62 protein-coding genes (1 of these 62 running past the window's edge) are annotated in these 55,914 nt (G+C 72.7%); 47 read left to right on the top strand and 15 right to left on the bottom strand.

Going from position 1 to position 55,914, the window contains the following annotated elements:
- Positions 1–17 precede the first annotated feature (17 nt).
- The 6 genes from TOK_RS31005 to TOK_RS31030 all read left to right on the top strand — a co-directional run bounded on the left by TOK_RS31005 (position 18) and on the right by TOK_RS31030 (position 6,138).
- Positions 18–950 carry an ABC transporter permease gene (locus TOK_RS31005; RefSeq protein ID WP_098961524.1) on the top strand — a complete coding sequence of 311 codons (933 nt, stop codon included), beginning with the start codon at positions 18–20 and terminating at the stop codon, positions 948–950.
- A gap of 44 nt (positions 951–994) precedes the next feature.
- Positions 995–1,966 carry an ABC transporter permease gene (locus TOK_RS31010; RefSeq protein WP_098961525.1) on the top strand — a complete coding sequence of 324 codons (972 nt, stop codon included), beginning with the start codon at positions 995–997 and terminating at the stop codon, positions 1,964–1,966.
- The gene (locus tag TOK_RS31015) at positions 1,966–4,065 is read left to right on the top strand and encodes an ABC transporter ATP-binding protein (RefSeq protein ID WP_098961526.1); all 2,100 of its coding nucleotides are present in this window, start codon (positions 1,966–1,968) and stop codon (positions 4,063–4,065) included. Before TOK_RS31010 ends, TOK_RS31015 begins: the two co-directional genes overlap by 1 nt.
- Positions 4,066–4,142: 77 nt before the next feature.
- A complete protein-coding gene (mshB, locus tag TOK_RS31020) occupies positions 4,143–5,021 on the top strand; it encodes an N-acetyl-1-D-myo-inositol-2-amino-2-deoxy-alpha-D-glucopyranoside deacetylase (RefSeq protein ID WP_098961527.1) in 879 nt (292 codons plus the stop codon).
- Positions 5,018–5,371, top strand: a complete 354-nt coding sequence (locus tag TOK_RS31025; RefSeq protein ID WP_098961528.1) for a hypothetical protein — start codon at positions 5,018–5,020, stop codon at positions 5,369–5,371. The genes mshB and TOK_RS31025 overlap by 4 nt, the downstream gene beginning before the upstream one ends.
- Positions 5,371–6,138, top strand: a complete 768-nt coding sequence (locus TOK_RS31030; RefSeq protein WP_098961529.1) for a hypothetical protein — start codon at positions 5,371–5,373, stop codon at positions 6,136–6,138. Before TOK_RS31025 ends, TOK_RS31030 begins: the two co-directional genes overlap by 1 nt.
- On the opposite strand, the gene TOK_RS31035 is transcribed toward TOK_RS31030, so the two are convergent.
- Positions 6,120–7,127 carry an N-acetyltransferase gene (locus tag TOK_RS31035; RefSeq protein ID WP_098961530.1) on the bottom strand — a complete coding sequence of 336 codons (1,008 nt, stop codon included), beginning with the start codon at positions 7,125–7,127 and terminating at the stop codon, positions 6,120–6,122. The genes TOK_RS31030 and TOK_RS31035 overlap by 19 nt on opposite strands.
- A gap of 136 nt (positions 7,128–7,263) precedes the next feature.
- Here TOK_RS31035 and fdxA point away from each other — a divergent pair, with 136 nt between their 5' ends.
- From fdxA to TOK_RS31050, 3 genes are read left to right on the top strand one after another with little or no spacing between them, the layout of a single operon-like run.
- Positions 7,264–7,590: a ferredoxin gene (fdxA, locus tag TOK_RS31040; protein WP_098961531.1), complete on the top strand. Its 327-nt coding sequence runs from the start codon at positions 7,264–7,266 to the stop codon at positions 7,588–7,590.
- On the top strand, positions 7,587–8,705 hold the full coding sequence (gene dapC / locus TOK_RS31045; RefSeq protein ID WP_098961532.1) for a succinyldiaminopimelate transaminase: 1,119 nt from the start codon (positions 7,587–7,589) through the stop codon (positions 8,703–8,705). The genes fdxA and dapC overlap by 4 nt, the downstream gene beginning before the upstream one ends.
- Before the next feature lie 10 nt (positions 8,706–8,715).
- A complete protein-coding gene (locus TOK_RS31050) occupies positions 8,716–9,945 on the top strand; it encodes an MFS transporter (protein ID WP_098961533.1) in 1,230 nt (409 codons plus the stop codon).
- Here the strand turns inward: TOK_RS31050 and TOK_RS31055 are convergent.
- Both TOK_RS31055 and dapD read right to left on the bottom strand, forming a co-directional pair.
- Positions 9,905–10,870: a CHAD domain-containing protein gene (locus tag TOK_RS31055; RefSeq protein ID WP_253258775.1), complete on the bottom strand. Its 966-nt coding sequence runs from the start codon at positions 10,868–10,870 to the stop codon at positions 9,905–9,907. The two genes, TOK_RS31050 and TOK_RS31055, sit on opposite strands and share 41 nt — an antisense overlap.
- A 105-nt stretch (positions 10,871–10,975) precedes the next feature.
- Positions 10,976–11,911, bottom strand: a complete 936-nt coding sequence (gene dapD, locus TOK_RS31060) for a 2,3,4,5-tetrahydropyridine-2,6-dicarboxylate N-succinyltransferase (protein ID WP_098961535.1) — start codon at positions 11,909–11,911, stop codon at positions 10,976–10,978.
- Between the two features lie 134 nt (positions 11,912–12,045).
- Between dapD and dapE the strand changes: the two genes are divergently transcribed.
- From dapE to TOK_RS31115, 10 genes are all read left to right on the top strand, one after another.
- The gene (dapE, locus tag TOK_RS31065) at positions 12,046–13,122 is read left to right on the top strand and encodes a succinyl-diaminopimelate desuccinylase (protein WP_253258776.1); all 1,077 of its coding nucleotides are present in this window, start codon (positions 12,046–12,048) and stop codon (positions 13,120–13,122) included.
- Positions 13,123–13,188: 66 nt separating this feature from the next.
- Complete coding sequence (locus TOK_RS31070; protein ID WP_098961536.1) at positions 13,189–13,953, top strand: TIGR00730 family Rossman fold protein; 765 nt, start codon at positions 13,189–13,191, stop codon at positions 13,951–13,953.
- Entirely contained in the window at positions 13,953–14,537 is a 585-nt protein-coding gene (locus TOK_RS31075; RefSeq protein ID WP_098961537.1) for a TIGR00730 family Rossman fold protein, read from the top strand. Before TOK_RS31070 ends, TOK_RS31075 begins: the two co-directional genes overlap by 1 nt.
- A gap of 74 nt (positions 14,538–14,611) precedes the next feature.
- A complete protein-coding gene (gene folP, locus TOK_RS31080) occupies positions 14,612–15,427 on the top strand; it encodes a dihydropteroate synthase (protein ID WP_098961614.1) in 816 nt (271 codons plus the stop codon).
- Complete coding sequence (locus tag TOK_RS31085; RefSeq protein WP_098961538.1) at positions 15,424–16,371, top strand: glucosyl-3-phosphoglycerate synthase; 948 nt, start codon at positions 15,424–15,426, stop codon at positions 16,369–16,371. Before folP ends, TOK_RS31085 begins: the two co-directional genes overlap by 4 nt.
- Positions 16,372–16,381: 10 nt before the next feature.
- A complete protein-coding gene (locus tag TOK_RS35185; RefSeq protein ID WP_098961539.1) occupies positions 16,382–17,008 on the top strand; it encodes a DivIVA domain-containing protein in 627 nt (208 codons plus the stop codon).
- Entirely contained in the window at positions 17,005–17,487 is a 483-nt protein-coding gene (locus TOK_RS31095) for an SRPBCC family protein (protein ID WP_098961540.1), read from the top strand. Before TOK_RS35185 ends, TOK_RS31095 begins: the two co-directional genes overlap by 4 nt.
- A complete protein-coding gene (locus TOK_RS31100) occupies positions 17,484–18,053 on the top strand; it encodes a DNA-3-methyladenine glycosylase I (RefSeq protein ID WP_098961541.1) in 570 nt (189 codons plus the stop codon). The genes TOK_RS31095 and TOK_RS31100 overlap by 4 nt, the downstream gene beginning before the upstream one ends.
- 235 nt (positions 18,054–18,288) lie before the next feature.
- The gene (locus TOK_RS31105) at positions 18,289–18,456 is read left to right on the top strand and encodes a DUF3117 domain-containing protein (RefSeq protein ID WP_098961542.1); all 168 of its coding nucleotides are present in this window, start codon (positions 18,289–18,291) and stop codon (positions 18,454–18,456) included.
- Positions 18,457–18,857: 401 nt separating this feature from the next.
- Positions 18,858–19,460: a CGNR zinc finger domain-containing protein gene (locus tag TOK_RS31115; RefSeq protein WP_098961544.1), complete on the top strand. Its 603-nt coding sequence runs from the start codon at positions 18,858–18,860 to the stop codon at positions 19,458–19,460.
- A gap of 12 nt (positions 19,461–19,472) precedes the next feature.
- Here the strand turns inward: TOK_RS31115 and glgA are convergent, their stop codons facing one another.
- Positions 19,473–20,636, bottom strand: a complete 1,164-nt coding sequence (gene glgA / locus TOK_RS31120; RefSeq protein ID WP_098961545.1) for a glycogen synthase — start codon at positions 20,634–20,636, stop codon at positions 19,473–19,475.
- 204 nt (positions 20,637–20,840) lie between these two features.
- On the opposite strand from glgA, the gene glgC reads away from it, so the two are divergent.
- Positions 20,841–22,091 carry a glucose-1-phosphate adenylyltransferase gene (gene glgC / locus TOK_RS31125; RefSeq protein ID WP_216362167.1) on the top strand — a complete coding sequence of 417 codons (1,251 nt, stop codon included), beginning with the start codon at positions 20,841–20,843 and terminating at the stop codon, positions 22,089–22,091.
- A gap of 15 nt (positions 22,092–22,106) precedes the next feature.
- Here glgC and TOK_RS31130 read toward each other — a convergent pair whose 3' ends face one another.
- Positions 22,107–22,664 (bottom strand): O-methyltransferase, encoded by a 558-nt coding sequence (locus TOK_RS31130; protein ID WP_098961546.1) that lies wholly within the window; start codon positions 22,662–22,664, stop codon positions 22,107–22,109.
- Positions 22,665–22,906: 242 nt separating this feature from the next.
- Between TOK_RS31130 and sigE the strand changes: the two genes are divergently transcribed.
- The 4 genes from sigE to tatB all read left to right on the top strand — a co-directional run bounded on the left by sigE (position 22,907) and on the right by tatB (position 26,437).
- The gene (gene sigE, locus TOK_RS31135) at positions 22,907–23,569 is read left to right on the top strand and encodes an RNA polymerase sigma factor SigE (RefSeq protein ID WP_098961547.1); all 663 of its coding nucleotides are present in this window, start codon (positions 22,907–22,909) and stop codon (positions 23,567–23,569) included.
- Positions 23,566–24,246 (top strand): zf-HC2 domain-containing protein, encoded by a 681-nt coding sequence (locus TOK_RS31140; RefSeq protein WP_098961548.1) that lies wholly within the window; start codon positions 23,566–23,568, stop codon positions 24,244–24,246. The genes sigE and TOK_RS31140 overlap by 4 nt, the downstream gene beginning before the upstream one ends.
- A 79-nt stretch (positions 24,247–24,325) precedes the next feature.
- A complete protein-coding gene (locus TOK_RS31145; RefSeq protein WP_141566641.1) occupies positions 24,326–25,963 on the top strand; it encodes a S1C family serine protease in 1,638 nt (545 codons plus the stop codon).
- Between the two features lie 30 nt (positions 25,964–25,993).
- Positions 25,994–26,437 carry a Sec-independent protein translocase protein TatB gene (gene tatB, locus TOK_RS31150; RefSeq protein WP_098961549.1) on the top strand — a complete coding sequence of 148 codons (444 nt, stop codon included), beginning with the start codon at positions 25,994–25,996 and terminating at the stop codon, positions 26,435–26,437.
- 274 nt (positions 26,438–26,711) lie between these two features.
- On the opposite strand, the gene TOK_RS31155 is transcribed toward tatB, so the two are convergent.
- Positions 26,712–28,118 (bottom strand): amidase, encoded by a 1,407-nt coding sequence (locus tag TOK_RS31155; protein ID WP_253258777.1) that lies wholly within the window; start codon positions 28,116–28,118, stop codon positions 26,712–26,714.
- Between the two features lie 128 nt (positions 28,119–28,246).
- Here TOK_RS31155 and TOK_RS31160 point away from each other — a divergent pair, with 128 nt between their 5' ends.
- The 5 genes from TOK_RS31160 (at position 28,247) to TOK_RS31185 (ending at position 32,494) form a co-directional block, all read left to right on the top strand.
- The gene (locus TOK_RS31160; RefSeq protein ID WP_172457895.1) at positions 28,247–28,762 is read left to right on the top strand and encodes a DUF3830 family protein; all 516 of its coding nucleotides are present in this window, start codon (positions 28,247–28,249) and stop codon (positions 28,760–28,762) included.
- A gap of 26 nt (positions 28,763–28,788) precedes the next feature.
- A complete protein-coding gene (locus TOK_RS31165; protein ID WP_098961551.1) occupies positions 28,789–29,556 on the top strand; it encodes an Asp/Glu racemase in 768 nt (255 codons plus the stop codon).
- A gap of 34 nt (positions 29,557–29,590) precedes the next feature.
- Positions 29,591–30,316 (top strand): maleate cis-trans isomerase, encoded by a 726-nt coding sequence (locus TOK_RS31170; protein ID WP_098961552.1) that lies wholly within the window; start codon positions 29,591–29,593, stop codon positions 30,314–30,316.
- 19 nt (positions 30,317–30,335) lie between these two features.
- Entirely contained in the window at positions 30,336–31,061 is a 726-nt protein-coding gene (locus TOK_RS31175; RefSeq protein WP_216362174.1) for a GntR family transcriptional regulator, read from the top strand.
- 506 nt (positions 31,062–31,567) lie between these two features.
- Positions 31,568–32,494 carry an AEC family transporter gene (locus tag TOK_RS31185; RefSeq protein WP_098961554.1) on the top strand — a complete coding sequence of 309 codons (927 nt, stop codon included), beginning with the start codon at positions 31,568–31,570 and terminating at the stop codon, positions 32,492–32,494.
- 78 nt (positions 32,495–32,572) lie between these two features.
- Here TOK_RS31185 and TOK_RS31190 read toward each other — a convergent pair whose 3' ends face one another.
- Positions 32,573–33,727 carry an Mrp/NBP35 family ATP-binding protein gene (locus TOK_RS31190; protein ID WP_172457887.1) on the bottom strand — a complete coding sequence of 385 codons (1,155 nt, stop codon included), beginning with the start codon at positions 33,725–33,727 and terminating at the stop codon, positions 32,573–32,575.
- A 128-nt stretch (positions 33,728–33,855) separates the two neighbouring features.
- Here TOK_RS31190 and TOK_RS31195 point away from each other — a divergent pair, with 128 nt between their 5' ends.
- On the top strand, positions 33,856–34,350 hold the full coding sequence (locus TOK_RS31195) for a MarR family winged helix-turn-helix transcriptional regulator (protein ID WP_098961555.1): 495 nt from the start codon (positions 33,856–33,858) through the stop codon (positions 34,348–34,350).
- Between the two features lie 13 nt (positions 34,351–34,363).
- Here the strand turns inward: TOK_RS31195 and TOK_RS31200 are convergent, their stop codons facing one another.
- Positions 34,364–34,870 carry a DUF1003 domain-containing protein gene (locus TOK_RS31200; protein WP_098961556.1) on the bottom strand — a complete coding sequence of 169 codons (507 nt, stop codon included), beginning with the start codon at positions 34,868–34,870 and terminating at the stop codon, positions 34,364–34,366.
- Positions 34,863–36,173, bottom strand: a complete 1,311-nt coding sequence (locus TOK_RS31205) for a magnesium transporter MgtE N-terminal domain-containing protein (protein ID WP_098961557.1) — start codon at positions 36,171–36,173, stop codon at positions 34,863–34,865. The genes TOK_RS31200 and TOK_RS31205 overlap by 8 nt, the downstream gene beginning before the upstream one ends.
- Positions 36,174–36,221: 48 nt before the next feature.
- On the opposite strand from TOK_RS31205, the gene TOK_RS31210 reads away from it, so the two are divergent.
- The 10 genes from TOK_RS31210 to TOK_RS31255 all read left to right on the top strand — a co-directional run bounded on the left by TOK_RS31210 (position 36,222) and on the right by TOK_RS31255 (position 46,873).
- Entirely contained in the window at positions 36,222–37,100 is an 879-nt protein-coding gene (locus tag TOK_RS31210) for a PhzF family phenazine biosynthesis protein (protein ID WP_098961558.1), read from the top strand.
- 106 nt (positions 37,101–37,206) lie between these two features.
- On the top strand, positions 37,207–38,181 hold the full coding sequence (locus TOK_RS31215; RefSeq protein ID WP_098961559.1) for a CoA ester lyase: 975 nt from the start codon (positions 37,207–37,209) through the stop codon (positions 38,179–38,181).
- A 43-nt stretch (positions 38,182–38,224) separates the two neighbouring features.
- Positions 38,225–39,418 (top strand): acyl-CoA dehydrogenase family protein, encoded by a 1,194-nt coding sequence (locus tag TOK_RS31220; RefSeq protein ID WP_098961560.1) that lies wholly within the window; start codon positions 38,225–38,227, stop codon positions 39,416–39,418.
- 386 nt (positions 39,419–39,804) lie between these two features.
- Positions 39,805–40,344 (top strand): general stress protein, encoded by a 540-nt coding sequence (locus TOK_RS31225; protein ID WP_098961561.1) that lies wholly within the window; start codon positions 39,805–39,807, stop codon positions 40,342–40,344.
- 215 nt (positions 40,345–40,559) lie between these two features.
- Positions 40,560–41,921 (top strand): ABC transporter substrate-binding protein, encoded by a 1,362-nt coding sequence (locus tag TOK_RS31230; RefSeq protein ID WP_098961562.1) that lies wholly within the window; start codon positions 40,560–40,562, stop codon positions 41,919–41,921.
- Positions 41,918–42,877, top strand: coding sequence for a carbohydrate ABC transporter permease (locus tag TOK_RS31235; RefSeq protein ID WP_374754955.1), 960 nt, complete (start codon positions 41,918–41,920; stop codon positions 42,875–42,877). The genes TOK_RS31230 and TOK_RS31235 overlap by 4 nt, the downstream gene beginning before the upstream one ends.
- Positions 42,878–42,891: 14 nt before the next feature.
- A complete protein-coding gene (locus TOK_RS31240) occupies positions 42,892–43,728 on the top strand; it encodes a carbohydrate ABC transporter permease (protein ID WP_098961621.1) in 837 nt (278 codons plus the stop codon).
- A 7-nt stretch (positions 43,729–43,735) separates the two neighbouring features.
- Positions 43,736–44,935 (top strand): ABC transporter ATP-binding protein, encoded by a 1,200-nt coding sequence (locus tag TOK_RS31245; RefSeq protein WP_098961563.1) that lies wholly within the window; start codon positions 43,736–43,738, stop codon positions 44,933–44,935.
- Between the two features lie 265 nt (positions 44,936–45,200).
- Positions 45,201–45,863: a GntR family transcriptional regulator gene (locus TOK_RS31250; RefSeq protein WP_098961564.1), complete on the top strand. Its 663-nt coding sequence runs from the start codon at positions 45,201–45,203 to the stop codon at positions 45,861–45,863.
- Positions 45,863–46,873, top strand: coding sequence for a 1-aminocyclopropane-1-carboxylate deaminase (locus TOK_RS31255; protein ID WP_098961565.1), 1,011 nt, complete (start codon positions 45,863–45,865; stop codon positions 46,871–46,873). Before TOK_RS31250 ends, TOK_RS31255 begins: the two co-directional genes overlap by 1 nt.
- 124 nt (positions 46,874–46,997) lie before the next feature.
- Here TOK_RS31255 and TOK_RS31260 read toward each other — a convergent pair whose 3' ends face one another.
- Both TOK_RS31260 and TOK_RS31265 read right to left on the bottom strand, forming a co-directional pair.
- Positions 46,998–47,837, bottom strand: a complete 840-nt coding sequence (locus TOK_RS31260; RefSeq protein WP_098961566.1) for a ParB N-terminal domain-containing protein — start codon at positions 47,835–47,837, stop codon at positions 46,998–47,000.
- Between the two features lie 4 nt (positions 47,838–47,841).
- A complete protein-coding gene (locus tag TOK_RS31265; RefSeq protein WP_098961567.1) occupies positions 47,842–48,489 on the bottom strand; it encodes a metallophosphoesterase in 648 nt (215 codons plus the stop codon).
- A gap of 66 nt (positions 48,490–48,555) precedes the next feature.
- Here TOK_RS31265 and TOK_RS31270 point away from each other — a divergent pair, with 66 nt between their 5' ends.
- On the top strand, positions 48,556–49,371 hold the full coding sequence (locus TOK_RS31270; RefSeq protein ID WP_253258779.1) for a class I SAM-dependent methyltransferase: 816 nt from the start codon (positions 48,556–48,558) through the stop codon (positions 49,369–49,371).
- Here TOK_RS31270 and TOK_RS31275 read toward each other — a convergent pair.
- Both TOK_RS31275 and corA read right to left on the bottom strand, forming a co-directional pair.
- Entirely contained in the window at positions 49,350–50,324 is a 975-nt protein-coding gene (locus TOK_RS31275; protein ID WP_098961569.1) for a DUF5914 domain-containing protein, read from the bottom strand. The two genes, TOK_RS31270 and TOK_RS31275, sit on opposite strands and share 22 nt — an antisense overlap.
- Positions 50,325–50,369: 45 nt before the next feature.
- On the bottom strand, positions 50,370–51,473 hold the full coding sequence (gene corA, locus TOK_RS31280; protein WP_098961570.1) for a magnesium/cobalt transporter CorA: 1,104 nt from the start codon (positions 51,471–51,473) through the stop codon (positions 50,370–50,372).
- Between the two features lie 308 nt (positions 51,474–51,781).
- Between corA and TOK_RS31285 the strand changes: the two genes are divergently transcribed.
- Positions 51,782–52,285 (top strand): MaoC family dehydratase, encoded by a 504-nt coding sequence (locus TOK_RS31285; protein WP_098961622.1) that lies wholly within the window; start codon positions 51,782–51,784, stop codon positions 52,283–52,285.
- A 13-nt stretch (positions 52,286–52,298) separates the two neighbouring features.
- On the opposite strand, the gene TOK_RS31290 is transcribed toward TOK_RS31285, so the two are convergent.
- Positions 52,299–52,694 (bottom strand): NUDIX hydrolase, encoded by a 396-nt coding sequence (locus TOK_RS31290; RefSeq protein WP_098961571.1) that lies wholly within the window; start codon positions 52,692–52,694, stop codon positions 52,299–52,301.
- Between the two features lie 107 nt (positions 52,695–52,801).
- Between TOK_RS31290 and TOK_RS33145 the strand changes: the two genes are divergently transcribed.
- From TOK_RS33145 to TOK_RS31315, 5 genes are read left to right on the top strand one after another with little or no spacing between them, the layout of a single operon-like run.
- Positions 52,802–52,957, top strand: coding sequence for a hypothetical protein (locus tag TOK_RS33145; RefSeq protein ID WP_216362175.1), 156 nt, complete (start codon positions 52,802–52,804; stop codon positions 52,955–52,957).
- Positions 52,958–52,961: 4 nt separating this feature from the next.
- Positions 52,962–53,498, top strand: a complete 537-nt coding sequence (locus TOK_RS31300; protein WP_098961573.1) for a PH domain-containing protein — start codon at positions 52,962–52,964, stop codon at positions 53,496–53,498.
- Positions 53,499–53,554: 56 nt separating this feature from the next.
- Positions 53,555–54,418 (top strand): PHP domain-containing protein, encoded by an 864-nt coding sequence (locus tag TOK_RS31305; protein WP_098961574.1) that lies wholly within the window; start codon positions 53,555–53,557, stop codon positions 54,416–54,418.
- Between the two features lie 33 nt (positions 54,419–54,451).
- Positions 54,452–55,345, top strand: a complete 894-nt coding sequence (locus TOK_RS31310) for a PD-(D/E)XK nuclease family protein (protein ID WP_098961575.1) — start codon at positions 54,452–54,454, stop codon at positions 55,343–55,345.
- Complete coding sequence (locus TOK_RS31315) at positions 55,342–55,629, top strand: hypothetical protein (RefSeq protein ID WP_098961576.1); 288 nt, start codon at positions 55,342–55,344, stop codon at positions 55,627–55,629. Before TOK_RS31310 ends, TOK_RS31315 begins: the two co-directional genes overlap by 4 nt.
- 165 nt (positions 55,630–55,794) lie before the next feature.
- Here TOK_RS31315 and TOK_RS31320 read toward each other — a convergent pair whose 3' ends face one another.
- Positions 55,795–55,914: the 3' end of a hypothetical protein gene (locus TOK_RS31320; protein ID WP_141566642.1), read on the bottom strand. The gene runs 1,131 nt beyond the window's last position; the window shows 120 of its 1,251 coding nt (coding positions 1,132–1,251); its start codon lies off the right edge, out of view — the gene reads right to left on this strand; the stop codon is at positions 55,795–55,797.

Raw genomic sequence — 55,914 nt, forward strand, 5'->3', positions numbered from 1 at the left:
CGTCGAAAGCCGGTCACATGGCTCGATTCATCGCGCGGCGTCTGGTCCAGGCCGTCCTGGTCATCCTCGCCGCGACCTTCCTGATCTTCCTGGCCACCTTCGCGCTCGGCGACCCGTTCGCGTCGTCGGGGGAGAAGGCGGTCCCCCCGGACATCGCCGAGGCCAACCGGGAGAAGTTCGGCCTCGACAAGCCTTTGCCCGTGCAGTACCTGCTCTACGTCGGCAACATGCTGCGTGGCGACTTCGGGATCGACTTCGACCAGCACCGGCCGGTGTCGCAGCTGCTCGAGGCGGCTGTGCCCAACACCGTGCGGCTGGCCATCGTCGCGATCATCATCGACGTGCTGATCGGCGTCATCGCGGGCGTCATCGCCGCGGTGAAGCGCTACTCGTTCTGGGACGTCCTGGTCACCGTCATCGCGACGCTCGCGATCGGCATCCCCGTGTTCGTGATCGGCGTCGTGCTCGTCGCCAACGTCTCAGGCTGGGGTCCCTTCCCCTCGGTCCCACGAAGTTTCACGGTGCAGGTGCCCTGGTACCAGGAGGTGCTGCTGCCCGCGTTCACGCTGGCGATCATCGACGCCGCCTTCATCGCCAGGCTCATGCGCGGGTCGATGCTCGAGGTGCTGCGGGCGGACTACATCCGCACGGCGCGGGCCAAGGGCCTGTCGGAGCGGCGCGTCATCGGCAAGCACGCCATGCGCAACTCGATGATCCCGGTCGTCACCTATGTCGGCGTCTCGCTCGGCGTGCTGTTCGGCGGCGCGATCATCACCGAGACGATCTTCCAGTACAACGGCGTCGGCTATCTGCTCTCGAGGGCGATCGTGAACAGCAACGCGCCGATCATCATCGCGGTGGTCGTGTTCAGCGTCGTCGCCTACGTGCTGATCAGCATGATCGTCGACATCCTCTACGCGTTCCTGGACCCGCGGATCCGGCTCGGCTGAGCCGGCCACGGTCCCGAACAGACTCCTGAGGGCGGTCCCACCACATGACCACTCCGACCTCCGCCGGCCCCCCGGCCGACGCCGATGCCACGGGCAGTGCACTGCTGCTGCCCGGGCCGGACGCGGCGGCGAGCGGCACCACCGTGCCCCTCGGCGCCCGCGGATCGGGCCAGTTCGCCGACATCCGGCGACGGTTCGTCCGCAACCGGCTCGCGATGGTCGGGCTCGCGATCGTGACCGTGCTGATCGTGCTCGCGATCATCGGCCCGTACGTGACGCCCTACAACGCGTTCGAGCAGAACCTCGCCAACACGCTGCAGCCGCCGAGCGCCGACCACTGGTTCGGCACCGACGTGCTGGGCCGCGACCTGTTCTCCGGGATCATCTACGGCTGCCGGCTCGCGATCCTCGTCGGACTGCTGACCGTCGCGTTCTCGCTGCTCATCGGCCTGTCCCTCGGCGCGGTCGCCGGTTTCAAGGGCGGTGCGTGGGACGCGGTCATCGCGCGCTTCATCGACATCTTCCTGGCGTTCCCGCCGCTGGTCGGTGCGATCGTCATCGTCCGGGCCGTCGGCGGGGGGGTCACCCCGGTGATCGTCGCGCTCGTCGCGCTCGGCTGGATGACGACGGCGCGCCTCACCCGCGGTCAGGTCCTCGCGCTGCGCGAGGCCGAGTACGTCGAGGCCGCCCGCTCGATCGGCGCGGACAACCGGCGCATCGTGATGCGTCACGTCCTGCCCAACGCCATCGCGCCCGTCCTCGTGTACGCGTTCACCAACATCGGCGTGGTGATCGTCGCGATGGCCTCGCTGTCCTACCTGGGCATCGGCGTGCCGCCGGACGTCCCCGAGTGGGGCAGGCTGATCTCGCAGGCCACCCCGTTCCTGCGGGTCGAGGGCAAGTCGCACCTGTGGCTCGCCCCCGCGCTGGCGATCGCGATCACGACGCTCGGTTTCGCCTTCGTCGCCGACGGCATGCGCGACTCGCTCGATCCGAAGCTGCGGGGAGGCAACTGATGGCCCGCACGTCCCGACACGCGGCGGCCGCGCCGGGAGAGTCCCGGCACCTGCTCGAGGTCCGCGACCTCAAGGTCCACTTCCAGACCGGCGGCGGCGTCGTCAAGGCCGTCGACGGGGTCAGCTGGCACGTCGACGCGGGGGAGACGCTCGCGATCGTCGGCGAGTCCGGGTCGGGCAAGTCCGTGTCCGCGATGACCCTGCTCGGCCTGGTCCCCAGCCCGCCCGCGACGTTCCCCAGCGGCCGGGTGCTGCTGGAGGGCCGCTCGCTGCTCGACATGCCCGAGCAGCAGCAGCGCCGCCTGCGCGGCAAGGACATCGCGATGATCTTCCAGGACCCGCTCACCGCGCTGAACCCGGTGTTCCGCGTCGGCGAGCAGATCGCCGAGATGGTCCGCACCCACCAGGACATCGGGAAGATGGCGGCGAAGACGCGGGCCGTCGAGCTGCTGGCCGAGGTCGGCATCCCCGACCCGCGGCTGCGGGCGACGCAGTACCCGCACGAGTTCTCCGGCGGCATGCGCCAGCGCGCCATGATCGCGATGGCACTGGCCAACGACCCCAAGGTCCTCATCGCCGACGAGCCCACCACCGCGCTCGACGTCACGGTGCAGGCGCAGATCATGGCACTGCTGGAGAAGCTGCAGGCCGAGCGCGACACCGCGATCGTGCTCATCACCCACGACCTCGGCCTCGTCGCCGCGCACGCCGACCGGATCATGGTCATGTACGCGGGCCGCGTCGTCGAGGAGGGCACGAACGACGAGATCTTCGCCGCGCCGCGCCACGCCTACACCCACGGCCTGCTGTCGAGCCTGACCCGCATGGACCACGTCCGGCCGGAGAAGCTCGAACCCATCCCGGGCCAGCCGCCCAACCTCGCCCGCGTCCCGCAGGGCTGCGCCTTCCACCCGCGGTGCCGCTTCGCCTCGGACGCCTGTCGCGGTGAGGTGCCGCTGCTGGTCCCCGCCGCGCCCGGCTCCGCGCACCGGCACGCCTGCCTGCACAGCGACGAGGTCGCGATCGCCCACGAGCGGCCGCGCGAACCGGCCCCGGTGGTCGCCGCGGCGACGCCCGTCGAGGAGCGGGCGCCGATGCTGGAGGTGCGCGAGCTCGTCAAGCACTTCCCGATCAAGGTCGGCACGTTCGTCAAGCGGACCGTCGGGGAGGTGCGCGCCGTCGACGGGGTGTCGCTGTCGATCCCCGAGGGCTCGACGCTGTCGCTGGTCGGGGAGTCCGGCTGCGGCAAGTCGACCGTGGCGCGGGCGATCCTGCGGCTGCACGAACCCACCAGCGGCTCGGTGGAGCTCGCGGGCCGCGACATCACCGGCATGTCGCAGCCGGTGCTGCGCAAGGCCCGCAGCGACATGCAGATCGTCTTCCAGGACCCCTACGCGTCGCTCAACCCGCGCATGACGGTCCGCCAGATCCTCACCGAGAAGTACGAGCTGCTCGGCGGGCAGGTCACCGACTCGACGATCCCGGACCTGCTGGAGACCGTCGGCCTCGCCGCCGACTACGCCGACCGCTACCCGCACGAGTTCTCCGGCGGGCAGCGCCAACGCGTCGGCATCGCCCGGGCGATCGCGCTCAACCCCCGGTTCGTGGTGCTCGACGAGCCCGTCTCCGCGCTCGACGTCTCCATCCAGGCCCAGGTGCTGAACCTGCTGGAGGAGCTGCAGCAGGAGTTCGGGCTGACGTACCTGTTCATCGCCCACGACCTGTCGGTGGTCCGCCACATCTCCGACCGGGTCGCGGTGATGTACCTGGGCGGGATCGTCGAGATCGCCGACCGCGACGCACTGTTCGAGCGTCCGCACCACCCGTACACGCAGGCACTCATCTCGGCCGTGCCGATCCCCGACCCGGCCGTCGAGCGGGTCCGGGAGCGGATCGTGCTCACCGGCGACGTGCCCAACCCGGCCAACCCGCCGTCGGGCTGCCGGTTCCGCACCCGGTGCTGGAAACACCTCGAGCTGTCCGACGACGACAAGCGGCGCTGCATCGAGGAACCGCCGCCGCTGCTGTCGGCGTCCGGCTCCGGCCGTCACCACGTGGCGTGCCACTTCGCGGGCGAGCGCGAGGTCCTGCGCGGCTGAGGGACAGTGCCGTTCCTGCACACCGGGCGCCCGTCCCCGGGGCGGCGGGGCGCGGCGCGGGCTGCGATATTGGCGCCGTGACCGCTTCCCGCCGGCTCGTCCTCGTGCACGCCCACCCCGACGACGAGACCCTCGCGACGGGCGGGGTCGTCGCCCGCTACACCGCCGATCCGGACACCGACGTCACCGTCGTGACCTGCACGCTCGGTGAGGAGGGCGAGGTCATTCCCGCGGAGCTGGCCGAGCTCGCCCCCGGCCGTGCCGACCAGCTCGGCGGCTACCGCATCGGCGAGCTCGCCCGGGCTCTCGCCGCTCTCGGTGGGCCCCGGCACGTCTACCTCGGCGGCGTCGGCCGCTTCCGTGACTCCGGGATGGCCCTCGCAGGCGACGGAGGGGTCCGCGCGACCACCCGCGCCGACCTGCATCCTCGCGCGTTCGCCGACCCCGGCAGGCTCGCCGAGGAGACGGACCTGCTGGTGGAGCTGCTCACCGAGCTGCAGCCGCAGGTCCTGGTCACCTACGCCGACGACGGCGGCTACGGCCACCCCGACCACGTCCGCGCCCACGAGATCACCGTCGCCGCGGCGTCCCGGGTGCCGTCGGTGGAGAAGGTGTACTTCGCCGTCGAGGGGCGGTCCGCGCTGGACGCCGGGCTCGCGGAGCTGGCCGCGGAGGCGGGGCTGCCGTACCGGCTGCCCGACCCGGGGGAGCTGCCGTCGGTACCCGACGAGACCGTCACGACGCGGATCGACTGCACCGCCCACCGCGCCGCCCGCGTCGCCGCGATCCGGGCACACGTCACGCAGGCGTACCTGTGGGAGAAGGACGGCGGGCTGGTGGCCTACGCGATGAGCAACGACGTCGCGCAGCCGCTGCTCGACGTCGAGGAGTACATCCTGTCCGGCGCGCCCGAGGGTCTGGCGGAGACGGACCTGTTCGAGGGGATCGGCTCGTGAAGGCTCTGACGCTCGTCGTGATCGTCGTCTGCTCAGTGCTGCTGGCCGCGTTCGAGCTGGCCCTGCAGCCCCTCTATGTCGGCTCCGTGCCCGCGCCGGTGGGGGCGATCGTCGCGATCGTGACGATGCCGTGGCTGGTCCGGGGTGCGGGCGCGGAGTTCGGGTCGGCGGCCGCGGCGGGCCTGCCGATCGTGGCCTTCGTCCTCACCCTCGGCGTGCTGGGCACCGTCGCCCCTGGTGGCGACGTCATGCTCCCCGCGACGTGGCAGTCCGGCCTGCTGGCGGTCGCGGGCATCGGCGCGGGGCTGGTCGCCCTGCGCGGTGTGGCGATGCGCCCGGGCGTCGGCTGATGGCCGAGTCCATCCCCGACTCCGCGGTCGTCGCGGTGCTGCGGCCGTTCGTGCGGGCGTCGCGACCGGTGCTGCGCGGGCTGCGTGAGGCCGACCCGTTCGGCCTGCGCGCCCGGCCCGCCCCGGAGGCCGCCGCCGACCGCGACCTGCACGACAAGCTGCTCGACGCGCTCGCGAAGGTGAAGGTGCCGGGCACGTCGCGGTGGGCGGCGATGGGCGTCGAGGACCGCTGCCGGTGGTGGGTCTACCGCGTCGGGCGGGTGACGACGATCGCCGCCGCCGTCCCGGGGCTGGGCGGTGCGCTGGCCCGGAGCCTGCCGGTGTCGTCGACGGTCGGGGCGGCGGGGCAGGGGCTGCTGCTCGTCGCGATCGCCGGGGAGCACGGCGTGGAGGACGAGGACGAGGTCGTCGCGCTGCTGGGCCGGATCCTGTTCGGCCGTGACCTCGCGCCGCGCACGCTCGACGCGGCGGCGGACGTGGCGGCGGACGCCCGCGCCGACGAGCTGACCGGCGACCTCCACGTCGACGACGGCCGCTCCACCGCCCGCAGGGTCGCGACGGCGGTGTGGCGGATGGGCCGTGCCCTGTACGCGGTGGAGGACGAGCTGGACAAGCGTCCCCACGGCCGCTTCTACCACGAGGCGATCGGTCTGCTGCCCGTCGTCGGAGCCGTCGGCAAGTACTTCGGCGAGTGGTCGGGGCTCAAGCGGGCGTCGAAGAAGGCGCACAGGTGGTTGCGCGCGGCCGGTCAGCCCGGGACGAGGTAGTGGTATCGATGGTGCTCGGTCGTCCCCAGCGACGCCCAGAACGCCAGGCCGCCCGGGTTGGCGGTGGACACCTGCAGGACCAGCCAGCGGGCGCCGTGCTCCAGCCCCCAGCGGGCCGCCCCGGCGACGAGCGTGGTCCCGGTTCCCCGGCGCCGCCCGGACGGCGTGACGGCGAGCCGGGCGACGTGCAGGTGGTCGTCGACGACCGCGAGCCGTACGACGCCGGCCGGGTCGGCGGGATCGCCTGCGACGCCGAACCCGACGTCCGCGATCCGGCCCCCGGCGGCGGGGGCGAGGACGTGGCGCTGCGCCTCGGTGGGCGGCCCGCCGAGCGCGACCGACCACCAGGCGGCGTCGGGCCGGGAGGAGACGATGACCGTGCCGGCGTCGTCGGCCACCGCCTCGCATGCCGTGACCTGCGTCGACACCTCGGGGCCCGGCTCGTGGGCCGCGTCGGGCACCCAGCCCTCGGCGCGGACCGCACGCGACCACGGTGACCCGAGAGGCGCCAGCACCCGGGGCGCGAGGCCGTGCTCGTCGGCGAACCCACGCACGAGCGCCAACGCCGCGCCGGTGCCCACACCCGGGTCGCCGACCGCGAGGGCGGCGTTGGCCCGGCCGCTGAACCCGTCGGCGGCCCGGAGCCGCCAGCCGCCGAGAGGCCGGTCGACGAGCGCGGGCCAGGCGTCGGCACACAGGTGCTGCAGCCGCGTGACGTCGGTCCACGGGGCCCGGCGCGGCGTTGCGGGCGGCACCTCGCGGGCGGCGACGACCTTGTCGCGCGCCACGACCACGTCGCCGCGGCGGGTGGCGACGACCACCGTCGCGACCCCGTCGCGCTCCCCGCCGTCGGACAGCGTGCCGACGGCGTCGGTGAACAGCGGGCGGCCGTCACGCTCACCGATCAGGTGACGCAGGGCGACCCGGGACCCGACGAGCGCGTCGAGCGCGACGCGGCCGGGGCCGGGTGGCGGGGACGCAGCGGTCATGGTGAGGCAATCCTCTCCCGACGGGCGACGGGGTCGCCGGGTTAATCTGGCAGCCGGATCGTCGCCCACCCAGGGACGGTCAATGCGGCAGGGGATACTGGCAGCAGTCTTGCTGTCCCGAGTGGAGGACTTCGAAGTGACCTACGTCATCGCCGAGCCATGCGTCGACCTGCTCGACAAGGCGTGCATCGAAGAGTGTCCCGTGGACTGCATCTACGAGGGCGGACGGATGATGTACATCCACCCCGACGAGTGTGTGGACTGCGGCGCCTGCGAGCCGGTCTGCCCGGTCGAGGCCATCTACTACGAGGACGACGTGCCCGAGCAGTGGGGCGCCTACCAGAAGGCCAACGCCGAGTTCTTCGACGAGCTCGGCTCGCCGGGTGGCGCGTCGAAGGTCGGCAAGGTGCAGCGGGACGCCGGCCCGGCCACCACGCTGGCGCCCCAGACCCACGACGAGTGAGCTCCGCGGGGACGGTCGACCGGACCGGCCTGCCCGACTTCCCGTGGGACTCCCTCGCCGGTGACCAGGAGCTGGCGCGGGCGCATCCCGACGGGATCGTGGACCTGTCGATCGGTACGCCGGTCGACCCGGTCCCGGCCGTCGTGCGGGTTGCACTGACCGGTCCGGCCGCCGACATCCCGGGCTACCCGACGACGTACGGGCCGGCCTCGCTGCGGGAGGCCATCGCGGCGTCCCTGAGCAGGCGGTTCGGCATCGCCGGGGCCGACCCGGCCGCCGTGCTGCCCACGATCGGCTCGAAGGAGCTGATCGCGTGGTTGCCGACGCTGCTGGGCCTGGGCGCGGGCGACCTCGTCGTCATCCCGGAGCTGGCTTACCCGACCTACGAGGTGGGTGCCCGGCTGGCGGGTGCCGATTTCGTCCGTTCCGACGGGTTGCTGGGCATCGGACCGCGTCGCACGGGCCTGGTGTGGCTGAACTCACCGTCGAACCCGACGGGGCGCGTGCTGCCCGTCGACCATCTCCGCAAGGTGGTCGCGTGGGCCCGGGAGCGGGGCGCGGTCGTCGCGTCCGACGAGTGCTACCTGGGCCTGCCCGGTGTGGCCGACCCGGCGCCGATCTCGGTGCTGCACCCCGACGTGTGCGACGGCGACCACACCGGCCTGCTGGCGGTGCACTCGCTGTCGAAGACGTCGAACCTCGCCGGGTACCGGGCGGCGTTCGTGGCGGGCGACCCGGCTCTGGTGTCGCGGCTGCTGGAGATCCGCAAGCACGCAGGCCTGATCGTCCCGCATCCCGTGCAGGCCGCGATGGCCGCGGCGGTGTCCGACGACGCGCACGTCGAGACGCAGCGTGCGATCTACGACGCGCGGCGCACCCGGCTGCGGGCGGCGCTCGAGTCGCGGGGCATGCGCGTCGAGCACTCCGAGGCCGGGCTGTACCTGTGGGCGACCGAGGGCCGCCCCGGCCGCGCCACCGTCCACGACCTGGCCGAACAGGGTGTCCTGGTGGCCCCCGGCGAGTTCTACGGGCCCGCCGGGAACGACTTCGTGCGGGTCGCGCTGAGCGCGAGCGACGAGCGGATCGACGCCGCGGTGGAGCGCCTGACCCGGTGAGGCGGATGCGGTGAAGGGCGCCGGACCCGCAACGACGCGGGTGGGTGCGGGAGTCGTCCTGCTGGGGGTCCTGGCGGTCGCGGCCAACCTGCGCGCGTCCCTCGCCGGGTACCCGCCGCTGATCGAGAGCGTCCGCGACGACCTGGGTGTCGGCGCGTCCGCGGCAGGGCTCGTGCAGTCCGGCGCCATCCTGATGATGGCCGTCGGCTCCTTCGCCGGGCCGGCCGTGAGTGCCCGCACCGGCCGGGAACGTGGACTGGGATGGTCGGTCGCGCTGATCGCGGCGGGCAGCCTGCTGCGTGCGCTGCCCACGTTGGCGACGCTGATCGTCGCGAGCCTGCTCGTCGGGCTGGGCATCGGGCTCGCCGGGGTGCAGCTCACCGGGGTGGTGAAGCACCACCTGGCCGCGCGGGCCGGGGCGGTGACCGGCGGCTACGTCGTGTCGATGATGGTGGGCGCGACGGTCGCGTCGGCCATCGCGGTGCCGCTTGCGGTGGGCCTCGGTGGCTGGTCGTGGTCGATGGCGGTGTGGACGGTCCCGGCGGTCCTCGCCTTCGTCGTGTGGATGCCGATCGCCCGGCGCATCTCCGAACCCGCGGAGCCCGCGGCGACGCTCGCGCTGCCGTGGCGCGATGCGTTCGCCCGTCGCTGCGCCTGCTACCAGGCCGGCACGTCGACGATGTTCTACGGCTGGATCACCTGGCTCGCGCCGTACTACGAGAGCCAGGGCTGGAGTGCGCAGCGGGCCGGGGTGCTGCTGGCGGCGTGGAGCATCACCCAGATCCCCGCCGCGCTCCTGGTCCCCGCGCTGGCCGAGCGGCACCGCCGGTGGCGGTTCTGGGCGACGACGACGGTCACGTGTGGCATCGCGGGCACGGTCGGCGCGATGCTGCTGCCGGAGCCGCCCGGCGTGGGGCCGTGGGGCTGGGCGGTGCTGATGGGTGTCGGGATGGGCGCCGGTTTCCCGCTGGGGCTCGCCGTCATCGCCTGGCGCACCCCCGACGGCCACGCGAGCGCCACGGTGAGCGGGCTGGCCCTCGGCGTGGGGTACGTGGCAGCAGGGCTCGCGCCGCTGCTCATGGGCCTGCTCATCGACCTCACCGGCGGCTACCGGGCGGCCATCGCCGTCCTCGTCGCGGGTGGCCTGCTGCAGGCGGGCTCGATCTGGCGGATCGGCGACGAGCCGCGACCCGCCGCCGTCAGGCCGCCGGGCGACCCAGCGTCGCGGCCCGGTCCCTGACCGCGACCCACGCGTCCCACCACTCGGCGCGCTTCGCCTCGGCGCGGTGCCGCTCCCGTTCCACGAGCCGGCCGGCGACGAACACGACGTAGGCGTCGAGCTCGCCGACCTCCCCGTCGGCGTCCGGGCGTTCACCGAGCGCGTCGAGCAGCTCGCGGATGCGCTGCTCGGCCACGCACGCGTCCTGGTGGTCGCCCAGGACCTCCTGGAGGCCGGCCGTGGCCGACATGAGCAGCTTGACCTGTTTGCCCTGGGTGGTGCCACGAAGGCTCGGCTCGACCAGCTCGCCGGTGTAGCGGACCCGCTTGCCCAGGATGCGCAGCTCGTGCAGGGTCGCGTCCACGGGGTCGGGACCGGCGTTCTTCACCGCGCGCGCGAGCTTGCGCGCCTCGGTGCGGACGAGGTCGATCAGGGCGGGCTGCTGCGCCATCGCCGACGCCGTCGGCAGGGGCAGCCGCACCGCGTCGGCGATGCGCTCCAGCAGGGCGCTGTAACGGGGGGCGTCGAGGGCGGCGAGCATCTCGGCGCGGGCCTGCTCACGTTCGCGCTCCAGCTCGGCGACCAGCACGCCGCCGGCCTCCTCCTCGGCCTGCGGCAGCGTCGCCACCTCGCCGCGCAGCCGCAGCAGCATGACGTCGAGGTCGCGGACGGGGCCCAGGGCGCCGCCGAGCCAGCCCAGCTCGGCCCGCAGCGCGTCGGCCCACGGGGCGTCGAGCAGCGGGCGGGCCGACCGTAGCGCGGCCCGCATGCGGCGCACCGACACCCGCATCTGGTGCAGGTCCTCGATGTCCTCGCCGCTGCGGGTCCCCTCGTCGTGGGAGATCAGGGCTCGCAGCCGGGTGTCGAGCGCGACGCGGACGTGATGGACCGGCGAGTCGCCGGGTGCGGCGACCAGCGGGTTCTGCGTCTCGAGCAGATGGGTCACGTCTGAACGGACCCGGGGAGTGGGACGCGTGGGAGCGGGCGACACGGGTGCAGACCCTAGAGGAACCGGATGAACGTGCCGGGACCGCTCCCGATCACCGTGGCGTCAGTTGGCGTGCAGGGCCGCGTTGAGGGTGATGCCCTCGCCGGTGCGCAGCAGGGCCTCGACGGCGCCGGTCTGCGAGTTGCGACGGAACAGCAGGCCGTCCTGCCCGGACAGGGTCCGCGCCGGGGTGACGGTGCCGTCGGGCAGCGAGACCTTCGTGCCCGCGGTGATGTAGAGCCCGGACTCGACGACGCAGTCGGCGCCGAGCGAGATGCCGATGCCCGCGTTGGCGCCGATCAGGCAGCGCTCGCCGACGGAGATGACCTGCTTGCCGCCGCCCGAGAGCGTGCCCATCGTCGACGCGCCACCGCCGAGGTCGGCGCCCTCACCCAGGACGACGCCCGCGGAGATCCGGCCCTCGACCATCGACGCGCCCAGCGTGCCCGCGTTGTAGTTGACGAACCCCTCGTGCATGACCGTGGTGCCCTCGGCCAGGTGCGCGCCGAGGCGGACGCGGTCGGCGTCGGCGATCCGCACCCCCGGCGGGACGATGTAGTCGACCATCCGCGGGAACTTGTCCACGCTGTACACGGTGACCGGGCCGCGGGCCCGCAGCCGCGCCCGGACGGCCTCGAACCCCTTGGGCATGCAGGGGCCGTGGTTGGTCCACACGACGTTGGCGAGCAGCCCGAACACACCCTCGAGGTTGACCTCGTGCGGGCGGACCAGCCGCCACGACAGCAGGTGCAGCCGCAGGTAGACGTCGGCCGCGTCGACCGGTGCGTCGGCCAGCGACCCGATCGTCGTGCGCACGACCGTGACCGTGACGCCGCGGGCGTCGTCGTCGCCGGCGACCGGCGCGAGGTCGGCGGTGGTGTCGGGGGCGTCCGCACCCAGCGCCGGTGCCGGGTACCAGACGTCGAGGACGGTCCCGTCGCTCGTGACGGTGGCCAGGCCCGTGCCGGACGCGCTCTCGGTGCGGAATGCGGTGCTCACCCCCCAACGGTAGCCGCTCCCGGCCCGGCGGCGGCAGTCCGCCCCGTGATTGCAGGAACGGCACTTTCCCGCAACTGAGCTGCGGGAAAGTGCCCTTCCTGCACGATGGCGAGCGCCCGGTACCGTCCCCGGGCGTGACGACCACCGCCCCCGCGCTCGACCTCACCGCCGATCCCGTCGCGCTCGCCGCCGCGCTCGTCGACGTCCCCAGCGTCTCCGGCGACGAGGGTGTGCTGGCCGACGCGATCGAGCACGCGCTGCGGACGCAGGCCCCGCACCTGGAGGTCGTCCGCTCGGGTGCGGCGGTGCTCGCCCGCACGAACCTCGGCCGCGCGCGCCGGGTCCTGCTCGCCGGGCACATCGACACCGTCCCGATCGCCGACAACGTGCCCTCACACCGCGACGGCGACCTCCTCTACGGCTGCGGCACGTCGGACATGAAGGCGGGCGACGCCGTCATCGCGCACCTCGCCGTCACGCTCACCGAACCGGTCCACGACCTCACCGTCGTGTTCTACGACTGCGAGGAGATCGAGGCCACGCGCAACGGGCTGGGCCGCATCGAGCGCGAGCTGCCCGACTGGCTGCGGGCCGACCTCGCCATCCTGGGCGAGCCCACCGACGGCATGGTCGAGGCGGGCTGCCAGGGCACCCTGCGCGCGGAGGTCCGCACCATCGGGCGGCGCGCGCACTCGGCCCGGTCCTGGCTGGGGGACAACGCCATCCACCGCGCCGGCGAGGTGCTGGCGCGGCTGGCCGCCTACAGCCCGCGCCGCGTCGACATCGACGGCTGCGAGTACCGCGAGGGTCTCCAGGCGGTCAAGGTCACCGGCGGTGTGGCGGGCAACGTCGTGCCCGACGAGGCCGTCGTCACCGTCAACTTCCGCTACGCCCCCGACCGCTCCGCCGACACCGCCGTCGCCCACGTCCGCGAGGTCCTCGACGGCTTCGACGTGACGGTCACCGATCTGTCGCCCGGCGCGCTGCCCGGGCTCGCGGCCCCTGCGGCACAGGAGTTCCTGGCCGCGACGGGCGCCACCCCGCGCGCCAAGTACGGCTGGACCGACGTCTCCCGTTTCGCCGCCCTGGGCATCCCCGCGATCAACTACGGCCCCGGCGACCCGAACCTCGCCCACACCCGCGAGGAGCACGTCGACGTCACCCGCATCACCGACGCCACCGAGATCCTCCGCCGGTTCCTGACCGACTGACACGCGTTCACCCGGAGGTCGCCGCGTCGTCGATCGGGTGGGCCCGCGCGTCCGTATCGTGGCCTGATGACAGCAAGTGGGGGACGACGACCCGAGGAGAAGCAGCGCGGCCCGGTGGTCCTGCGCGGCGAGCACCGCAACGAGGCCACCACCACCGACCAGCGGCTGCTCGACTCCCGCGGACCGTCCGACTGGGTGCACACCGACCCGTGGCGGGTGCTGCGGATACAGGCCGAGTTCGTCGAGGGCTTCGGCGCGCTGGCCGAGGTGCCCCGCGCCGTCACGGTGTTCGGCTCGGCCCGCACGCCGCGGGAGCACCCCGAGTACGAGCAGGGCCGCCAGCTCGGCAAGGCGCTGGCGGACAACGGGTTCGCCGTCATCACCGGCGGGGGGCCGGGGGTGATGGAGGCCGCGAACCGCGGCTGCAAGGACGCGGGCGGGTTCAGCGTCGGGCTGGGCATCGAGCTGCCGTTCGAGCAGGGCCTCAACGACTGGGTCGACCTCGGGATCAACTTCCGCTACTTCTTCGCACGCAAGACGATGTTCGTGAAGTACTCGCAGGCCTTCGTGTGCCTGCCCGGTGGGTTCGGCACGCTCGACGAGCTGTTCGAGGCCCTCACCCTGGTGCAGACGAAGAAGGTCACGAAGTTCCCCGTCGTGCTGCTCGGCGTCGACTACTGGAAGGGCCTCTACGACTGGATCGCGGGCGCGGTCCTCGACGGCGGCAAGGTCGGCGACAAGGACCTCACGCTGCTGCACCTCACCGACGACGTCGACGACGCCGTGAAGGTCGTCCACGAGGCGTACCGGGCCTGGGAGGACGTGCACTGATGCGGGACGTCACCGGCGCACGCTTCGGCGTCTGTGTGTACTGCGCGTCGTCGCTCTCGGTTCCGGACCGCTATGTGGAGCTGGCGACGGAGGTGGGCACCGCGATGGCCGTCCGGGGCTGGGACCTGGTCTCCGGCGGCGGGCGCGTCTCCATGATGGGCGCGGTCGCCGCCGCGGCCCGGGCGGGCGGGTCGCGCACCCTCGGGGTCATCCCGCGGGCACTGGTCGACCGGGAGGTGGCCGACACGGCCGCCGACGAGCTCGTCGTCACCGACACGATGCGCGAACGCAAGGCGCTGATGGAGGCCCACGCCGGGGCGTTCCTCGCCCTGCCGGGCGGTATCGGCACCTGCGAGGAGCTCTTCGAGGTCTGGACGTCGGCGACGCTGGGCATGCACGACAAGCCGGTCGTGCTGCTCGACCCCGACGGGCACTGGACCGGGTTGCTCGACTGGGTCCGCGGCCTGGTCGACCGCGGCTTCGCCGGCCCTGCCGCGATGGAGAAGCTGGTCGTCGCCACGAAGGTGACCGACGCGCTGGACGCCTGCGCCCCACGGCCCGACGTGACAGCATCGGTGTCGTGACGATCGACGGCGTCGACACCCGTTCCGTGCTGCGCTTCGGTACCCGCACCGTCGCGGGGGACCGGGCCCTGGTGATGGCCATCGTGAACCGCACCCCGGACTCGTTCTACGACCGCGGGGCCACCTTCTCCGACGACGCGGCGATGGCCGCGGTCGACCGGGCGGTGGCCGAGGGCGCCGATGTCATCGACATCGGAGGGGTCAAGGCCGGGCCGGGCCCCGACGTCGACGTCGGCGAGGAGATCCGCCGCGTCGTCCCGTTCGTCGTGGCCGTGCGCGACCGCCACCCCGACGTCGTGATCAGCGTCGACACGTGGCGCGGGGAGGTCGGGCGGCTCGTCGTGGCGGAGGGCGCCGACCTGCTCAACGACACCTGGAGCGGCGCCGACCCCACCCTCGCCGAGGTCGCGGCGGCCACCGGCGCGGGCATCGTGTGCTCGCACACCGGCAAGGCGGTGCCGCGGCTGCGGCCGCACCGGGTCCGCTACGCCGACGTCGTCACCGACGTCGTCGAGGAGGTGACCGGGCAGGCGGAACGGCTCGTCGCGATGGGGGTGCCGCGCGAGGGCATCCTCGTCGACCCCACGCACGACTTCGGCAAGAACACCTTCCACGGCCTCGCCCTGCTGCGCCGCCTCGACGAGCTGGTCGCGACGGGATGGCCGGTGCTGATGGCGTTGTCCAACAAGGACTTCGTGGGGGAGACGCTCGGGGTCGCCGAGGTCACCGAGCGGCTGGAGGGCACACTCGCGGCCACCGCGCTCGCCGCCGCCGCGGGGGCGCGGATGTTCCGGGCACACGAGGTCGCGGCCACCCGGCGCGTCGTGGAGATGGTCGCGGCGATCGCGGGGACGCGGCCGCCGGCCCGGACCGTCAGGGCGCTCGCATGAGCGGATGGTTCGCCCGCCGCACCTGGCAGCACCCGCCCTGGACGGTCGCGGATCTCGTCGGCGCCAAGGCGGGGCGCCGCGTGTCCGTCGTGCTGCCCGCCCTCGACGAGGAGGCGACCGTCGGCGGGGTGGTGGCCGCGATCGCGCCGCTGGCCCGGGGTCCGCAGCCGCTGGTCGACGAGCTCGTCGTCATGGACTCGGGCTCGACCGACCGCACCGCCGCTGTCGCCGCGGCGGCGGGCGCCCGCGTCGTCGCCCGCGACGACGTCCTGCCGGGGTTCGACCCCGTCGCGGGCAAGGGCGAGGTGCTGTGGCGCTCGCTCGCCGCGACCACCGGCGACGTCCTGTGCTTCATCGACTCCGACCTCGTCGACGTCGACCCCGCGTTCGTGCCCGCGCTGCTCGGACCGCTGCTGGCCGAGGACGGCGTCGGCCTGGTCAAGGGCTTCTACCGGCGCCCGCTGCGGCTCGAGATCGGCGACGTGCAGGCGCTCGACCACGGAGGCGGCCGCGTCACCGAGCTGGTCGCCCGTCCGCTGCTGGCCGCCTTGCGCCCGCCGCTGACCGCCGTCGTACAGCCCCTGGGCGGCGAGTACGCGGCCACCCGCGAGCTGCTGGAGTCGCTGCCCTTCGCCACCGACTACGGCGTCGAGATCGGGCTGCTGATCGACACCTTCGACACCCGCGGCATCGACGCGATCGCCCAGGTCAACCTCGGCGTGCGCAAGCACCGCAACCGCTCGCTGCTGCAGCTCGGCGCGATGGCCCGGCAGATCACCGCGACGGCGCTGCGTCGCTCGGCCGCCCACGACAGCGGCGCCCCCCTCGTCCAGTTCGTGCAGGTCGACGGCGAATGGGTGCCGCAGCCGGTCGAGATCACCGGTATCGAGCGGCCGCCCATGCGGGAGGTGCCCGGTCGTGCCGGTCGCGAGCCCGTGGTGTGATTGAACGACTATGGGAACCGCGCTGATCTACCTCCTGGTGGTCGTCGTGGTGGCCGCCGTCGTCTACGCCCTCGCGGTCGCCGTCTTCGGCCGGGGCGAGGAGCTGCCGCCACTCCCCGAGGGGGAGACGCCCACCCGGCTGCCCGTCGGCAGGGTCTCGGGTGCCGACGTGCGCGCCCTGCGCATCCCGCAGGCCGTCCGCGGCTACCGGATGGCCGAGGTCGACTGGGTGCTCGACCGGCTGGCCGGTGAGGTCGAGCGGCTCGGTGCGGAGCGCGACGAGATGGAGGCCCGGCTGCGCACGGTCGAGGACCGCGAGGCCGGTACCGGCCCGGTGCCCGTCGACACCCCGACCGGAGGGTGGGTGCTGCCGGGCGGTGAGCGCCCGCCGGGGCGCCACAGCAGGTCGGCTTCCGTGACCGGTCCCACCGACGCGGTGCCGGCGGCGGTGACCCCGGCCTGGACAGCGGTCCCCGCGCCGGACGAGGCCCCGGAGGACGACTCCCGGCAGGACCCACAGCAGGACTCCCGGCAGGACGAGCCACCGCCGGAGGACGAGCGATCTCCCGCCGGCGGGTCCGTCGTCGGCGCCGGTGGGCACGACCGCGGTGCGCACCGCGCGCAGGACCTGTCGTGAGCCGCGCCGAGCTGGTCGTCGAGCTCGACGTCGCGGCCCCCGCGGAGCTGGTGTGGGACACCGTCATGGACTGGCCGCGCCAGGGCGACTGGATCCTCGCGACGCGCGTCGAGGTCACCGAGGGCGACGGCCGGTCCGTCGGGTCCCGGGTGAGCGCCGTGACCGGGGTCGGGCCGCTGGGGGTCCTCGACACCATGGTCGTCACGGAGTGGGCGGAGCAGCGGCCGGACGGCCCGTTCCGGTGCGTGGTCGACCACACCGGCAGAGTCGTGCGCGGCGACGGCGTGTTCGAGGTCGTCGGCACCGGTCCGGGCCGGTGCCGCTTCCGCTGGGTCGAACGGCTCGACCTCCCGCTCGGCGCCGTCGGCCGCCTCGGCTGGCCCGTCGTGCGTCCCGCGATGCAGGCGGGGGTCGCGCACTCGATGCGGCGCATGGCGCGCGAGTGCGAGGGGCGCCACCGTACGGGGCAGGGCGGATGACCGGCGCGACGGCGGAACGGTCGCGATGCGGCTGGGCGACGTCGGCGCCCGACTACGTCGCCTACCACGACGACGAGTGGGGCACCCCGCTGCGCGGCACGACCGCGATGTACGAGCGGCTGAGCCTCGAGGGCTTCCAGTCGGGCCTGTCGTGGCTGGTCATCCTGCGTAAGCGCGAGACGTTCCGCGCCGCGTTCGCCGGGTTCGAGCCGACGTCGGTCGCGGAGTTCGGCGACGCCGACGTCGAGCGTCTCCTCGGCGACCCGGGCATCGTCCGCAACCGGCGCAAGGTCGAGGCCACCATCGCCAACGCCCGTGCCGTCCTCGCCCTCGACACACCTCTCGACGACCTGCTGTGGGGGTTCGCGCCCGACCACACCGGCCGGACCCGCCCGGTCACGCTGTCCGACGTACCGGCCACCACGCCGGAGTCGGTGGCGATGGCCAAGGAGCTCAAGCGTCGCGGGTTCCGCTTCGTCGGCCCCACGACCTGCTACGCGCTGATGCAGGCGACCGGCATCGTCGACGACCACGTCTCGACGTGCTGGCGGGCGGGCCCGACCTGACGCGCTCACGCGTCGTCGCGGGTCGACCTCGCAGCGTGCCGTCCACTCGCGACGGAGGTGCCGGTCGGCGTCCACGGTGGTCGGAGAGGTGCGCGGTCGGCGCCCCGAGGCACCGTTGATCGCTCCGGTTGTGCTCCCGGCGGGGCCATGGGGGAGAATGAACGCAGCATCCCCGCCCGTGCGCTGCTCCCCATGCGCACCGGCCCTGGACGAGAAGTGACGGAGGGAGCAGGACATGGCGGCGATGAAGCCCCGGACCGGTGACGGTCCCCTCGAGGTGACCAAGGAGGGCCGGGGCATCGTGATGCGGGTACCGCTCGAGGGCGGTGGGCGTCTCGTCGTCGAGATGACCCCCGACGAAGCGGCCGACCTGGGCGAGGCGCTCAAGGCCGCGTCCGGCTGATCCGACGCCCGTCCCCGGTGGCCCGGTCCGCCGCCGGGGGCGCGCGGAGCCCGGCTCGGACCCCGGCTCAGACCCGGGTCGAGATGGCGCTCTGCGCCGGCAGTGCCCCCGGAGCCGAATGCTCCTGACCCGCCTGTTGCGGACCCGTGTGTCCTGAGGTCGTCGCGACGGGGTCGACCGTCGTCGTGTGTGCGCCGAGACGGACGAGCTCGATCGAGACCTCTCCGCAGATGCACCGGCGGTAGCGCACCCAGCCCTCCGACGTCGGGTGCGTCGACAGCACCCGCGCGTCCGTGCCGGGCCATCCACACTTCGTGCAGCGCGATTCCACGCCGTCTCCTCTGTAATATGCGTATTGAGTTCGATCCTTACGACAACAGGCTAGCAGGTGTAAGAGGTCAGTGGACTTCATCGGTTACAAAAGTGACGCGCTCGGTGCCGCCGTGGCGCTCGTCAACGCCGTCACCGCCGATCCGGACGGTGACGCCGACACCCCGCCCGAGCAGTCCGGCAGGCGGCTGCGCGACCTTCTCGTCGCGCACCGCTACCTCGCCGCCCGCGCGCCCGCCTCGGCCGAGCCGGCCCTGCGCGCCTGGGCGCGGCGGCTGCGCACCGTCTTCGACGCCGCGTCCGCAGGCACCGTCCCCGACGGCAGCGCCCCGCTCGACGCCACCGCCGTCGCCGTCAACGCCCTGCTCGCCGACGTCCAGATCGGCCCGCACCTGTCCGACCACGACGGCGAGGGCTGGCACTTCCACTACGCCCCGCCGGAGGCGTCACTGGTCGAGCGGGTCCGCTCCACCACCGCGTTCGCCGTCGCGATGCTCGTCTCGGAGTACGGCGTCGACCGGCACGGGGTGTGCGCGGCCGATGGCTGCCGGCGGGTGTACGCCGACACCTCGCGCAACGCGGCCCGGCGCTACTGCTCGCCCGCCTGCGCGAACCGCGCCGCCGTCGCCGCGCACCGGGCCCGCGCCAAGCTCAAGGCCGGCTCGGAGAACTGACCCTCGGGAGCGTCAGGGGCGCAGCGACCGGTAGATCGCGACGGTCTGCTCCGCCGCCTGACCCCACGAGAACTCGCGGACCGCGCGCTCCCGGCCCGCCGCACCCATCGCGGACGCCCGGTCCGGGTCGGCCAGCAGCTCGTTGACCGCCGCCGCGAGGCTCGCCCGGAACGTGTCGACGTCGTGCTCGTCGAAGTGCACCAGCAGCCCGGTCGCGCCGTCGGCGACGACCTCGGGGATGCCGCCCACGTCGGAGGCGACGACCGCGGTCCCGCACGCCATCGCCTCCAGGTTCACGATCCCCAGCGGCTCGTACACCGACGGGCAGACGAACACCGTGGCCGCGGACAGCAGCTGGCGGATCTCCGTCGTCGCCATCATCCGGCGCACCCAGACCACCCCGGGCCGGGCCGCCTGCAGGTCGGCGACCGCCTTCTCGGTCTCCTCGGCGATCTCCCGGGTGTCCGGGGCGCCCGCGCACAGCACGATCTGGGCCTCGGAGCTGATCGAGTGCGCCGCCGCCACCAGGTGGCCCAGCCCCTTCTGCCGGGTGATGCGACCGACGAACACGACGCTGGGCCGGTCGGGATCCACCCCGGCCTCGACCACTGCGTCGCGACGCGCGTCGGGCCGGTAGAACTCCGTGTCGATACCGTTGTGCACGACGTGGACGCGCGCCGGGTCGAGGCTCGGGTAGCAGTCCAGGACGTCGGTGCGCATGCCGTCGCTGACCGCGATGACGGCGTCGGCCGCCTCGTAGGCGGTGCGCTCCACCCACGACGACAGCCGGTAGCCCCCGCCGAGCTGCTCGGCCTTCCACGGCCGGCGCGGCTCCAGCGAGTGCGCCGTGACCACGTGCGGGACACCGTGCAGGACCTTGGCCAGATGCCCGGCCATGTTGGCGTACCAGGTGTGGGAGTGGGCGAGGTCGACGCCGTGCAGGGACGCGACCATCGACAGGTCGACGCCCATCGTCTGCAGCGCGGGGTTCGCGTCGGCCAGTGCGTCGGGCACCGGGTGGGCGGTCACCCCCGGCGCGTCGCGGGCCGGGTCGCCGAAGCAGTGCACGTCGACGTCGACCAGTCCCCGCAGAGCCGGCACGAGGTGCTCCACGTGGACGCCCGCGCCCCCGTAGACGTCCGGCGGGTACTCGCGGGTGAGCAGACCGATGCGCACGACCGCAGACGCTACTTGCTCCACCCCCGCACCGTCCCGGCCCGTCCACGGACATCGCCGGGCGGTGACACGCAGGCGAACGGCACGTTCCCGCGGTGGCCGGGTCGAGCCCCGGAGCACTAGGGTTCGCCCTGTGAGCGCGCACCTCCCGGCGGGACAGGGCTCCGCCGGACCGAACGCCGACGCCGGAGTCGGGGTGGGTCGATGACCACCCCCCGCTTCAGCTCCGGCCCCGTCATGCTGCCGGCGAACGTGCTCGGCATCGTCCTGGCCGGTGGTGAGGGGAAGCGGCTGTGGCCGCTCACCGCCGACCGCGCCAAGCCCGCGGTGCCCTTCGCCGGCAACTACCGGCTGATCGACTTCGTGTTGTCGAACCTGGTCAACGCGGGTCTGCACAAGCTGTGCGTGCTCACCCAGTACAAGTCGCACTCGCTCGACCGGCACATCTCCACGACGTGGCGGCTCTCCAGTGTGCTGGGCCAGTACATCACCACGGTCCCGGCGCAGCAGCGGCTCGGCCGCCGCTGGTACACCGGCAGCGCCGACGCGATCTTCCAGAGCCTCAACCTGGTCTACGACGAGCGTCCCGACTACATCGCCGTCTTCGGTGCCGACCACGTCTACCGCATGGACCCGGGCCAGATGATCGCCCAGCACATCGCGAGCGGCGCGGGCGTCACCGTCGCGGGCATCCGGGTCCCGCGCACCGAGGCCAAGGCGTTCGGCGTCATCAACTCCGACGCCGACGGGAAGATCATCGAGTTCCTGGAGAAGCCGTCGGACCCGCCGTCGGTGCCCGACGACCCGGACGTGACGTTCGCCTCGATGGGCAACTACGTCTTCACCACCGAGGCGCTGCTCGACGCGCTGCGCGCCGACGCCGAGGACGGCGACTCCGACCACGACATGGGCGGTGACATCATCCCGCGGCTCGTCGGCCAGGGTGACGCCGCGGTGTACGACTTCGCCGACAACGTCGTGCCCGGCGCGACCGACCGCGACTCGGGCTACTGGCGCGACGTCGGGACGCTCGACGCCTACTACGACGCGCACACCGACCTGGTCTCGGTGCACCCGATCTTCAACCTCTACAACGACCGCTGGCCCATCCGCACGTCGGTGACGACGTCGCTGCCGCCGGCCAAGTTCGTCGAGGGCGGCATCGCGCAGGACTCCATCGTCGGCGCCGGGACGATCATCTCCGGGGCCATCGTGCGGCGGTCGGTCATCAGCCCCAACGTGCGCATCGAGGCAGGCGCCGAGGTGTCCGACTCCGTCGTGCTGCCGGGCGCACACGTGCGCCGCGGAGCGGTCGTGCGTGGCGCGATCCTCGACAAGAACGTCGAGGTCCCGGAGGGGGCGCTCGTCGGGGTCGACCTGGCGCTCGACCGGGCCCGCTACACCGTCAGCCCGGGCGGCGTCGTCGTCCTCGGGAAGGGCGCGACAGCGCTGTAACCGCTGGTGGGCGGCTCAGGCGCGGCGGCTCGCGCAGAGCAGGCCCGCACCCAGCGGCAGCAGCACCGGCGCCAGCCGCGGGTCCTCGCGCACCATGTCGAGGGTCGCGCGGACCGCCACGACCTCGGGTCCGTCGCCCGTCGGCTGCTCCTGGACGCCGTGCAACGCCAGCACGCCGCCGGGGCGCAGCAGCCGGATCGCCTCGACCAGGTGGCTCGGGTACTCGGTGCGCACCCCGTCGACGACGACGAGGTCGTACCCGCCGTCGGTGAGCCGCGGCAGCACCTCACCGGCCAGTCCGACGATCAGCCGCAGCCGCGACGGGCCGTGGCCGGCGTCGAGGAACGTGCGGCGGGTGGCACGCTGCTGCTCGGGGTCGACGTCGATCGACGTGAGGACGCCGTCGGGTGCCATCCCGCGCAGCAGCCACAGCCCACCCCAGCCGGTGCCCGTGCCCACCTCGACGACGGCACGCGCGCTGACCGTCGCCGCCAGGAAGGCGAGAGCGGGGCCGAGCCCGGCCACCGGGGCGTCCTCCCGCACATCGGCGCGCGCGGGCTCGGGACGGGTCATGGCGCGAAGGCTACTGGGAGGCGGGCACGGGACCGGCGCGACAGCCCGGCGGGTCGCTTTCACAGGTTCTTCTCAGACCGTTCTCACACACCCTTCACGACATTGAGGAACTCTTGGACCATGCGGGGTCGGGGTCGTCGACCCAGCAGCCGCCGGAAGCCCGGGCACAGCACCGGGAACGAACTCCCCCGGTGGAACGTTCAGCGAGAGGCACGACCCGCTCCCTGGAGGCGCACCCACCGATGACCGACCGCCCGACCGCCGTGCAGGCAGGTTCCGCGACGACGACCCCCGAGTCGTCCGCGGTCGCCACCGTGCTGCCGGGGGACGGGGCGGACTGGACGCCGCCGAGCTGGGACGAGATCGTCCGCGAGCACGGCGACCGGGTCTACCGCCTCGCCTACCGGCTGACAGGCAACCCGCACGATGCCGAGGACCTCACCCAGGAGACGTTCATCCGGGTGTTCCGCTCGCTCGCGTCCTTCAAGCCCGGCACGTTCGAGGGCTGGCTGCACCGCATCACCACGAACCTGTTCCTCGACATGGTCCGCCGCCGCGCCCGCGTGCGCATGGAGGCCCTGCCCGACGACTCCGACCGCATCCCCGGCCAGGGCCCCGAGCCCGAGGTCGTCTTCTCCGAGACCCACCTCGACCCGCTGCTGCAGGCCGCGCTCGACGAGCTCGCGCCCGAGTTCCGCGCCGCCGTCGTGCTGTGCGACGTCGAGGGTCTGTCGTACGAGGAGATCGGCGCCACACTGGGTGTGAAGCTCGGTACCGTGCGGAGCAGGATCCACCGTGGGCGCGCCGCCCTGCGCAGCGCGCTCGAACGGCGGCGTGCCGAGGCGGCCGAGCTCGACGCCCTGGTCGGCGTCCGGACCGGAGTGACTGTGGAGGCAGCGGGATGACCCACGCGCGACGGCGCTTCGTGGTGAACGCACCCGACTGGGGCGAGGACCACCTCACCCTGGACGCGATCGTCGCCTACGCCGACGGCGAGCTCGCCGCAGGCGCGCACGCCCGGGCCGCCATGCACGTCGCGCACTGTTCCGAGTGCGCCGACGAGGTCGTCGCCCAGGACCAGACGCGGCTGCTGCTGAGCTCGTCCTCGGCGCCCGCGATGCCGTCGTCGCTGCTGTCGTCGCTGTGCAACATCCCGCAGGTCGCCGACCTGCCCGAGGCTCCCGCAGGCCTCGCCGTGACCGCCGACGGCCAGCTCGTCTCGGTCATGCGCCCGCTCGGCGGCACCGCCCCCGACCCGCGCCCGCCCGTCGCCGAGGTCCGTCTCGGGCACGGCCGCAGGCTGCGCATCGGTGCGGGTGTCGCGGTCAGCGGCCTCGCGCTCGGTGCGCTCGCCCTCGCGGCGCCGTCGGCGTCGCTCGACATCCCCGCCGTCGCCGCGAACGCGAACTCGCCCGCCCTGGGCTCCGCCGCGGCGCCTGCGGCCTTCGACGTGAATCTCGCGGGTCGCTCGGCCGTCGACCCCGCCGCGTCGACCGACCCGAACCTCGCCGACCTGGGCGACACCGAGGTCGGCTCCCGGCTCGCCGGCATGGCGCCGTCGTTCCTGCCGCCCTCGCGCTGACCGCGGCTACGCGGACTTCACCACGGATCCGGCAGGCTGAGCGGCGTCCCTTCCGCACGATCCCAGGAGCCGGCCGGCGATGACCGACGAGCACGACGGCGCCGATCCCGAGCCCGACTCCGGTTCCGGTACGCCCGGTACGTCGGCCGTCGAGGGATCGGGACGGCACCAGCGCGTCGAGCCCGCCGCTCCCGCGGCGCCTCCCGGTGGCGAGAGTGTGCCGCCGGTGCGATCCGACCCGCCCCGTCTCGCCCCGCGGCCGCTGGAACGCCCTTCCGTCGATCCCGGCGAGGCCGACGTGTTCGGCCGCCCCAGCGGCGTCGACGGCGGGTTCGCGCCGCCCCGCAACGGTTCCTCGGGCAACGGCCGCATCGCGACCGCCGTACCCCCGCCCGCCGCGCTCGCCGCCGCGTTCTCCCGCAGCCCCGGCGAGGGCACCGACCTGCAGCGCCCGCCGACGCCCGCGGGACCTGCGGGCGAACCCGGCGGCCCCGCGTTCTGGGACGACCCCGACGCCCCCGCCACCGCCGACCCCTGGCGCAACCCTGCCAGCCCGGTCCACCTCGGCGAACCCGCCCCCGGCGACGAGGAGAACCGGCCCACCCCCGCGCCCGGCGCCCGGCTCAGCGTCCGCGAGCTGCTCTTCGGCCGCCGCGTCCACCCCCGCGCACTCATCCTGCTGGCCGTGATCGCGCTGGCCGTCGGCGCGGTCGGCGGCATCGTCGGCCGGTTCACCGCCGACGGCGCCGAAGGTCTCACCGAGCCCGGCGCCACCCTGACCTCCACATCGGAGTCCAAGGAACGCCCGCCCGGCAGCGTCGCCGACATCGCCGCCCGCGTCCTGCCCGCCGTCGTCTCCATCGAGATCAAGGTCGGCGACCAGGGCGGCACCGGCTCCGGCGTCGTCATCGACGCGGCCGGCTACGTCCTCACCAACAACCACGTCGTGTCGCCCGCTGCCGCGGGCAACGGCGCGACGATCGAAGCCGTCTTCAGCAACGGACAGCGCGTCCCCGCCCGGATCGTCGGCCGCGACCCCAAGACCGACCTCGCCGTCATCAAGGTCGGTGTCGCCAACCCGACCGTCGCGCAGATCGGTTCCTCGTCCTCGCTCGCGGTGGGTGACGGCGTGCTCGCGATCGGCTCCCCGCTCGGGCTGGCCGGCACCGTCACCGACGGCATCGTCAGTGCCCTGAACCGACCGGTCCGCCTCGACGGCGGCGGCAGTGACACCAACGCCGTCATCGACGCCATCCAGACCGACGCCGCCATCAACCCCGGCAACTCCGGCGGCCCGCTGGTCGACTCCACGGGCGCGGTCGTCGGCATCAACACCGCGATCCGCAGCCTCGGCCAGGGCGAGGGCGGCTCCATCGGCCTCGGCTTCGCCATCCCGATCGACGACGCCCGCCGCATCGCCGAGGCACTCATCCGCGACGGCTCGGTCAAGCACGCCGACCTGGGCGTCAACGCCAAGTCGGTCACCGACGGCACCACCGACGGCGCCCAGGTGCAGAACGTCGTGGCCGGTGGGGCGGCCGCCGCCGCGGGCATCGTCGAGGGCGACGTCATCCTCACGGTGGGGGAGCGGGCCATCGCCGGGGCCGACGAGCTCGTCGTCGCCGTGCGGGAGCTGGCGCCCGGGCAGAGCGTGCCGATCGAGATCGTCCGCGACGGCCGCCCGCTCACCGTCACCGCCGTCCTGGCCTCGGACTGACGGGCCCGGCGTCCGAGTAGCATCGGCGACGTGTTCGACAGTGTCGGCTGGGGCGAGATCCTGGTGCTCGTCGTCGCCGGGCTGTTCATCCTCGGCCCCGAGCGGCTTCCCGGCGCCGCGGCGTGGCTGGGCCGCACCATCCGCCAGGTCCGCGAGTACGCCACCGGCGCCCGCGAACAGCTGCAGAAGGAGCTCGGCCCGGAGTTCGACGAGCTGCGCAAGCCGCTCGAGGACCTGCGCGGGCTGCGCGACTTCAACCCCCGCGCGGCGGTGAAGCGCACCCTGTTCGACGGCGGATCCTCGGACTTCGGCATCGACATGTCCAAGCCGCCCCTGCGAGGTGGCATCGACATGACCAAGCCCAACGGCCTCTCGGGCGCGAACGGCAACGGCAGCGGGTCCGGCCCCGAACGCCCGGCCGTGACGCCGCTGACCCCCGGCGAGCGCCCCCCGATCGACCCCGACGCGACCTGACCCGCGCCCGGCACGCACCGCCCCCCCCCGCGTTCCGACGTGTCACGGGTCGCGCCGGGACGTCCTCCCGGCACGACCGTGCGTGGGTGACCGGGCGGCAGCGGTCGGCCGACCCGCTCGGAGATGACCGACGGCCGAGCGTGTCGTCGGAGCGGCAACGCGACGCTGACGACACGTTCGAGAACGGCGAGCCCGGCGAACGTGTCGTCGGAGCGGGACGACAGCGCTGAGGACACGTTCGCCGGCCGGCCCGGGCCGGGTCGGGCCGGGCGGCTCAGCCCAGCAGGGGTGGGCGGCGGCGGTGGTGGTCGGTGGCCTGCTCGAAGGCGTGGGCGGCGGCCAGCACGCGCGGGTCGGTGTGGCGGGGGCCGACGATCTGCAGGCCGATCGGCAGCCCGGCCGCGGTGAACCCGCACGGCACGCTGGCGGCAGGCTGCTGGGTCATGTTGAACGGGTAGGTGAAGGGCGTCCAGGTCGTCCAGCGCCGCCCGTCGGGCGACTCCCTGCCCGCCCCGAATGCCGCGATGGGCAGCGTCGGCGTCAGCAGCAGGTCGTAGCGCTGGTGGAACGCGCCCATCAGCGTCCCGAGGTCGTTGCGGACGGCCATCGCCGTCAGGTACTCGATCGCGGTGTAGCGGGCGCCCTGCTCGGCGATCTCGACGAGGCCGGGGTCCATCCGCGAGCGGGCGTCGGCGTCGAGGGCCTCCACCGACTTCGCCGCCCCCGCGAACCAGAGCGTCTCGAAGGACTCGACCGGGTCGGCGAACCCGGGGTCGGCGTGCTCGACGGTGGCCCCGAGCGTCGCGAAGACGGCGGCGGCGGCCTCGACGGCGGCGCGCACCTCGTCGTCGACGTCGGCGAAGCCGAGGGTCGGGCTGACGGCGATCCGCAGCCCGGCGACGCCGTCGCCCAGTGCGGCGGTGCAGGTGCGCGGCGGGGCGTCGAGGGCCCAGGCGTCGCGGGCGTCGAAGCCGGAGACGACGTCGAGCAGCAGTGCGGCGTCGGCAACGGTGCGGGTCATGGGGCCGACGTGGGCGAGCGTGCCGAAGGGGCTGGCGGGGTGGTGGGGGACACGGCCGTAGGTGGGCTTGTGCGCGACGGTGCCGGTGAACCCGGCGGGGATGCGGACGGAGCCGCCGCCGTCGGTACCCAGCGACAGCGCGCCCATGCCGAGCCCGACGGCCGTCGCGCTGCCGCCCGACGAGCCGCCGGCGGTGAGCGTGGGGTCCCACGGGTTGCCGGTGACGCCGGTGAGCGGGGAGTCGGTGACGCCCTTCCAGGCGAGCTCGGGGGTGGTGGTCTTGCCGATCAGGACGGCGCCCTGTTCGCGGACGCGGGCCACGGGCGGGCCGTCGACGTCCCCGGGGGCCGGGTCGGTGGTGGTGGAGCCGCGGCGGGTGGGCCAGCCCGTCGTCAGCAGGATGTCCTTGATCGAGGTGGGGACGCCGTCGAGCACGCCGCGCGGGGTGCCGCGGCGCCAGCGTTCCTCGGACTCCTGCGCGTCGGCGAGCGCGCCCGCCTCGTCGACGAGGCAGAAGGCGTTGACGTGCCCGTCGAGCCGGGCGATCCGGTCCAGGGTGTCGCGGGTGGCTTCGACGGGGGAGAGCCCGCCCGTGCGGTACGCGGTGAGCAGCTCGGTGGCCGAAAGGTCGGCAGTGCTCTGACCTGCAGGAACGGGCACGCAGTGATCCTCTCGGGGTGGAGCGGACGGCATTGACACGCTAGGAAGCGCTCGTATGATTGTCAACAATCCGCGGCGTTGCGGCCGGTCCGGCGCTTCTTCCCACCATCCAGTGCGGGGTGATCGTGTTGTCCAGGTTCATCAAGATCGAACTCCAGAAGCGGGGCGTGTCCTGCGTCGCGGAGCTTCTCGAGAAGGAGGCGCCGCGCACCTCGGCAGCCGTCTGGGAGGCGCTCGGCCAGGGCGAGCTCGGGGGCGAGGCCCAGCACGCCAAGTATGCGCGCAACGAGGTCTACACGATGGTCCCGCGCTTCGGCGAGGAGATCGGCCAGGAGAACCCGACCGTCACCCCCATTCCCGGCGACGTCGTCCTGTTCTCGTTCCCCGGCGGCATGCTCGACAAGTCGTTCAAGGTCGACCAGGGCATCGACCACCTGCCGGGCGTCATCGACCTGGCGATCTTCTACGGACGTAACAACCTGTTGATCAACGGCGACGTCGGTTGGGTACCGGGCAACGTCTACGCGTCGATCGTCGAGGGTCTCGACGTGATGGCGGAGGCGTGCCACGACGTATGGCGGTCGGGGAGCGTCGGGGAACGCCTGGTGTACTCACGCATCACGGACCGACCGGGTCCACACTGACCGTCTGCTGATCGAAGGGGGCGCGCATGCCCACCGAGCCCTCCGTCGGACTCACCGGCTGCGCCGCCTCGGACGATCAGCCCGGGATCGGCGTCGTCGCGCCGTTCGACTTCGCGCTCGACCGCGAGCTGTGGCGGTGGGCCCCGGACGACGTCTCGCTCTACCTGACCCGGCTCCCGTTCTTCACGACGCCCGTGACCGTGGAGATGGCCGTCGCGATCGGGGACCGGCGGGCGCTGCGCCGCGCGACACGCGACGTCCTGACCCCGCGGCCGGGTGTCGTGACGTTCGCATGCACGTCGGGAAGCTTCGTCAGCGGTGCGACCGGTGAGTTCGTGCTGCGCCGGACGATGCTCGAGGCGGGCGCGCCCACGGTGTCGACGACGTCGGGTGCGCTGGTGGAGGCCCTGCAGCTGCTCGGCATCCGGCGCCTGGCCGTCGCCACCCCCTACATCGACGCCGTCACCGACCGGCTCGCGTCGTTCCTCGGCGAGCACGAGGTGGAGACGGTCGCGCGGCAGGGCCTGGGCCTGCTCGGCAACATCTGGCGCGTCAGCTACGACGAGGTCGTCCAGATCGTGCGGGCCGTCGACCGGCCCGACGCCGAGGCGCTGTTCATCAGCTGCACCAACCTGCCGACCTACGACGTCATCGACCCGCTCGAGCAGGCCCTCGGCAAGCCCGTGATCACCGCGAACCAGGTGACGATGTGGGCCGCGCTGCGCGCCATCGGCCGGGCGGCGATCGGCGGCGGGGCGCTGCTCGCCGAACAGCAGCGGCTGTCAGTGGCTTGACCCGGGCCCCACGTTTGTAGGATTGTCGACAATCATGAGCACCACCGTCGGAATCCTGTACCCGGGTTACTCGGCCGAGGACGACTACCCACGCGCCGAGGCCCTCCTCGGCGACGGCAGCAGGCTCCCGCTCGTCCACACCGAGATGCGCGAGGACGCCCACCGCGTCGACGCTCTCCTCGACATCGGGGGCGACGACGTCCTCGCCACCGGCGCGGCCCAGGTCGCCGCGCAGGCCGGACCGCTCGACTCCATCGTCTGGGCCTGCACGTCGGGCAGCTTCGTCTTCGGCTGGGACGGCGCCGCCGCCCAGGTCGCCGCCCTGCAGGAGGTCGCGGGCGTCCCCGCCTCCAGCACCTCGTTCGCCTTCGTCGACGCCTGCCGCCGCCTCGGCATCACCCGCGTCGCCGTCGGCGCCACCTACCCCGACGACGTCGCCGAGCGTTTCGTCGAGTTCCTCGGCAAGGCCGGCATCACCGTCCTGTCCCTGTCGGCGCGTGGGATCATCACCGCGGCCGAGGTCGGCACCCTGCCCGGCGACCTCGTCCTCGACCTCGCCGCCGCCGCCGACCACGCCGACGCCCAGGCCGTACTGCTGCCCGACACCGCGCTGCACACCGTCGACCTGCTCGACCGCCTCGACGCACGCGTCGGCAAGCCGGTGCTCACCGCCAACCAGGTCAGCATCTGGCAGGGACTGCGGCTCGCCGGCTCCTCCCGCGCCCGGACCGGGCTCGGCACACTCTTCGCGGCGGACTGACCAAGGAGACGCGGTGGAGCTGGACCTCGACGACCTCGAACCCGTGAGCCGGCGCTCCACCGCGGCCATCGTCGCCGACCGGCTGCGCCGAGCCGTCATGCGCGGCACCTTCCCGCCCGGCGCCCAGCTCGGCGAGGTCGAGCTCGCCGCCCGCCTCGGCGTCAGTCGCGGCCCCCTGCGCGAAGCCATGCAGCGCCTCGTCGCCGAAGGCCTGGTCCGCAGCGAACGGCACCGTGGCCTGTTCGTCCGCGATCTCACCGCCGCCGACGTCCGCGACGTCTACACCGCCCGCAACGCCGTCGAACGCGCCGCCGGCCTGCTGATCCTCGGCGGCGACCGCACCGAGGCCGTCGCCGTCCTCACCACGGCGCTCGCCGAGATGGAGGGCGCGGCCGCGGCGGGCGACGCCGTCGCCCTCGCCGACGCCGACCACCGGTTCCACCACGAGCTCGTCGCCGCCTCCGGCAGCCCGCGGCTGCGGCGGATGGCCGACACCCTGCTCGTCGAGACCCGGATGTGCCTCACGGCGCTGCAGGACAACCCGCCCCCGCCCGCGGAGCTGGTCGCCGACCACCGCGCCCTGCGCGACGCCGTGCGCGACGGCGACGCGGACCGCCTCGTCGCGACCCTGCAGGCCCACATGGCCGACGCCGTTGCCCGCATCCTCGACGTCGCCCCGGTCACCGTGGCCGGACCGGCCCCCGACGTCCCCGACGACCCGCCCCCACCCGCCGGCGCGGCCTGACCCGTGAGTGACTCCGGTGCGTCGAACGGCCCTGGTCGTTGCGGCGTACCGGCGTGACAATCGTGTGTCCGGACTGCTCGAGGCCGGAGGCGCCGTGTTCCGGACCAGGGGGCCATCGGGCGAAGGCGGCGACGCGCCGAAGGGCCCGCGGCGAGAGCCTCGGCCGCCGGCAGGACAGCGCCGGGCTCGATGTCCGGGGCCGGGGACGATCGGGCTCGGCGTCCACGGCGTCCACGGCGTCCACCTCGTCCGCGACGTCGTCGTCCGGGGCGGCAGCACCCCGACCACGGACCCGACCGACCCGGACGAGCTCGGCCCGGACATCCTCGCCGTCGAGTACCCACCTACCGGCTGGTGAACGCCGGGATCCCGTCCGCCCGACACCGGGGTTCGTGAGTGGTGATGGTCGCCCCAGCGACCATCACCACTCACGGGTTGTGCCGGCGCACACGTCTCGGCGCGTTCGTTGCGCATTGCACACTAACGTCGGCATCCGTGACGGAGCGGTGACCGGGGTTCTCCAGGGCTTCCTGGTGCTCGCCGTCATCGTGGCCCTCGGCTGGGGGATCGGGCGTTCCGGCCTACTCGGCCCCACGGCGGTGGAGGTGCTGTCGCGCACGGCGTTCTTCGTCGCCAGCCCGGCCCTGCTGTTCTCGACGCTCTCGGTCGCCGACGTGCACGCCGTCTTCTCGGGCGCGTTGGCGGTCACGGCGGTGTCGTCGAGCGCGGCGTGCGTCCTGTACCTGGTGTTCGCGATGCTGCGGCGCCGCCCGGCGGGCGAGTCGGTGGTGGGCGCGATGTCGTCGGGCTACGTCAACGCCGGCAACCTGGGCCTGCCGATCGTCACCTACGTCCTCAAGGATCCGACGGCGATCGCCCCGGTGCTGCTGTTCCAGCTGGCGGTGCTGGGCCCGATCGGCGCGACGGTGCTGGACACGCTCACCCGCCGCGAGGACGGACGGCCCGCCTCGCTGTGGCGGACGATGGTCGCGCCGCTGCGCAACCCGATCTTCATCGCCACCGCGGCCGGGCTGGTCGTGGCGTTCGCGGGGTGGCAGGTGCCGGAGGTCGTGATGGCGCCGGTGCACCTGGTGGCGGGGGTCGCGGTGCCCGGGATGCTGCTGGCGTTCGGGGTGTCGTTGCACGGCGCGGCCCGGCCGGGACAGGGCGAGGTGGGCCCGCCGCTGGTGGCGGTGTCGGTGCTGAAGAACGTGGGGCAGCCGGCGATCGCGGTCGCGGTGGGGCTGCTGCTGGGGATGACCGGGCCGCGGCTGCTGGCCGTCGCGGTCTGCGCGGCCCTGCCGACGGCGCAGAACATGTTCGCCTACGCGGTCCGCTACCGGCAGGGCGTGACGCTGGCGCGGGACGCGGGCCTGGTGACGACGGTCCTGAGCGTCCCGGTGATGATCGGCGTCGTGGCCCTGCTGGCGTAGCACGCCTGGCTGCAGGACCGGCACGGTCCCGCAGCCCGGTTGCGGGACGGTGCCGTTCCTGCAGGAGGAACCAGGATCTCAGCGACCCGCCGGTGAGATGCCCAGGCTCATCCCGGCGAGGCCGCGGGCGCGGGTGGCCAGTTTGTCGGCGACGTCGCGCAGGGCAGTCCCTGCGGGGGAGTCGGGGTCGGCCAGCACGATCGGGGTCCCGCTGTCGCCGCACTCGCGGAGCCTGGGCTCCAACGGGATCTGGCCGAGCAGGGGGACGGGCGCACCGAGGGTGCGGCTGAGCGAGTCGGCGACGGTGGCGCCGCCGCCGGAGCCGAAGACCTCCATGCGGGTGCCGTCGGGCAGCTCCATCCACGACATGTTCTCCACGACACCGGCGAGCCGCTGCTTGGTCTGCATGGCGATGGAGCCGGCGCGCTCGGCGACCTCGGCGGCGGCCTGCTGCGGCGTGGTGACGACGAGCAGCTCGGCGTTGGGGATGAGCTGCGCGGTGGAGATGGCGATGTCGCCGGTGCCGGGGGGCAGGTCGAGGAGCAGGATGTCGAGGTCGCCCCAGAAGACGTCGGCGAGGAACTGCTGCAGGGCGCGGTGGAGCATCGGCCCGCGCCACACGACGGGGGTGTTGCCCTCGACGAACATGCCGATCGAGATGACCTTCACCCCGTGGGCCTGCGGCGGCATGATCATGTTCTCGACCTTGGTGGGCCGCGCCTCGGTGCCCAGCATGCGGGGGACGGAGTGGCCGTAGATGTCGGCGTCGACGACGCCGACGGACAGCCCCTTCGCGGCCATGGCGGCGGCGAGGTTGACGGTGACCGACGACTTGCCGACGCCGCCCTTGCCGGACGCCACGCAGTACACACGGGTGAGCGAGCCGGGCTGGGCGAAGGGGATGACGGGTTCCTCCGAGTCACCGCGCAGGCTGCGGCGAAGCTCGGTGCGCTGCTCGTCGGACATGACGTCGAGCTCGACGTCGACCTCGCGGATCCCGGCGACGGCGGACACGGCCTCGGTGACGCGGGAGGTGATCGTGTCGCGCATCGGGCAGCCGGCGACGGTCAGGTAGACGGCGACATGGGCGACGCCGTCGGCGGACACCGTGACGCCCTTGACCATGCCGAGCTCGGTGATCGGTTTGCGGATCTCCGGGTCGTCGACTTTCGCGAGCGCGGCCCGAACCGCCTGCTCGACGGTCTGCGATCCGGTGTTCCCCATGACGGACATCAGGTCTCCGTTGCACCTTCCAGCTGGCGCCCCGACGGCGACCGGCACACCTGCCGGCGCCCGCGGCGAGAGACCACCATCGTACGTGCGTGCCCGCACGCACCGGCGCATCCGTAGCATCTGATGACGTGACGGACATCGCCGATGCCGCCGCGGGTACCGCCCGCGACGGTGATCCGGGGGGACGGCGGGCCGTGCCGACCGACGAACAGCTCGCCTCCTGGCGGGCGTTCCTCAAGGCGCACGCCACGATCACCCGGGTCCTGGAGACCGAACTTGTCGCGGAGCAACGCCTGTCGTTGGCCGCCTACGACGTGCTGGTCCAGCTGGCCGAGGCGCCGGGGAGGCGGTTGCGGATGACGGAGCTGGCCGACGCGGTGCTGTTGTCCCGCTCGGGGGTGACGCGGTTGGTCGACCGGCTGGAGCGGGACGGTCTGGTGAGCCGCTCGCCGGTTGCGGGCGACGGGCGCGGGGTGGCGGCGACGTTGACCGAGGCGGGGGTGAACCGGCTGCGGGTGGCGGCGCGGACGCACCTGGCCGGGGTGTTGCAGCACTTCGTCGAGCGGCTCGATCCCGAGGAGATGGCCGCGTTGGAGACGATCGGCGGCAAGCTCGCGGTCTGACCGGACCGCACCGCTACTCGAACGTGCGCGGGTACGCGCCGCGTCCGCGGGGCGGGTCGGCGCCGATCCGGTCGGCGAGCTTGTCGAGCTCGCTGCGCAGGTAGTCGCGGGTGGCGACCTCGCCGATGGCGATGCGCAGCGCAGCGAGCTCGCGGGCGAGGTACTCGGTGTCGGCCTTGGTGCGTTCGGCGCGGGCCCGGTCCTCCTCCAGCGAGACGCGGTCGCGGTCGTCCTGGCGGTTCTGCGCGAGCAGGATCAGCGGCGCGGCGTAGGCGGCCTGGGTGGAGAACGCCAGGTTGAGCAGGATGAACGGGTAGGGGTCCCACCGCAGGCTGACGGCGAAGAGGTTCAGCCCGATCCAGACGATGACGATGACGGACTGGATCGCGAGGAACTGGCCCGTCCCGAGGAACCGGGCGACGCGTTCGGAGAGCCGCGCGAAGCCGTCGGGGTCGATCTCGAACCGGCGGCGCCCGGACCGCGGCTGGTCGAGGCGGCGGTTGCTGTGCAGCTCAGGCACGGTCGGCCCCCAGCTCCTCGGCCGCCTCGTCGTCGGTGCGCGAACCGTTGCCGACGTAGCCGCTGCCGGGTTCGGTCATGTCGTCGCGCCAGCCCACGGGCAGGATGTGGTCGAGCACGTCGTCGACGGTGACGGCGCCGAGCAGGTGGTCCTCGGAGTCGACGACGGGCCCGGCGACGAGGTTGTAGGCCGCGAAGTAGCGGGTGATCTCGGCGAGGGTGGCCTCGGGCGTCAGCCGCGTGAGCTCGCTGTCGACGTGGCCCGCGACCAGGTCGAACGGCGCCTCACGGAGCAGTCGCTGGGCGTGCACGCAGCCGAGGTAGCGTCCGGTCGGGGTGGCCGTGGGGGCCCGGCACACGAACACCATGCTCGCCAGCGCCGGTGGGATGTCGGGGTTGCGGATGTGGGCGAGCGCCTCGGCGACCGTCGCGTCGGGCCGCAGGATGATCGGCTCGGGCGTCATCAGACCGCCGGCGGTGTCGACGGAGTAGCTGAGCAGCCGGCGAACGGGCGCGGACTCCTCGGGCTCCATCAGCGCGAGGAGCCGGTCGGACTCGTCGGGGGAGAGCTCGCCGAGCAGGTCCGCGGCGTCGTCGGGGGACATGGCCTCGAGGACGTCGGCGGCGCGTTCGGAGTCGAGGTGGGACAGCAGGTCGCGCTGGTCGGACTCCGACATCTCCTCGAAGACGTCGGCGAGCCGCTCGTCGTCGAGGGCGTCGACGATCTCGTACTGACGTTTGGGCGGCAGCTCGGTGAGGGCGGCGGCGACGTCGGCGGGCCGCATCGTGTCGAAGACGGCGAGCAGGCCCTCGGTGCCCTGGCGGTCGGTGAGGGTGAGGCCCTGCGCGGCGCTCCACGCCACGATCCGGACGGACCCGCGGCGGCTGAGTCTGCTGCGCCGGGGACGCACGGCGAGCCTGCCGACGACCCAGTCGCGCGAGCGCGTCGGCTCGATCGCGGCGTCGACGACGACGACCTCGTCGCCCGACTCGGTGAGCACGACGGTCGCGTCGAGCACCTGGCCGAGGACGAGTGCCTCGTTGGGACGCTGGTCGAAGCCGCGGAGGCTGACCGATCCGGTGGCCAGGGTGACGGCGGCGGCGTCGACGTCGGTGACGCGCAGCATCGGCACGAAGATGCGCCGCCGGGTGGCGAGCTCGACGACGAGTCCGAGCACCCGCGGCGGGCTGGGGTCGACGCGCAGCGACACGACGACGTCGCGCACCTTGCCGATGCGTTCCCCGTCGGGCCCGAAGACGGCGAGTCCCGCCATCCGGGACACGAACACCTGGGACGCCCTCATGGGGGCAGCCTAGAGCGGGACGCGCCCTGCGCGCCCTAGGGTCGCGGCATGCCCGAGCTGCCCTTCGACGTCGTCGACGTGTTCACCGACCGGCCTTACGCAGGCAACCCGCTGGCCGTCGTCCACGGGGCTGCGGAAGCGGGACTGACGGCAGCACAGATGCAGGCGATCGCGGCGGAGTTCCGGTTGTCGGAGACGGTGTTCACGCTGCCGCCGACAGAGCCGGGCGCCGACTATCGCGTCCGCATCTTCACCCCGGCCGTGGAGCTGCCGTTCGCGGGGCACCCGAGCGTCGGGGCGGCGTGGGTGCTGGCCCGCGCCGGCGTGATCGGGACGGGCGAGGTCGTGCAGGAGTGCGGCGCGGGGCTGCTGCCGGTGCAGGTCGACGAGGCCGGCGCGCGGGTGGCCGGCGGCCTGCCGTCGCCGGGGCCGAACGCCGCGGGCGACGAGCTGGCCGAGGCGGTCGGCCTGACCGCCGACGATCTCGACGTCCGGGCGCGGGCGGGAGCGGCGTCGGCGGGGGTGCCCTACGTCGTGCTGCCGGTGCTGCCGGGCGCCGTGGCCCGCGCGGTGTGCGACGCGAAGGAGGTCGCGGCCATCACGGCGGGCACGGTCGGGCTGGTGGTCGCGTCGGTGGGGGACGCCCCGGTCCGGCACGTGCACATGCGGATGTTCGCGCCCGGGTCGGGTGTGGTGGAGGACCCGGCGACGGGGTCGGCGGCGGTGGCCCTGGCGGTGTTCCTGGTGGCGCGCGGGCTGCTGCCCGGCGATGGGGCGTCGGCGTTCACGATCGATCAGGGCGCGGAGATCGGGCGGCCGTCGCGGCTGGACGTGACGGTCGAGGCGGCGGCGGGCAGGGCGGTGTCGACGACGGTCGGCGGCGGTGTCGCAGCAGTGTCGTCGGGGGTGCTGACGGCGCTGCCGTGAGCTGCGAACAGGGCTTTCACCTGTGATGGGTGAGAAACCAATCACCTCGGGAGGGTGTTCGGGGCGTCAGCGTGCCAGCATCGACGCAGCCGTCCGCGTCGACCCAATGAGGAGTCCGTCCGTGACCACCCGCAACCGCGCCCGTCGCTCCTGTCTCGCCGTTCCCGGTTCGAGCCAGAAGTTCATCGACAAGGCCCGGACGCTGCCGGCCGACCAGGTCTTCCTCGACCTGGAGGACGCCTGCGCGCCGCTGGCCAAGCCCGGCGCCCGCAAGACGATCGTCGCCGCGCTCAACGAGGGCGGCTGGGGCGAGCGGATCCGTGTCGTGCGCGTCAACGACTGGACCACCGAGTGGACCTACCGTGACGTGACCGAGGTCGTCGAGGACGCGGGCGCGAACCTCGACGCGATCATGCTGCCGAAGGTGCAGACGGCCGAGCAGATCGTCGCGCTCGACCTGCTGCTCACCCAGATCGAGAAGTCGATGGGCTACGAGGTCGGCAGGATCGGCATCGAGGCGCAGATCGAGAACGCGCTCGGGCTCACCAACGTCAACGCCATCGCCGCCGCGTCCCCGCGCGTCGAGACGATCATCTTCGGCCCGGCCGACTTCATGGCGTCGATCAACATGAAGTCCCTGGTCGTGGGCGAGCAGCCGCCCGGCTACGACGTCGGCGACGCCTACCACCACATCCTGATGAGCATCCTGATGGCGGCCCGCGCCCACGACAAGCTCGCCATCGACGGCCCGTACCTGCAGATCAAGGACGTCGACGGGTACCGCCGCGTCGCGGGCCGCTCGGCCGCGCTGGGCTTCGACGGCAAGTGGGTCCTGCACCCCGGCCAGATCGACGCCGCCAACGAGACCTTCAGCCCGCTGCAGGCCGACTTCGACCACGCCGAGAACATCCTCGACGCCTACGACTGGTACACGTCCGAGGCCGGTGGCAAGCGGGGTGCGGCGATGATCGGCGACGAGATGATCGACGAGGCCAGCCGCAAGATGGCCCTGGTGATCTCGGGCAAGGGCCGGGCCGCCGGCATGGAGCGCACCGACCGCTGGACGCCGCCCGAGGCGTGAGCCGTCCCCTCCCGCAGCCACCCGAGACCCCGAGGAGCACGAGATGGCCCGCCTCGCCCAGACCGCAGGTCTGACCGACGTCCAGCAGGAGATCCTGTCGACGGTCAAGACATTCGTCGACAAGGAGATCATCCCGCACGCCACCGCGCTGGAGCACGCGGACACCTACCCGCAGGACATCGTCGACGGGATGAAGGAGATGGGCCTGTTCGGGCTCACCATCCCGGAGGAGTTCGGTGGGCTCGGTGAGTCGCTGCTGACCTACGCGCTGGTCGTGGAGCAGATCGCGCGCGGGTGGATGAGTGTCTCCGGCGTCATCAACACCCACTTCATCGTCGCCTACATGCTCACCCAGCACGGCACCGACGAGCAGAAGCAGCGGCTGCTGCCGCAGATGGCGCTGGGTGAGGTGCGCGGGGCGTTCTCGATGTCGGAGCCCGACCTGGGGTCCGACGTCGCCGCGATCAAGACGAAGGCCGTGCGCGACGGCGACGACTACGTCATCGACGGCGCCAAGATGTGGCTGACCAACGGCGGCACGTCGAACCTGATCGCGCTGCTGGTGAAGACCGACGAGGGCAAGCCCAAGGCGCACCAGAACCTGACGGCGTTCCTGGTCGAGAAGCCGACCGGCTACGGCGAGGTCGCCCCCGGCCTGACCATCCCCGGCAAGATCGACAAGATGGGCTACAAGGGCGTCGACACCACGGAGGCGGTGTTCGACGGCTACCGCATCCCGGCGTCGGCGGTCCTGGGCGGCGAGACCGGTAAGGGCTTCTCGCAGATGATGGACGGCGTCGAGGTCGGCCGGGTCAACGTCGCGGCCCGCGCGTGCGGCATCTCGATCCGGGCGTTCGAGCTCGCGGTCGAGTACGCCCAGCAGCGCAGCACGTTCGGCAAGCCGATCGCGGAGCACCAGGCCATCGCGTTCAAGCTGGCCGAGATGGGCACCAAGGTCGAGGCCGCGCACCACATGATGGTCAACGCCGCGCGGCTCAAGGACGCCGGCACCCGCAACGACGTCGAGGCCGGTATGGCCAAGCTGATCGCGTCGGAGTACTGCGCCGAGGTGACGCAGGAGTCGTTCCGCATCCACGGCGGCTACGGCTACTCCAAGGAGTACGAGATCGAGCGGCTGATGCGTGAGGCGCCGTTCCTGCTGATCGGTGAGGGCACCTCGGAGATCCAGAAGACGATCATCTCCCGCGGCCTGCTGCGCGAGTACAGGTCGCGCTGATCGGGCCTCCGGGGTCCCTGGCACGAGACCCGCGCGCAACCTCACTGCACCGGAACGTCTGGACGGCAGCGGTGAGGTTGCGCGCGAGGGTCCGGTGGGCCCTCCCGCCCCCGACGAGCGAGCGCTCGACGGTACGTGACCGAAACGTGATCTTGCGCATCCGAACGGTCTAGTCGCGCAGATCGCCGGGCGTGTCACGCTCTGCAGTCGATGCCGGAGTGTGATCGGGTGGCGACGATGCGCGACCATGGCGAGCGGTGCAGGACACGGTCGTGCATCCCACGGTGTGGGCACTGCGGCGGCGGTGTGCGCGTTGGCATGATGGGACGTCCGCACCCGGTGTCCTGATTCCGCAGGACCGCAGGACCGCTCACGAGGAGGATCCGGTGACAGCACCGTTCGGCGGCACAGGGCGCACGGCGCCCGGGCTGCCCAACCTGCCCACTCCTCCGACCGGCTGGCCCGTGGGCTCGTACGCCACCTACGCCGAGGCCCAGCGCGCTGTCGACCACCTGGCCGACAGCGACTTCCCGGTCCGCGACGTGACGATCGTCGGCGTCGACCTCATGCTGGTCGAGCGCGTCATCGGCCGCCTGACCTGGGGCCGCGTCCTGGCCTCGGGCGGAGCGTCCGGCGCCTGGTTCGGGCTGTTCTTCGGCCTGCTGCTCGTCGTCTTCGGGACGACGACGCTGCCGCCGTTCGTCGCCGTCCTCATCGGCCTGCTCGGCGGCATGGTGTTCGGCGTCGTGCTCGCAGCGGTGGGCTACGGCGCCTCCCGCGGGCGGCGCGACTTCACCTCCGCCAGCCAGATGGTCGCCGGCCGCTACGACGTGCTGTGCCAGCCGCGCAACGCGGAGAAGGCCCGCGAGATGCTGGCCAAGCTCGCCATGTCCGGCGAAGGTCCGCGCACCGCCCACGGTTCCTGAGGCATTCGGCGCAAGCCCGGGCGGAGATCCGTTCGTTCCCGTTCGACTTTGGTCTCGGTCCGGTCTCGGTCTCCCGTGCTCGAATTGCGGGTATCGCCCGGTCTCCATATGTTCAGTCCGCCGGCGCGATCTCGTGACCGGTGTCACAGGCTGAACACGCCGATGTGTCGCCGCCGGTCATACGGTGCCTCCTCGGCTCACGACGGGAGGCCGGTATGGGGAAGCCGCTCGCAACGAGGCGGCACGGAATCGGGCGGTTCAGGGCGCTCGCCGTCGGTGGGGCGGCCCTCCTGGCCGCCGCGACCATCGCCGGATGCGGGGGAGCAGCAGCGGGTCCACCCGTCCTGAACTTCTACACCCCGGCGGACGGGGCGAAGCAGTACGCGGCAGCGGCCGCGGCCTGCACGCAGCAGGCGGGCGGCACGTACTCGATCGTCCAGCAGACGCTCCCGAAGAGCGCCGACGACCAGCGACTCCAGCTCGCGCGCCGGCTCGTCGCAGGCGACCCGGCCGTCGACATCATGGGCATCGACGTCACCTGGACCGCCGAGTTCGCCGCCGCCGGCTGGCTCGAGAAGTTCCCGGCCGACCAGGCCGCGCAGGTCGAGCAGGGGACCCTGCAGGGCCCGCTCGACACCGGCACCTGGCAGAACGACCTCTGGGCGGCACCGCTCAACACGAACACCCAGATCCTCTGGTACCGCAAGGACCTCTCGCCCAACCCGCCGAAGACCTGGGACGACATGATCTCCCAGGCCGAGGCGCTCGCGAACAAGGGGCTGCCCGCCGCCATCGAGGTGCAGGGCGCCCAGTACGAGGGCATCACCGTCTGGTTCAACACGCTGCTCACCAGCGCAGGCGGCCAGGTCGTCAACGAGAAGGGCGACGTCCTCATCGACCAGGGCGACGCCGCCAAGAAGGCCGTCACGATCATGCAGCGCGTCGCCACCGCCAAGGGGGCCGACCCGTCGCTGTCGGTCGCCAAGGAGAACGACGGCCGACTCGCCATGGAGGCGGGCGAGGCCGCCTTCCAGATCAACTACCCGTTCGTCTACGCCTCGATCAACACCCCGCCGCCCGACGGTGGTGGCGGCGGCACGTTCATCGACGCGCAGGGCAAGCCGACGTCGCAGGACACCGGCAAGCGCGTCATCGACGAGTTCGCCTGGGCCCCCTACCCGTCGGTCGACCCGGGCAAGCCGGCGACCGTCACCATCGGTGGCCTGAACCTCGGCGTGAGCAGCACGTCACTGCACAAGGACCTCGCCTTCGAGGCCGTGCAGTGCCTGCGCAACCGCGACAACCAGCTGGTCAACGCCACCGAGGGTGGTGTCCCGCCGACGTTGGAGGCGCTGTACTCCGACCCGTCGTTCCAGCAGAAGTACCCGGCGTGGCAGGCCATCAAGGAATCGCTCGACAACGCCAGCGTCCGACCCAAGACCCCGGCCTACCAGAGCATCTCCATCGTCATTTCCGACGCGCTGAACCCGCCCGGTGACATCGACCCGAACACGGTCGTGGCCGGCCTCGCCGACCAGATCCGGCGGGCGGAGAACTCGGAGGGGTTGGTCCCGTGACACTCGACAGTGGAGCACTCGCCGAAGCGACGACGAAGGAGCCGCCGGCACACCGTGCCGGCAAGATCCCGCTGTCCGAGGGCAAGAAGGCCGAACGACGGCTCGGGCTCTGGCTGTGCGCCCCCGCCGCGATCATCATGGTCGCCGTCACGGCGTACCCGATCATCTACGCCATCTGGCTCTCGCTGCAGCGCTACGACCTGCGGTTCCCCGCCGAACGTGAGTTCGCGGGGCTGTCCAACTACGGGGCCGTGCTCAGCTCCGGCTACTGGTGGCAGGCCTTCCTCATCACCGTGATCATCACGGTGGTGTCGGTGGCGATCGAGTTCGTGCTCGGACTCGCGCTGGCGCTGGTCATGCACCGCACGATCGTCGGCCGGGGGCTGACCAGGACGGTGGTCCTGATCCCGTACGGCATCGTCACCGTCGTCGCGGCGTTCTCGTGGCAGTTCGCCTGGACACCCGACAAGGGCTACCTCGCGGCGATGCTGTCCGACGGGTCGGCGCCGCTCACCGGGCAGACGTCGGCCATCGCGATCATCATCCTGGCCGAGGTCTGGAAGACGACGCCGTTCATGGCGCTGCTGCTCATGGCCGGCCTCGCCCTCGTCCCGGACGACCTGCTCAAGGCCGCCCAGGTCGACGGCGCCGGCCCGTGGCAGCGGCTGACCCAGATCATCCTGCCGATGATGAAGCCCGCCATCCTCGTCGCGCTGCTGTTCCGCACGCTCGACGCGTTCCGGGTCTTCGACAACATCTACATCCTCACCCAGGGCTCCAACGGCACCGGATCGGTGTCGATGCTGGGCTACGACAACCTGTTCAAGGCCTTCAACCTGGGCATCGGCTCGGCCATCAGCGTGCTGATCTTCATCGCCGTCGCACTGATAGCCCTGCTGTTCATCAAACTCTTCGGGGCCTCGGCCCCGGGGTCCGAGCCGGCGGGGAAGAGGTGATCTGAGTGGCGACGATGACGGCGACCGCTCCTGCCAACAAGAAGGTCGGCTGGAGCGTCATCAACCTGATCGTGATCCTCTACGCGCTGATCCCGGTGCTGTGGATCGTCAGCCTGTCGTTCAAGACGGCCGACACGATCAGCGACGGCAACTTCATCCCGCGCAGCTGGACGTGGTCGAACTACGCGCAGATCTTCCAGATCGACCTCTTCACCAGCGCCCTGCGCAACTCCATCGGCATCGCCATCATCTCGACGGTCATCGCCGTCGTGATCGGGACCATGGCCGCCTACGCGATCGCCCGGCTCGACTTCCCGGGCAAGAAGGCGCTCGTCGGCGTCTCCCTGCTGATCGCGATGTTCCCGCAGATCTCGCTGGTCAGCCCGCTGTTCGACATCGAGCGGGCCGTCGGGCTGTTCGACACCTGGCCCGGTCTGATCCTGCCGTACATCACCTTCGCGCTGCCGCTGGCGATCTACACGCTCTCGGCGTTCTTCCGCGAGATCCCGTGGGAGCTGGAGAAGGCGGCGAAGATGGACGGCGCGACGCCGCTGCAGGCGTTCCGCTCGGTCATCGTCCCGCTCGCCGCGCCGGGGGTGTTCACCACCGCGATCCTGGTGTTCATCTTCTGCTGGAACGACTTCCTGTTCGCGGTCTCGCTGACCTCGACGTCGCGCTCGCAGACGGCGACGGTGGCGATCTCGCAGTTCACCGGTGCCTCGCAGTTCGCCGAGCCCACGGGCTCGATCGCGGCGGCCGCGGTGCTGCTGACCATCCCGATCATCATCTTCGTGCTGTTCTTCCAGCGCCGGATCGTCGCCGGCCTGACCTCCGGCGCAGTGAAGGGGTAGGACACCAATGGCAGACATCGTTCTCGACCACGTCTACAAGAGGTATCCCGACGGGACCCTCGGAGCCGACGACGTCAACATCGAGATCGCCGACGGCGAGTTCATCATCCTCGTCGGCCCCTCGGGCTGCGGGAAGTCGACGACGCTCAACATGATCGCCGGACTGGAGGACATCTCCGACGGGGAGCTGCGCATCGGCGGCACCCGGGTCAACGAGAAGGCGCCCAAGGACCGTGACATCGCGATGGTGTTCCAGTCCTACGCGCTCTACCCGCACATGACCGTCCGCGAGAACATGGGCTTCCCGCTCAAGCTGGCCAAGTGGTCCAAGGCCGACATCGACAAGAAGGTCACCGAGGCCGCCGAAATCCTCGACCTCACCCAGCACCTGGACCGCAAGCCCGCCAACATGTCCGGCGGCCAGCGCCAGCGCGTCGCCATGGGACGGGCAATCGTCCGCAGCCCCAAGGCGTTCCTGATGGACGAGCCGCTGTCCAACCTCGACGCCAAGCTGCGCGTCCAGATGCGGACGATGGTCTCCAAGCTCCAGCAGCGCCTGGAGACCACCACGGTCTACGTCACCCACGACCAGACCGAGGCCATGACGCTGGGCGACCGCATCGTCGTCATGAAGAGCGGCGTGGTGCAGCAGATCGGCTCGCCGCAGCACCTCTACGACCAGCCGGCCAACCTCTTCGTCGCCGGGTTCATCGGTTCGCCCTCGATGAACTTCGTCCCCGGGACGCTGGAGAACGGTGGCCTGCGCACGTCCCTCGGCAACCTCCGGATGCCCGACCACATCCGGCGGGTCCTGGAGGCCGCCGACGCGCCGCGCGAGATCATCGTCGGCATCCGGCCGGAGCACTTCGAGGACGCCGGCGTCGTCGAGGACCATCTCCGGGACACGGGCTCGGTGTTCAGCGCCGAGGTCGACGTCCTGGAGTCGATGGGCTCGGACAAGTTCGCCTACTTCAAGATCGAGGGCGAGCGGGCGATGTCCGACGACCTCGCCCAGCTCGAGGCCGACGCCGGCACCGCCGACGTCCCCGACGGCGGCGGGCAGCTCGTCACGCGGCTCTCGGCGGCGTCGACGGCCCGGGAGGGGCAGAGCTCCGAGGTGTGGGTCGACACCGACAAGATGCAGATCTTCGACCCGCACTCCGGCGCGAACCTGACCAGCAGGGACCCGGCCACGGCCAACGCCTGACACCGGCGCGACGAAGCGGCGTCCTCCTCCGGGAGGGCGCCGCTTCCGTGTGCGGCCGACCCCGGACCTCGGGAGCCGGGACCGTCCGTCCGGCACGGGGCCGGGGTCGGGCGGGCGACGCGGGGTAGGGCGGCGCGGCCGCCCCGGCGAACGTGTTGCGAGCGCGCTCGGGCCACGCCGAGAACACGCCCGGTGTCGGATGGCGTCGGGACGGGCTGGTGGCGCCGGGTTGACTCCATGACACATGCCATGTGCAATATATTGCATGCCGGTACCCGACCGAGACGGTCTGCTCGCGACGTCGCTGCTGCGCGACCGCGCCTACACCGCGATCCGCGACGCGATCGTCGACGGCACGCTCGCGCCCGGGGAGAAACTCGTCGACGCCGAGCTGTCCGGATGGCTGGGTGTCAGCCGCACCCCCATCCGGGAGGCGCTCGGCCGGCTGGAGCGCTCGGGCCTGGTGCTGACGCGGCCGGGGCACTCGACCGTCGTCAGTCACGTGCGGGCGCGGGAGACGGCTGCGGCGCAGTCGGTCGTCGCCGCGATGCACGAGCTCGCGGTCCGGGAAGCCGTCCCGCTGCTCACGGCGCTGGACCTCGACGCGATGCGCGCGGCCAACACCCGGTTCGCCGAGGCGCTGCGCGGCAACGACATCGAGGCTGCGGTCGCCGCCGACGACGACTTCCACGAGGTCGCCGTCACCGTGTCGGGCAACGCCGCGGTGCGCGCGGTGCTCGACCAGTTCGGTCCCGTGCTGCGTCGCGTCGAGCGCCTGCGGTTCGGCTCGCTGGCCGGCCGTGGATCGGTCGCCCAGCACGACCGGATCGTCGCGCTCTGCGCCGCAGGTGACGCCGACGCCGCCGCGCTGGCCGCCCGCGAGAACTGGCACACGCTCGCCACACTCGTCGACACCCTGGAGGACTGATGGCACTCGCCGACTTCCCGCGCCACCCCCTGCTCTTCGGTCCCAGCCCGGTGCACCCGTTGGAACGCCTCACCGCGCACCTGGGCGGAGCCAGGGTCTGGGCCAAGCGCGAGGACTGCAACTCCGGCCTCGCGTACGGCGGCAACAAGACCCGCAAGCTGGAGTACCTCGTCCCCGAGGCGCTGGCCGCGGGCGCGACGCACCTCGTCTCCATCGGCGGGGTGCAGTCCAACCACACCCGGCAGGTCGCCGCGGTCGCCGCGAAGCTCGGGCTGAAGGCGCGGCTGGTGCAGGAGAGCTGGGTCGACTGGCCCGACGCCGTGAACGACCGCGTCGGCAACATCTTGTTGTCGCGCATCATGGGCGCGGAGGTCGAGCTGGTCGAGGCAGGCTTCGGGATCGGGTTCAAGTCCAGCTGGGAGCAGGCGCTCGACGACGTGCGATCGCAGGGCGGGGTGCCCTATGCGATCCCCGCGGGCGCCTCGGACCACCCGCTCGGTGGGCTCGGGTTCGCGGGCTGGGCCGACGAGGTCGCGGCGCAGGAGACCGAGCTGGGCGTCTTCTTCGACACGATCGTCGTCTGCAGCGTCACTGGGTCGACCCAGGCCGGCATGATCGCCGGCTTCGCGGGGCAGGACCGGCCGCGGCGGGTGCTGGGGATCGACGCGTCGGCGAAGCCCGCGGAGACCCACGCCCAGGTCGCGAAGATCGCCCGGAACACCGCCGCGACGATCGGGCTGGGCCGCGACCTGCGCGACGACGAGGTCGTCGTGCTCGAGGGCTGGGCGGGCGACGAGTACGGCATCCCGGTGCAGTCGACGCTCGACGCCATCCGGCTCACCGGTTCGCTGGAGGGCGTCATCATCGACCCGGTGTACGAGGGCAAGTCCATGGCCGCGCTGATCGACCTGGTGCGGTCCGGCGAGATCGACAAGGACTCGAACGTCCTCTACGCCCACCTCGGCGGTCAGCCCGCGCTCAACGCCTACAGCGCCCTGTTCCGCTCCTGAGCGCTTCCCGGGGTCGGCCGGTCGGTTGCGCGCCCGGACAGCCGCGCGCAACCTCACTGCTGTCGACGGGCCTCGCCGCGACCGTGGGGTTGCGCGCGAGTACGCCCGGCAGGGCCACCGGACCTCAGCGGCGGCGGTCGGCCTGGAGGCGGCCGACCACCTCGTCGTCCCAGCGGTGGGTGCGCATCAGCCGGTAGCGCTGACAGGCGAGCTGGAGGAAGGCTTCGGCGTCGGTGCGGTCGCCGATGAGGTCGGCCTGGCGCAGCATCCGCACGACCGGCATGAACTCCTCGGCCCACCACCGGCGCGCGACGGTGGCGCGGTCGAGGAAGCGGTCCTCGTGCTGCATCAGCCGGAACCCCCAGGCCTCGACGGTCTCGGACAGCTCGGCGTAGCTCCACGGGTCGCGGACCTCGATCGAGGCCAGCGCGGCGCCGGTGAGGGGGACGCGTTCGAGGAACACCCGGCGCAGGTCCTTGGTGATGAGGTCACCGCGGTGCGCGACGCCGTCGGGGGCGAGTTTCGTCGTCACCTCGGTGACCCGCGCTTCGATCGACCGCAGCCCGAGCGCGTGCGCGACCGACACCCGGTGGTGCCCGTCGCGGACGAAGTGCAGGCCGCCGACGCGGTAGACGTCGATGGGCGGGATCTCCTCGCCACGCCGCTGGGCCCGGGCGAGGCGTTCCCAGCGTTCCCGGGTGCGCTGGTTGCGGGGGCGGAACCGGCGGTCGAAGTCGTGGGTGCGGTCGACCGAGCCGACGATGGAGTCGAGGTCGATGACGCGCAGGCCCAGCCGGCGTTCGCCGGTGCGGCCGAGGGCGTCGACGACCTCGTCGAAGGGCAGGATCTCGGAGACGTCGTCGGGTTCGCGGCGCAGCCACGTCGCGAGGCGGGACAGCACCTGACGGCGGCGGGCACGCAGGAAGTCGTACTCGGCATCGACCTGGCCGAATCCGGTATCCATGGGCTCAGAGCTCCAGGACCTTGCGGCCGACGACGTTGATCACGCGCGTCGTGCCGATCCGGCGGTCGGGCACGGCCTCGCCGTGCGGATGGATGTGGCCGTGCAGCAGGACGCGGGGGCGCAGGTCGGCGACGACGTCGTGCAGGCAGTCGAAGCCGTGGTGGGGGCCGTCCTCACGATCGCCGCAGGCGCGCGGCGGGGAGTGGGTGAGCAGGACGTCGACGTCGCGGCCGTCGCGGCGCCGCAGCCGGCGGGCGGCGCGCACGAGTCGGCGGGCGCGGCGGGTCTGCTCGGCCTGGGTCCACTGGTTGGGGCCGGGCCGGTAGCGGACGGAGCCGCCGAGCCCGGCGATGCGCAGGCCGCCGACGTCGACGACGCGACCGTCGGCGTCGACGTACCCGGCGGGTCCGGGCCACGGGCAGGGCCGGCCGTCGCGGGTCCACATGCCGCGGTGCTGGCGGAACCCGGAGAGATCGGCGTCGTGGTTGCCCGGGACGAGCACGCCGGGGCGGTCGGTGCGGTCGCAGAGCTCGCTGAGGTAGTCGAACGGGAGGTCACCGGCGGCGACGACGACGTCCACGCCGAGCCGCCGGACCGCGTCGGTGCGCAGACCGGCGACCTCCTCGTCGCTGACCGCCAGGAACCTCACCATCGAGCGACAGCGTAGAGGCGGCGCGTCCGGCTTGGGCCGGGCGTGCGGGTGCGTCAGTATGCGGGCGTGGCCGGAACGGGGAAGTCGCGGACGGTGGACCCGTCGTCGGTGGCGAAGGCATTCGACGTGCACGCCCGCACCTACGACAAGCTGGTCGGCGCGAATCCCGGGTACCACGAGCACCTGCGGTTGTCGGCCAAGCGGATGGGCATCGCGCCGCGTCCCGGGCTGCGGCTGCTCGACCTGGGGTGCGGGACGGGGGCGTCGACGGCGGCACTGCTCGACGCGGTGCCGGGCGCGCAGGTGACGGCGGTCGACGCGTCGGCGGAGATGCTCGGGCAGGCCCGGCGCAAGAACTGGCCGCCGGGGGTGCGGTTCGTGCACTCGCGGATGGAGGACCTCGACCGGGCCGGTGTGCAGGGCCCGTTCGACGGCATCCTCGCCGCCTATCTGGTGCGCAACCTGCGCGACCGCGACGCGGGTCTCGCGAAGATGCTCGAGCTGCTGGCGCCGGGCGCGCCGCTGGCCGTCCACGAGTACTCGGTACGCGACTCGGTGCGCAGCCGGTTGACGTGGAACCTGGTGTGCGGCATGGTGATCATCCCGATGGGCAAGCTGCGCACGGGGTCCGGTGACATCTACCGGTACCTGCGGCGCAGCGTCGTGGAGTTCGACGGGGTGTCGGCGTTCAGCGACCGGATGGGCCGCGCGGGGTTCGAGGACATCCGGGTGCAGACGATGGACGGCTGGCAGACCCACGTCGTGCACACGTTCCTGGGCCGGCGCCCGACGCCCGCCGCAGACGACCCGCTGCTCGACCCGGCGGTCGCCGAGGTGGAGACACCGCCGGAGGGCCTGGCTCAGCTCGACCGGACGGTGTAGCGCCGCTCGGCGTAGTCCATGTCGTCGCGCCACAGCCGCCGCGCGGTGCGTTCCATCAGTGGGCGCACGGCCCCCGCGACGCGGCGGACGTGACGGAACCCGGCCCGGTCCGAGGTGGCGATCGTGGCCTCGATCATCGCGGTGCGGGGCAGCCCGTCGGGGCCGGGCCGCAGTGGTGTCGCGTGGGTCTCGACGACGCTGCCGGTGCCCTCGCCGTCGACGATCTCCATGGTGACGGTGCGCGGGTCGGGGCAGGTGAACGCGGCGTGCACGGGCACCCCGAACCGCTGCGACACCCGGAACGTCACCTCGACGAGAAACCGGTCCTGCGCGGGCGGGCAGCCGCGCGGCGGCGCCGACACCACACGCAGTGACGCGAACGAGTACGGGTGCAGCCACGCCCCGTGCCACGGGTCGAGCCGGTTGGCGACGATGTCGCGCGGCTCGCACCGCCCGACGACGGTCGCGACCGCCGACAACGAGCTCTCGATCGGCGGTCGCGGCCCGAGGAAGGGGGCCTCCGACGGAGACGGACCGGGGAGCTGCACCCAGGCGAGCACGCCGTCGTCGTGGGCCGGGAAGGTGCGCCAGCCGGGCCGGCCGCCGGGCGGCAGCGCCAGCCCGTGCCAGCGGCAGACGAGGGCGCCGTCGTGGACGGGGGCGTCGCACAGCGCGGCGCCCAGGTGCGGGCAGGCCCCGGGCCCGGCGTGCAGGGTGCCGTCGCCGTCGCGCCAGGCGACGACCTCGCGCCCGTCGACGATCCGGCCGAACGCCGCGCCGCCCGTGACCTCGCGGCTGCCCGCCAGGACGAACCAGCCTCCGCCCGGCCGGTCGAGCGCCCGCTGCAGGGCGGCGTCGATCAGTGCGGGGGAGGCGTCGTGCCAGGCCGGCTCCTGCCGGTCCCACGCGGGGGTGCGCAGCCGGCGCAGCGGGTTGAGGGGCCGGTCCTTCACCTGGCCGAGGCTAGCGCCGGTGGCCACGCCGTGCGCCCCGGCGCCCTACAGCCAGCCGTTCCTGCGGAAGTTGCGGTACAGCAATCCACAGATCAGCCCGATCGAGACGATCACCATGGGGTAGCCGAAGTTCCAGTGCAGCTCGGGCATCACGTCGAAGTTCATGCCGTAGATGCCCGCGATCATCGTCGGCACCGAGATCAGGCCCGCGTACGCGGTGATCTTCCGCATGTCGTTGTTCTGCCGCATGCTGATCCGGGCGAGCATCGCGTCGACCAGCGTCGTCAGGATCTCGTTGAAGCCCGCGACCCGTTCGGCGACGGTCGAGAGGTGGTCGTCGACGTTGCGGAAGTACGACCGCACCTCGTGCGGCACCAGCGACGAGAAGCCCTCGGTCAGCTTGTGCATCGGCGCGACCAGCGGCATCACCGCGCGCCGCAGCTCCAGCACCTCGCGCTTCATGACGTAGATCTGCTCGGCGTCCATCGTCGAGCGCGGGGTGAAGACCTCGGCCTCCATCTCGTCGATGTCGTCCTCGATGGCCTCGGTGACCTCGAGGTAGCTGTCGACGACGTGGTCGGCGATCGCGTGCAGCACCGACGCCGGGCCGAGGGCGAGCTGCTCGGGGTCGGCCTCCAGCTTGTGCCGCACGTCGCGCAGCCCGGAGTGACGGCCGTGCCGGACGGTGATCACGAAGTCACGGCCGACGAACACCATGACCTCGCCGGTCTCGACGAGCTCGTGGGCGGTCGTCGGTTCGGCGTGCCCGACGTAGCAGACCGTCTTGAGCACCATGAACAACGTGTCGTCGTAGCGTTCGAGCTTGGGCCGCTGGTGGGCGTTGACCGCGTCCTCGACGGCGAGCTCGTGCAGCCCGAACGTCTCAGCGATGCCGTTGATCTGCTCGTCGGACGGCTCGTGCAGGCCGATCCACACGAACCCCTCGTCGCGGCGGCGGACCTCCTCGATGGCGGCGTCGTGCGCCCAGCGGCCGTCGAGCCGCTTCCCGTCGACGTACACCGCACAGTCGACGACGTAGGCCGACATGGGGACCCGCAGCTTCTTGGGCAGTGTCGTCGGTGGCCGGCCCCCCAGCCGGTTGCGTGCGCTCGCACGGATGACGGGGCGGATCGAGGACAGCGGCGGCATCGGGGCCTCCAGGCCTGGCAAGGCACAGGGCGGTGTCGCCGTCGATCGTCGACCAGCGATGCCCTGTACGGGACACGACGTGACTCACGTCCCTGCCGGGCACCCGGCCGGCTGTCTCAACCGGCCGGCGAGGACCGTTCCGCGGGGACGCGGCAACTACTGCAACCGGGTGCCGTCGGCACCACGCCCACCTCCTTCGCGCTGCTCCGCCGGTGTGACGAAAGTGGCCGTCCGAGCGGCCGGACGGGCCCAACTCCGCACGTTAGATTACCCGCGCACCTTGTGATTCGGCGATGGAGGCGAAGACGTTGCAGTTCGGTCGGTACTTCGAGGAATTCGAGGTCGGTGCGGTGTACAAGCACTGGCCGGGCAAAACGGTCACCGAGTACGACGACCACCTGTTCTGCCTCATCACGATGAACCACCATCCCCTCCACATGGACGTGCACTACGCGGAGGAGACGACGGACTTCGGCAAGAACGTCGTCGTCGGCAACTACGTGTACTCGCTGCTGCTGGGCATGTCGGTGGCCGACGTCTCCGGCAAGGCGATCGCGAACCTCGAGGTCGAGTCGCTCAAGCACACCAAGCCGACCTTCCACGGCGACACCATCTACGGCGAGACCCGGGTGCTCGACAAGACCGAGTCGAAGTCGAAGGACGACCGTGGCATCGTCCACGTCGAGACGATCGGCTACAAGCAGGACGGCACCGTCGTGTGCACGTTCCGGCGCAAGGTGATGGTCCCGAAGCGGTCCTACGGCGACACCCGCGGCGGCGAGCAGCCCGGCCGCCCGGTCCCGCAGGTCTGAGCGCGGGCCGGCCTCAGCGCGGCAGGACGCCCCAGCCGCCGAGGGTCTCGGCGAGCTCGTCGACCAACGGAAGCGCCGCGAACTCCGCCGCGTCGACCCAACGGGCGTCCGCCGCGTCGTCGCCGGCGCGCAGCGTCCCGCCGATGGCACGAGCGGAGTAGTCCGCGATGTCGTAGTCCCCGCGGCGCACCCGGCCCACGAGCGGGCCGGGCTCGACCACGAGCCCGGTCTCCTCGGCCAGCTCCCTGACCAGGGCTTCCGCGTCCGTCTCGCCGGACTCGACCCTGCCTCCGGGCACCGACCACAGGCCGGCGCCGGGCTCGTTGGTCCGCTGGACGAGGAGCAATCGGCCATCGGTGTCATGGACGATTGCACCCACACAGGGTACGTGTCGGCTACGTTGGGTCATCGATTGGAACGGTACGCTGCCCACGTGGCCGGTACCTCGACGACCGTCGTACCGGTAGAAATGATCATGTCAGCAACGGTTCATGCCGGAACGGGGTCCTGGTGAACGTGAAGAAGATCGTCGGCATTCTCGCGATCGCTCTCGTGATCTTCTTCATCGTGACGTCGCCGACCGGGGCCGCGGGCTTCCTGTCGAGTCTGGGCAACATCCTCAGCAACGCGGCGTCGTCGATCATCACATTCTTCACGTCCGTGTTCAGCTGATCCCGTGCTGGCCCCCCGGGAGATCGACGAGTACCTGCTCCCCACGGAGCGGCGGGTCATCCGCGTGCGCCAGCACTGGGCGGTGATGAGCAAGCACATCCTGCAGACGGGGCTGTTCCTCGCCCTGATGATCGTCATCCAGGTCAACCTGCCCGAGAACATCATCGTCGACAACCTGACGTTCTACCTGTCGCTCGTGGCGCTGATGCGCTTCACGGTCCTCACGATGCTCTGGTGGATCGAGCGGATCGTCATCACCGACAAGCGGGTGATGCTGGCGCAGGGGATCATCGTCCACAACGTCGGCATGATGCCGCTGGGCAAGGTCACCGACCTCACGTTCCGGCGCACGCTCGCCGGCCGCACCCTCGGGTACGGGACGATGGTCGTCGAGTCCGCCGGCCAGATCCAGGCGCTCAACAAGATCGACTACATGCCCAGGCCCGAGGAGATCTACGAAGCCCTCTCCGAGCTGGTGTTCGGGGAGAAGGGCAAGACCCGCGCCACGGGCATGCTGTCGCGGCCGCGCTGGCGGCGCTGAGCCGGCCCGTCCGTGTCGCGGGGGCGTCCGCGGCGGCCGCGGGATAGCGTCGAGCGGTGCCCCGTATCGACCTCCACAGCCATTCGACGGCCTCCGACGGCACCGACTCGCCCGAGGAGCTGATCGCTGTGGCCGCGGCAGCCGGGGTCGACGTCCTGGCCGTCACCGACCACGACACCACCAGCGGCTGGGAGCGCGCCGCGGCGGTGCTACCCGCCGGGATGCGGCTGGTGCGGGGTGCGGAGTTCTCCTGTGTGTCCGACGACGGGCGTGGCGGCCGGGTGTCGGTGCACCTGCTCGGGTACCTGTTCGACCCCGCCCACCCCGCGATCGCGGCCGAGCAGGAACGGCTGCGGGGCGAACGCGTCGAACGGCTGCGCGGGATGACGGCGAAGATGGCCGACGCGGGCTACCCCGTCGACACCGACCAGGTGTTCGCGCTGCTGCCGGAGGGGGCGTCGGCGGGCAGGCCGCACCTGGCGCGCGCGCTCGTCGCCGCCGGGGTCGTCGAGTCGGTCGACCAGGCCTTCGCCGAGCTGCTCTACACCGGCAGCCCCTACTACGTGCCGAAGTCCGACACCCCCGTGCGGACGGCAGTCGAGATGATCCGGGACGCCGGCGGGGTCAGCGTGTTCGCACACCCGCTGGCGCGCAAGCGCGGCCGGGTCGTGGAGCTGTCGGTCGTCGCCGACCTGGCCGCCGCCGGGCTCACCGGCGTGGAGGTCGACCACCGGGACCACGCCCCCGACGACCGGGCGCTGCTGCGCGGGCTCGCCGCCGAGACCGGGCTGCTCACCACCGGCTCCAGCGACTACCACGGCACCAACAAGACGATCCCGATCGGCGCCGAGACCACCGACCCCGACGTGTTCGACGCCCTGGTGGCACGGGCCCGTGGCGTCGAGGTCCTCACCGGCTGAGGCCCGCCCGCGCACGGCCGATACCGTGGCCGCATGGGTGCGGACACCGGGCAGCTCGGGTTCGACCTCGGCGTCGACGTCCGGCCCCTGCCCCGGGTCACCCCCGCCCGCCTCGCGAGCTGGGAGAGCTGCCCCCGCCGGTTCCGGATGGCCTACATCGACCGGCCGGCGCCCGCCCGCGGCGGCGCCTGGGCCCACCACACCCTCGGCGCGGTCGTGCACCTGGCGCTGCGCGCCCTGTTCGACCTGCCCGCCCGCGCCCGCACCCCTGAGGCCGCCGAGGCCCTCCTGGACCGCAACTGGTCGGCCGAGGGCTACCGCGACAGTGCCCAGTCCGCCCGGTACCGCACCGCGGCGCGCGGCTGGCTCGCCGCCTACACCGCCGACCACGAGCTCCACGACCCGACGGCCGCGCCCGCGGGCGTCGAACGCTGGGTGTCGGAGACCGTCGGGGCGGGGGAGCGGCGGCTCGTCGCCGAGGGCCGGGTCGACCGCATCGACACCCGTGGCGCGGACGCGGTCGTCGTCGACTACAAGACCGGCAGGCACGTCCCCACCGACGACGACGCCCGCGACTCCCGCGCGCTCGCGCTCTACGCCGCCGCCACCGGCGCCGCGCTGCACCGGCCGTGCCGTCGCGTCGAGCTGCACCACGTGCCGACGGGTCACGTCGCGGTCTGGGAGCACGACGACGCGTCGATGCGCGCCCACCTGGACGCCGCGCACGGCCTGGCCACGGCCGCCGCCGACGCCGGCGACGCCCTCGCCGCCGGTGGCGACCCCGAGGCGCTGTTCCCGCCCCGCACGTCGCCCGCCTGCGCCACCTGCGACGTGCGCAGGCACTGCCCCGAGGGGCGCGCTGCCGCGCCGTCCCCGCAGCCCTGGGCGTACCTGCGCGACCTCCCCGGCGCCGAGGGGGCCGCGTGACCCGGCCGGCGACGTCGGGACGGCTGCTGCGCGGCCTGTCGGGCATCGTCGCGGGTGGTCTCGTCGCGCTGTTCGTGGTGCTGCTCGTCGGCTGGACGCTCACCACCCGCACCGGGTCCGCCGGGCCGGGGACGGCGATGCTCGCCGGGCACGGCCTGGCCGCGGCCGCCGCCGTCGTCGCCCAGGTGGTCGCGGACCGGCGCCGCGACGGCGTCGCGACGCTGTGCTCGGTCGGCGTCGTCGCGGTCGGGCTCGTCGTGCTGTGCGGCTTCTGGCTCTTCTGACCGTACGACAGCCCGGCACGAGCCACGCCGAGTTCGACCTCAGACTTCTTCGGTCATGTCGGAACCGGTCTCACGTCGAACTCGGCGGAGGGTCCGGCGCGCGTCCGGCTCGGTCACGCGTCCGGCTCGGTCATGGGCGTCCGGCACGGTCAGGACGGGGCCCGGTCAGGAGGGGCGGAGTGCCACCAGGTCGGGGCCGCGCTGCTCCAGCAGCACCGACCCCGCGACCGCGGACTGCACCGCGCCGGTCCACCCGCCGCGGTCGACGGCGATCGTCCGGGCGAC

The organism is Pseudonocardia sp. N23 (assembly GCF_002583555.1).
Taxonomy (GTDB): Bacteria; Actinomycetota; Actinomycetes; order Mycobacteriales; family Pseudonocardiaceae; genus Pseudonocardia.

Coding starts and splice junctions, on each gene's coding strand:
- TOK_RS31005 (WP_098961524.1), top strand. CDS start 18: ATGGCTCGATTCATCGCGCGGCGTCTGGTCCAGGCCGTCCTGGTCATC.
- TOK_RS31010 (WP_098961525.1), top strand. CDS start 995: ATGACCACTCCGACCTCCGCCGGCCCCCCGGCCGACGCCGATGCCACG.
- TOK_RS31015 (WP_098961526.1), top strand. CDS start 1,966: ATGGCCCGCACGTCCCGACACGCGGCGGCCGCGCCGGGAGAGTCCCGG.
- TOK_RS31030 (WP_098961529.1), top strand. CDS start 5,371: ATGGCCGAGTCCATCCCCGACTCCGCGGTCGTCGCGGTGCTGCGGCCG.
- TOK_RS31035 (WP_098961530.1), bottom strand. CDS start 7,127: ATGACCGCTGCGTCCCCGCCACCCGGCCCCGGCCGCGTCGCGCTCGAC.
- TOK_RS31070 (WP_098961536.1), top strand. CDS start 13,189: ATGACAGCAAGTGGGGGACGACGACCCGAGGAGAAGCAGCGCGGCCCG.
- TOK_RS31075 (WP_098961537.1), top strand. CDS start 13,953: ATGCGGGACGTCACCGGCGCACGCTTCGGCGTCTGTGTGTACTGCGCG.
- folP (WP_098961614.1), top strand. CDS start 14,612: ATGGCCATCGTGAACCGCACCCCGGACTCGTTCTACGACCGCGGGGCC.
- TOK_RS31085 (WP_098961538.1), top strand. CDS start 15,424: ATGAGCGGATGGTTCGCCCGCCGCACCTGGCAGCACCCGCCCTGGACG.
- TOK_RS35185 (WP_098961539.1), top strand. CDS start 16,382: ATGGGAACCGCGCTGATCTACCTCCTGGTGGTCGTCGTGGTGGCCGCC.
- TOK_RS31100 (WP_098961541.1), top strand. CDS start 17,484: ATGACCGGCGCGACGGCGGAACGGTCGCGATGCGGCTGGGCGACGTCG.
- TOK_RS31105 (WP_098961542.1), top strand. CDS start 18,289: ATGGCGGCGATGAAGCCCCGGACCGGTGACGGTCCCCTCGAGGTGACC.
- glgC (WP_216362167.1), top strand. CDS start 20,841: ATGACCACCCCCCGCTTCAGCTCCGGCCCCGTCATGCTGCCGGCGAAC.
- TOK_RS31130 (WP_098961546.1), bottom strand. CDS start 22,664: ATGACCCGTCCCGAGCCCGCGCGCGCCGATGTGCGGGAGGACGCCCCG.
- sigE (WP_098961547.1), top strand. CDS start 22,907: ATGACCGACCGCCCGACCGCCGTGCAGGCAGGTTCCGCGACGACGACC.
- TOK_RS31140 (WP_098961548.1), top strand. CDS start 23,566: ATGACCCACGCGCGACGGCGCTTCGTGGTGAACGCACCCGACTGGGGC.
- TOK_RS31145 (WP_141566641.1), top strand. CDS start 24,326: ATGACCGACGAGCACGACGGCGCCGATCCCGAGCCCGACTCCGGTTCC.
- TOK_RS31165 (WP_098961551.1), top strand. CDS start 28,789: ATGCCCACCGAGCCCTCCGTCGGACTCACCGGCTGCGCCGCCTCGGAC.
- TOK_RS31170 (WP_098961552.1), top strand. CDS start 29,591: ATGAGCACCACCGTCGGAATCCTGTACCCGGGTTACTCGGCCGAGGAC.
- TOK_RS31190 (WP_172457887.1), bottom strand. CDS start 33,727: ATGTCCGTCATGGGGAACACCGGATCGCAGACCGTCGAGCAGGCGGTT.
- TOK_RS31205 (WP_098961557.1), bottom strand. CDS start 36,173: ATGAGGGCGTCCCAGGTGTTCGTGTCCCGGATGGCGGGACTCGCCGTC.
- TOK_RS31210 (WP_098961558.1), top strand. CDS start 36,222: ATGCCCGAGCTGCCCTTCGACGTCGTCGACGTGTTCACCGACCGGCCT.
- TOK_RS31215 (WP_098961559.1), top strand. CDS start 37,207: ATGAGGAGTCCGTCCGTGACCACCCGCAACCGCGCCCGTCGCTCCTGT.
- TOK_RS31220 (WP_098961560.1), top strand. CDS start 38,225: ATGGCCCGCCTCGCCCAGACCGCAGGTCTGACCGACGTCCAGCAGGAG.
- TOK_RS31230 (WP_098961562.1), top strand. CDS start 40,560: ATGGGGAAGCCGCTCGCAACGAGGCGGCACGGAATCGGGCGGTTCAGG.
- TOK_RS31240 (WP_098961621.1), top strand. CDS start 42,892: ATGACGGCGACCGCTCCTGCCAACAAGAAGGTCGGCTGGAGCGTCATC.
- TOK_RS31245 (WP_098961563.1), top strand. CDS start 43,736: ATGGCAGACATCGTTCTCGACCACGTCTACAAGAGGTATCCCGACGGG.
- TOK_RS31250 (WP_098961564.1), top strand. CDS start 45,201: ATGCCGGTACCCGACCGAGACGGTCTGCTCGCGACGTCGCTGCTGCGC.
- TOK_RS31255 (WP_098961565.1), top strand. CDS start 45,863: ATGGCACTCGCCGACTTCCCGCGCCACCCCCTGCTCTTCGGTCCCAGC.
- TOK_RS31260 (WP_098961566.1), bottom strand. CDS start 47,837: ATGGATACCGGATTCGGCCAGGTCGATGCCGAGTACGACTTCCTGCGT.
- TOK_RS31265 (WP_098961567.1), bottom strand. CDS start 48,489: ATGGTGAGGTTCCTGGCGGTCAGCGACGAGGAGGTCGCCGGTCTGCGC.
- corA (WP_098961570.1), bottom strand. CDS start 51,473: ATGCCGCCGCTGTCCTCGATCCGCCCCGTCATCCGTGCGAGCGCACGC.
- TOK_RS31290 (WP_098961571.1), bottom strand. CDS start 52,694: ATGACCCAACGTAGCCGACACGTACCCTGTGTGGGTGCAATCGTCCAT.
- TOK_RS31310 (WP_098961575.1), top strand. CDS start 54,452: ATGGGTGCGGACACCGGGCAGCTCGGGTTCGACCTCGGCGTCGACGTC.